We start from the raw sequence: 55,643 nt of genomic DNA, 5'->3' as shown, positions 1-55,643 counted from the left end.
TCCTGCTCCTCGACCTGTCCGGCCGGGTGCTGGAGGCGCATCCGGCGCAGCCCGCGGAGGACGTGCTCGGGGAACTGCGGGACGTGCTGGAGGCGGGCACCGGCGGGGCGTCGAGCAGCGTGTCGCTCGCGCGCTCGGGCGCGTCGATCACGGTGCAGCAGATCAGCGTCGGTAGCACCCCGCACGGCCACCTCGCCGTGATCAGTCCCATCGCGCTCAGTCACGTGGACCAGATCCTGCTCGGTCACGCGAACTCGTTGCTCGCGTTGGATTTCGAGAAGCCGGTGCGACTCAGGACGGCACAGAACCGGCTCAATTCGCACGCCCTCGGCCTGCTGCTCACCGAGGACCGCGACCTCGCGCCCGCGTGGTCGCAGATCCGGCACGCCGCGGACGCGGACGGCATGGTCCGCGGACTCACGGTCGTGGCCGAGACGCCCGCGCTCGCGGAACGGGCCGAGTCGGCGGTCGCGGTGGCCATGAACAAGGCCGGACGGCAACTGTTCTCACGCAGGCACGATGCGCGGGTCACCGTCCTGCTGCGGGGAACCGACGACGTCGACTTCGCGCGGGCGATGCTGCGCAGTCTGTCCGCCCCGGAGCGGAAGGCGATCCGGGCCGGGCTGAGCGGGCGGCGGGAGATCGCCGGTCTCGTGGCGGCCATCGAACAGTCCCAACTCGCCGCGTCGGCCGCCGAGGCGGGGGCGGATCCGTTGGAATTCGCGGCGCTGACCGGCAGCGCGCTGCTCGCGTTCAGTTCGACGCGGGAGGTGCTGAACTCGCTGGCGGACACGATGATCTCGCCGATCGACGACTACGACCGCAGCAACGGCACCGAATTGCTGGGGTCGCTGCGGGCGTTCCTCGAGGCGAACGGGCACTGGGAGTCGGCGGCGGCGGTGATGGGCGTGCACCGGCACACCCTGCGCAGCCGCATGGCGCGGATCGAATCGCTGATCGACTGTCGGCTGGACGTGGCGCGCGTGCGCGCCGAACTGCTGCTCGCGATCATCGCCCGGCAGTCGTGACTGCCGGGCGATGACCGGACGGGACTACTTTCCGAGGCGGGCGACGATGTCCGCGGCGGTGCGCTGACCCATCCGGACGGCGCCGTCCACGTGCTGGTAGCCCTCGGCGGCGATGTCCGAGCAGGAGAAGTGGAACGGTCCGACCGGCGTCCGCGTGTCCTTGCCGTACCGGTGCAGGCCACCGAGGTCGAAGCTCGCGGCGTACGCGCCCCGGGTCCATTCCTCGGAGCCCCAGTCGGACTCGTAGTACACCACCGGCTCGGCGGCCTTCGGCCCGAGGTAGCGGGCGAGGGAGCCGAGGATGGTGGCGCGGCGCTCTTCCTCGCTCAGTGCGAACATCGCGTCGGCCTTCTCGTCCGACACGAACGCGACAAGGGTGCCGCGGGTGTCCTCGTGGTTGGTGTTGTCGTACACCTCCTGCACGACCTCGGAGGCGCCGAATCCGGTGCCGGACAGGCCGTCCGCACGCCAGAACGGGGTCTCGTACACGGCGTGCACCTTGATGACGAGTCCCAGCGACTGGTGCTGGTGCATCTGGTGCTGGCGGCGCGGCAGCGGCGGGTCGTACGAGATGCGGGAGTACAGGTTCGGCGGGACGGCGAGGATCACGCGGGACGCTTCCACGCGAATGTCCCCGTCCGCCAGCACGACTGCGCCGTCCTCGCTCCACCGGACGGTACGCACGGGGGCGTTCAGGACGACGTCGTCGCCGAGGGCGGCCGCCATCCGGATCGACACCTGCTGCATGCCGCCGATGACCCGCTTGTCGAGGATGAAGTCCTCGTCCACCAGGTGCGAGAACGATCCGGCGGACGCGGCCATCAGCACCGCCTGCAGCGCGGAGAACGAGTGCGCGGGCTTGGTCAGCATGCCGCCGGCGATGAACAGGCCGATGTTGTCGCGAGCCTCGGCGTCGTCGGACTGCTCGATCAGCCAGTGCTTGAACGAGATCGTGTCCAGTTCACGGGCCAGCGGATGCGCCCACGGCTCCTCGGCCCCGATCTGCGCGGCGAGATCGTCGAGGATCTGGACCAGGCGGTCCATCTCCTTGCGGGTGGTCTCGTCGACGGGGAACGACTCACCGGTGTAGCGGGTGCGGTCGCCCGCGGCCGAGATGTAGACGGATTCGCCCTCGCGGTACCGGTCGAACGTCTCCAGGCCGAGTTCGTCGAGCAGCGAGATCAGCGCCGTCTGGTCGGGGGAGACCCACTGACCGCCGATCTCCAGCATCGCGCCGTCGATGGTGTCGGTCCAGGTGCGGCCTCCGACGCGGTCGCGCGCCTCCAGGACGGCGACGGACAACCCCGCCTTACGCAGCGCCGTCGCTGCGGCCAGGCCGGACGGGCCTGCGCCGACGATGGCGACATCACGTTGGAGAGTAGGCACTTTCGAGCTCCTTTGGTTGAAGTGCTGATCGGTTCGTGAAAGGTGGTTCGGGTTCAGCAGCGGGTCAGCGCGAGCGACAGTTCGGCGTCGATGACGCAGATGCTCGAGTTGTCCACGCGGTCGAGGCTGCGCAGTTCGCCGAGCATCTGTGCCAGGCGGTCCGCGGCGGTGGTGTGTTCGGTGAGCCAGTGGGTGACGGCGTCGGCGGCGGTCGTCGCGGGCGAGGCGCCGCGCAGGACGAGCCCGATCAGGCCGTGCCAGTGCTCCTGGAGGTTGTCGACGAGGACGGCTCCCGCCATCGCCTCCCAGTAGGTGGTCCCGGTCTCGCCGACGGAGAACCGTTCCGACAGCCAGTCGAGGCCCACCACGCGGCCGAACTCGCGGTACGCCTCGGCCACCTGGGTGATCGGCACGTCCAGCGACTGCGCGGTGGTCTCCAGGGCGAAGGCCTGCGCCAGGATCCGCAGCGTGCCCAGGTCCTGGGCCGGTGCGCCGGTGAGGTGGGGCAGCGCGGCCGCGAGTTCCTGGACCGGCTTCGCGAAACGCTCGATCAACTCCTGCGCATCCGTGCCCGTGGTGCGGTGCCGCAGCAGCCACGACGTGGTGCGCTCGATCAGGTCCTGGATGCCGAAGTGCAGGTTCAGCCGGGTCCGGTGCGATGCGCCGGGCAGCGTGAGGACCTCGTTCCACAGCCGATCGATGTCGAACACCTGCCGCACCACCGCGTACGCGACGGTGATCTCGGGGGTGCCGACGCCGAGCCGCTCCTCCAGTCGGTGGATCAGGCCCGGTCCGACACGGTCGATCATGTCGCCCGCCACGATGACTGCCACGATCTCCCTGGCGAGCCGGTGACCGCTGATCTGACGGGGGACGCGTTCGCGGATGGGGGCCGGGAAGTAGTCGGCGAGCACACCGTCGAACACCGCGAAGTCGAGCACGGGGGAGGCGAGCAGTTCGGTGACGACGAGGTTCTTCGACTGCGCGAGCAGAACGGCGATCTCCGGCCGCACCAGTCCCTGGCCCGCGCGGTGGCGCGCCGACAGTTCCGCCGCCGACGGCAGGACCTCCGCCGCCCGGCTGATCCCGGCGTCCCGCTCGAGGTTCTCGATCAGCCGCTCGTGGCGTCCGAGCAGGAACGGGGCGTGGACCTCGGCGAGGCTGATGGCGAGGGTCTGGGCGGCGGCGTCGGCGAGCACCGATTCGCCGATCTCGTCCTGAACCCGGGCGAGCAGCGTGTTCCGTTCCGCCGCGGGGAGCTCACCCGCCGCGACGGCGGCGTCCAACGCGACCTTCAGGTTCACCTCCCGATCCGACGTCGCGACGCCGGTGGCGTTGTCGATGAAGTCGGCGTTGATCCGGCCGCCGTTCAGCGCGTACTCGATGCGGGCGCGCTGGGTGAGACCGAGATTGCCGCCCTCGCCGATCACCGCGGCGCGCACGTCGCTTGCCTCCACCCGGACGGCGTCGTTGGCCGGGTCGGCGGCGTCCGCGTGGACTTCGGCAGACGCCTTCACGTACGTGCCGATTCCGCCGTTCCACAACAGGTCTACGTCCGCGGTGAGCAGGGCCTTCACCACCTCGTGCGGGGGGAGTTCGGTCGCGGTCACGCCGAGACGTTCACGCACCTGCGGCGACAGCGGGATCTTCTTCGCCGTCCGCGGCCACACACCGCCACCCGCCGAGACGAGGCTGCGGTCGTAATCGTCCCAGCTGCTGCCGGGCACCGCTGCGAGGCGCTCGCGCTCGCGGTAGGACGCCTCCGAATCGGGTTCGGGATCGAGGAAGATGTGCCGGTGGTCGAACGCGCCGACCAACCGGATGGCACGGCTGAGCAGCATGCCGTTGCCGAACACGTCCCCGGACATGTCGCCGATGCCAACCACGGTGAACGCGTCCGTGTCGACGTTCTTGCCCATCTCCGCGAAATGCCTGCGCACCGACACCCATCCGCCGCGCGCCGTGATGCCCATCGCCTTGTGGTCGTAGCCGGCGGACCCGCCGGACGCGAACGCGTCACCCAGCCAGAACCCGCGTCGCGTCGCGATGCTGTTGGCCAGATCCGAGAACCGGGCCGTGCCCTTGTCGGCCGCCACCACCAGATACGGGTCGGACTCGTCGTAGATCACCGTGTCGCGGGGATGCACGACCTCGCCGTCGACGATGTCGTCGGTGACGTCGAGCAGTCCGTCGATGAAACTCGTGTACGCCGCGCGGACCGCGTCCGGGGTCGTCTCGGTGCGCACCACGAACGCGCCCTTCGCGCCCATCGGGACGATCAGCGAGTTCTTCACGTGCTGCGTCTTCATCAGACCCAGGACCTCGGTGCGGAAGTCGTCCTTGCGGTCCGACCAGCGCAGGCCGCCGCGGGACACCGGGCCGCTGCGGACGTGGCTGCCCTCGACGATCGGCGAGTGCACGAAGATCTCACGGTACGGCGTCACGACCGCGGACAGTGACAACAGCGACGGGTCGATCTTGAAGGCCGCGGGGGCGGCGCTGATCGTGCGGTCGTGGCGGAACCAGTTGGTGCGCAACACCGCCGAGGTGAACGACAGCAGTCCGCGGAGCAGCCGGTCCTCGTCCATCGTCGCGGTCCGGTCGATCGCGGCGAGCAGCACCCGCTCGGCGTCCGTCGCGGCGCTCTCACGATCGGAGCCGGCGAGGGCGGGATCGAAGCGGGCGGTGAACAGGTTGCGGAATCCGCGCACGAAATCGCTGTGCCGCAACAGGATCGCGACGATGTTGGGTTCCGACAGCCCCAGTCCCACCTGCCGGAGGTACCGGCACGCCGCCCGGACCAGGACGGCATCCGTCCACGTCAGGTTCGCGGCGGCGACGAGGCGGGTGAAACCGTCGACCTCCAGATGTCCGGCGGCCGCGGCCTCGAACGCGTCGGAGAGCAGTCCGGGAGTTGCGGCATCCCAGGCGAAGTCGCCGGTGCTGAAGTCGAAACGGTGGACCAGCGGGCCGCCGGGCTCGCCTTCGGGCAGCTGTTCGTGGGACGCCACCTGCAACCCGAGGTCGGCGAACAACGCGACCAGTTCCGCGAGCAGCGGGGTGCCCTGCGGCCACACCATGACGGCGGCCGGCTCGGGCTGTGCGTCCGCGGAGTCGACGAAACGCAGCCGCGGGGTGGTACCTCCGGACGCCAGGACCGCGCTCGACACGGCGGCCTCGTCCGGGCGTGGACGGGGTGTGTCGGTCGTGCTCGGAATGACACCGGTATAGCTCATCGTGTGGCTCCTGACCCCTGATCTGACAAACGCGTGACTGGGAACCAGTGTGTCGATGAGAGACGCACGCCACATCCGACGAAGTGGAGCGTCGTGTGTCGGTGGACGCGACGTTTCGGCACCCGTGAGTACTTGTTAACCGCCGGCGGTTAAGAAGTACTCACAGCTCGCCACGTCGACACCGCCGCGGTGCCGAGGAGACCGCCGGTGATCACGAAGATCGACGACGTCCCCGCGACGCCTGCCGCGGCGCCCGCGGCCAGCGGAATCAGCACCTGCCCGAGTCGGTTGCCGGTCAGTCGCAGCGACAACGCGGCGGCCCGGTTGGCGGCGGTGACGAGCCCGGCCACCCACGTCATGGTCAGGGGTTGGCCGATGCCCCAGAAGAATCCGGCGACGACGAGCAGCAGCGCCATCACAGCGGGGTGGGGGACGAACGGCAGCAGGGCGGTGGGCAGCGCCGAGCACAGCGTCGCGGAGACCAGCAGTTTCGACCGCGGCACCCAAGTGAGCAGCCACGGCAGGAAGGCGCGCGACACGATCGACGCCGCGGTGCGCGCGGTCAGCAGCAACGTCACCAGGAGAACGCTGAAACCGAACTCGTGCCCGAGGACGGGGAGGTACGCGACGACGACGTCGACCGACGCCAGCACGATCAGGCTGCTGAACACGGCCGGTCGCATCCCCGTCGTCGAGATCATGCTGAACACGGACTGACGGTCGCCGGGCGTCGGTGGTCCCGCCGGCTGCGGGCGTTCGCGAATCGGCCAGGCGAACGGGACCGCGGCCAGCGCCACCACACCCATCACCGTCAACGCCAGGGTGGTCTCGACGACGCCGCCGTCCGAGCTTCCGGCCGCGATCACGCCGACCAGCGGTACCCCGACGGCCTGGCCGATCGACACGCCCAGCGTCAATCCGGCGAAACCGCGGTCCAGTTCACCCGGCGGGGAGAGGAGCGTGATGAAGCCCTGCCCGGCGACGGTCACGAGGATCTGCCCGAAACCGAGGATCACGTTCCCGAGTCCGAGGACGATCAGGTCGCCGCTGACGGCGATCACCAGGACGCCGAGGGAAGTCAGCAGCACACCCGTCCGCAGAACCGCGGCCGCATGCCGGCGGTCCACGGCGCGTCCGATCCGGACGGCCACGAGCAGCGGCGCCAGCGAGAACAGCGCGGTGACGACACCGATCGTCACGGCGTCGCCGCCGAGAGCGAGGACGCGGTAGGAGACGAGAACGCGGACAGCGTGATAGACGGCCTGGAGGAGAGCAGTGGCGATGCAGACGTTGAGGAACCAGTGCTTCACCAGGTCAACCGTTGATCACCTGACGATTTCCGAGCGGCCCCTGCAACTGGACCTCGAGGGTGCCGAACACGGCGACGAGGATGCACATCTTGTCGGCCGCCTCCGGGAGCGTGCCGGTGCGCAGCGAGATCGTGACGGTGGTGTCGGTCTCGGTGACCGTCGCGTCGGCGCCGTAACACTCCGGGGTTCCGGTGACGAAGTGGATCGCCACCTTGTTTCCGTCCGCGCGGGACCACGACTCGAACGGGGTCGGATTCGCCCGGACGATGTCGGGACGCGGTTCGAAGACGGTGCCGAAGTCCTCCCCGGGCACTTCGGAGGGAATGGGCATCCCCGACGACGGATTGGTCGGGCTGGGATCCACTGCGGACGCGATCTCCGGGGGAATCGTCGGTTCGTCGGTGCTCGAACCGGACCCGCATCCGGCGACGGCGAGGCAGGCCAGCACTGCGAGGGCGATTACGCGCATAAGCCACGGTAACCTCATCCCGCGAGCAGGCCGGAGACCAGCGCAATCCCCGGAATCGCCGCCAGAGTCGTGACGAATGCGGTGTCCCGGGCCATCACCGTTCCCACCCCGTACCGGCTGGCGTAGACGAAGACGTTCTGCGCCGTCGGCAGCGTTGCCACCACCACGATGGCGAACAGTTCGTGGCCGCCCAGCCCGAGCAGATAGCGCGCCATCACATAGGCCAGCACCGGTTGCACGACGATCTTGAGTACCGACGCCAGTGCGACGTCGCGACGCGGACTCGTCCCCTTCTCCAGCACCCGCACCCCGTACAGCGAGATGCCGAACGCGAGCAGCGCACCCGGTACGGACGCGCCACCGATGAGCCGGAACGGCTGCATCAGGGCTTCCGGCGGTGTCCAGCCGAGTAGGGCGATCAACAGTCCCGCCGCGCCCGCGACGACGATCGGGTTCTTGAACGGCGCGGTGATCGTATCGAGTCGCGACGCGCCCCGCCGGAGCGTGGTGACGTCGAGGATGGTGAGCGCGATGGGGGAGTACGCGATGATCTGGAACAGCAGCAGCGGCGCCACGAACGAGGCGTCGCCGAGGACGAAGACCGCGATGGGAATGCCCAGATTCGCGGAGTTCACATACGACGACGACAGCGCGCCGATCGTTAGTTCCGGAAGGGACCTGTGTAGCCACAGCTTCGCGACGACCATGTACAGTGCGCCGACCGTCAATGCAGTGGCAGCCGCGACGGCCAGAGTGGGCGAGAAGATCACGGAGAGGTCGGACGATGCGAGCGAATCGAACAGCAGCGCCGGTGTGGCGACGAAGAACACCAGCCTGCCCAGGACGGATTCGCCCTCCGCACCCAGCGTCCCGCGTCGGCCGAGAATGTAGCCGATCGCGATGATCACGAATATGACGGTGAATCCCGCAACCACTCCCGACACGCTGCGGGGCACCTCCTCGACAGGTAAGCCTCCTGTCGGCAAACCTTCCGAAGTCTAGTGCCAGGCGTTCGGGTGGGTGACAATAGCCTCCGGTCGGGGGCATCGTCTGTGTGCGCGTTCCGTCGCGCCCGAGGAGTCGAAATGCTGCGTCGTACGACCGTTCTCTGCGCGCTGTTCTGTGCGTGGACCCTCGCCTGGGGCGCCGCTCCCGTGGCGTCGGCGCTGGCCCCGCCGTCGAGCGGGGATCCGGCTCTGATCGCGCTCGCCGGGCAGGTCCTCGGACGCAGCTACCGCGAGAACGCGAGCGTCGCGTACATCGATGCCTCCGGCACCCGATTCGCGAACTTCGGGGCCACCGAGGACACCGACTACGAGATCGGTTCCGTCACCAAGACGTTCACCGCGGCACTGTTCGTCGACGCCGTCGCCCGGGGTGAGGTGCGGGAGGACACGAAGGTCGCGGACGTGCTGCCGCTACAGGGCTCGCCGGTCGGCGACGTGACACTACTCGAGTTGGCGTCCCACACGTCCGGGCTGGCGCAGTTCCCGATGAGCACCGACACCGTGGTCGCCGTGGGGCACTGGGTTGTCGCGTCCAATCCGTTCACCTACGACCGGGACACCTTGCTGCAGCAACTGCGGTCGGCGCCGCTCACGACCCGCGGCAGCTACTCCTACTCGACCGTCGGCTTCGCGCTGCTCGGCCAGGCGCTGGCCGCGGCCGCGCACACCGACTACCCGTCGCTGCTCCGCGATCGCATGCTCGTCCCGCTCGGACTGTCGCAGTCGTGGATGCCGCTCACCGCCGCCGACCTGCCCGCGAACGTCACTCGCGGATTCGACGTCCTGCACCGGTCGCAGGACCCGTGGCCGCTGGACGCGTACGCGCCGGCCGGTGGATTGCGGTCCACGGCGAACGACATGTCGACGTACGTCCGGGCTCTGCTCGACGGAACGGTCCCGGGCGGCACGGCCATGGACCCGCGGTGGGTCGGCGACAGCTACCGGGCGCTGACGTGGTCGATCGTCCCGTTCGAAGGCCGGGACTACACCCTGCACGGCGGCGCGACGGGCGGCTTCCAGTGCACCGTCGTGCTCGACCGGGCGAACGACCGCGGGCTCGTCATCCTCACCGACACGATCGGCGGACTCGAGCAGCAGGGCCTGGAGATCCTCGCGCACACCCCCATGTGAGTGCGAAAGCGTGCCGGGGCACACTTTGCCGCTCACCTGAGGGACGCCGGGCACGTGAGTGGCACAGTGTCCTCGGGCACGCATCGCCACTCACCTGGGTACCCCCGCCGGGTATGTCCGGTTACAGTGGGGCTGTGGAGACGGCAACCGGGCGGAGGCGCACAGTCGTGGCGCGTGCCGCGCTGCTGATCGCCGTCGCCGCCGGGGTGCTCCTCATGCACAGCCTGATCGCGCCGACCGCGATCGCCGCGGTGCATGAACAACCCTCGGCCACCGCGACTCACGACGAGGACCCCCACGGATGCGGCGGGGACGGTTGCGGGCAAGTCCATCTCACCGGCCACCAGTGTGCCGGTGTGATCGTAGTGATCGCCGCGCTGACGTCGGCGATGCTGCTGTGGAGGCACTCCGCGGATCCCGCGGCGCGACGGTCGCGGGTGAGCGCCGACCGTGTGCAGTCGGGTCGTGGCCCACCGCCGTGGACGGTGTTGTCGTTGGCGGAACTCTCGATTCTGCGGGTGTGACAGGGGGCCCGGGGCGTGTGCCCCGGCGGATCCGACTGTCAAACTTCCGAATTGATCCCGAGGAGTTCCTCATGCGTACCACCACCACAGCCCTGATCTCCGCCGCGGCGGCCGCCGCTCTGGTCCTGACCGGGTGCGGCACCGACTCGGCCGGCACCTCGACGACGACCACGACGTCGGTGGCCCACTCGCAGGCACGGTTCAACGACGCCGACATCGCGTTCCTGAACGGGATGTACCCGCACCACGCGCAGGCGGTGGAGATGGCCGACCTGGTCGTCGGCCGCACCGAGAACACCGATGTGGTCACTCTCGCCGCCGCGATCGAGGCGGCGCAGCAACCGGAGATGGACCGGATGACCGACTGGCTCCAGCAGTGGGGACAACCGGTTCCGGCGTCCGACATGTCCGGCATGGACCACAGCAGCACGGACCACGGCGACGGCGTGATGTCGGCCGATCGGATGGGTGCCCTGACGGCACTGTCGGGCACCGAATTCGACCGGCAATGGCTGGTCATGATGATCGAGCACCACAAGGGCGCGATCGAGATGGCGAATGCCGAACTCGCCGACGGTGAGAACCCGGAGGCGAAGCAGATGGCCGCCGACATCGTGACCGCGCAGCAGAAGGAGATCACCGACATGCAGGCCGCGCTCGGCTGACCGAAATGACGAAAGGCCGCGTAATCCGAGGATTACGCGGCCTTTTCGGTGCCTTGCGAGTTACCGGCTCGTGAAGGGCAGCAGAGCCATCTCGCGAGCGTTCTTCACGGCGACGGCAACCTGACGCTGCTGCTGCGGGGTCAGGCCCGTGACGCGGCGGCTACGGATCTTGCCGCGGTCCGAGATGAACGTGCGCAGAAGGTTGATGTCCTTGTAATCGACGTACTCGATCTTGGCCGCGAACAACGGGTTCTTCTTGGGCTTGCGGCCCTCGACGGGACGCGGCTTCTTCGACGGTGCTCTCTTGACTGCCATCTTCTTCCTTTACCAGCTCGACTTGTGGACGCCTGGCAGCTCCCCGCGGTGCGCCATCTCGCGAACACGCACGCGAGAGAGCCCGAACTTCCTCAGGTGGCCGCGCGGACGTCCATCCGCAGCGTCTCGATTGCGCAATCGTACCGGACTCGCGTCGCGGGGCAGACGCTGCAGTGCCGCCCGGGCCTCCGCGCGCTCGTCTTCGCTGCTCGACGGGCGGCGGATGGTCTCCTTCAGCTCCGCGCGGCGCTCGGCCCAGCGCGCCACGACGATCTTGCGCTGCTCGTTCTTCGCGATCTTCGACTTCTTTGCCATGGGCGGTGTCTTCTACTTCTCTTCTCGGAAATCGACGTGCTTCCGCACGACCGGGTCGTACTTCTTCATCACCAGACGGTCCGGGTCGTTGCGGCGGTTCTTGCGGGTCACGTACGTGTATCCGGTGCCCGCCGTCGACTTCAGTTTCACGATCGGGCGGATCTCGTTGCGGGCGGCCATCAGATCTTCTCCCCGCGGGCCCGGATCCGGGCGACGACGGCGTCGATGCCGTCCCGGTCGATGGTCTTGATGCCCTTCGCGGAGAGCGTGAGGGTGATCCGCCTGCCCTCGCTGGGTAGGAGATACGTCTTCTTCTGGATGTTCGGATCCCAGCGCCGGTTGGTGCGCTTGTGGGAGTGCGACACGGACTTGCCGAATCCTGGCTGGCGTCCGGTCACCTGGCAGTGCGCCGACATGGGCGTTCCTCTCTGCCTCTCGCGACAACTCGACGAGAGGGTGATGACAATCATTTTCGACAACGGCGGGTTTCCAATGTAGCGTTCCGTCAACGTAATGACAATCGTTATCGAAAGGGTGCTCGTGAACGAGATACTCGACGGCCGGACGCCACTGATCCTGGTATCCGGCTGGAACGGCCCCACCGAGGACGCGGCGCGCTCGCTGCTCCGCGACGGCACCGTCGTCGTGCATCACGACCTCGACCTCCTGCACGAAGGCGTCGTGCGCCGCACCGTCACCACGCTGGAGTCAGGGGCGCCGCGCGAGCGCCTCCACATCCTCGAACTGGCACACGGCTGCATCTCCTGCACGCTGCGTCAGGACCTCCTGCCGCTGATCCGCCGCCTGCACACCCGCAGTTCGGTGCAGCGCATCGTGCTGCACCTCGACCGCAGGCTCGAACCCGAGGCCGTCTGCTGGGCGGTCGAGCACGTGTCGGTGTCCGGTGTGGTCGGGCAGATCGACGGTCCGGCGTCGCGGGACGTGCGCGTCGACGGCGTCGTCACCTGCCTCGACGCGGGATCGTGGCTGGCCGATGCAACCGGCGACGACGCGCTGGACGACGACCGCACCGTGGCGCAGGTCGCGGTCGGGCAGGTGGACTTCGCCGACGCCCTCGTGGTGGCGGGCAGCGCCGGCGACGGCTGGCAGCAGGCGCGGCTCCACGCCGTCCTGGCCCGGCTCGCACCGGGCGCACCGATCAGCTGGGGCGGGGACACCCTCGACGTCGAGCGACTGCTCCTCGACATCCCGGCCGGCGCGCGACGCGGTGAGCCGTCCCACGCCCACTCACCGCTGCTGCGCGGACAGCCGCCGCTGTCCCACGACTGCGGCGTGATGCTCGTCGAGTTCACCGCTACCCGGCCGTTCCATCCGGAGCGGCTGCACGAGGCCGTCGACGTGCTCCTCGACGGCGTCGTCACCTCGCGCGGACGCGTGTGGGTCGCGACGCAGCCGGACGAGGCGCTGTGGCTCGAGTCGGCCGGTGGGGGACTGCGGGTGGCGAGCGCCGACCGCTGGCTGGCCGCCATGACCCCGGAGGAACAGGAACAGGTCGGGGTCGCGCGTCGTGCGATGGCAGCGCTGTGCTGGGACGAACGCTTCGGCGACCGGCACACGTCGATGGTGGTGCTGGTGCATGCCGCCGACCCCACCGAGATCGACCGCACCCTGCAGTGGGCGCTCGTCACCGACGACGAACTCGCGGACGAAGCCGGATGGCAGTCGTGGCCCGACCCGTTCGGGCAGTTCCACGAAGATCCCTGCGAGAGCAGCGAATCACCCTATGCAGAACCCGAATCGAGAGAGGGACACGAATGAAACCAGGAATCCATCCCGACTACCACCCCGTGGTGTTCCAGGACGCGAGCACCGGAACCACGTTCCTCACGCGGTCGACGCTGACCAGCGACCGCACCGCCGTGTGGGAGGACGGTAATTCCCATCCACTGGTGGTCGTGGACGTGACCAGCGAATCGCACCCGTTCTGGACCGGTGCGCAGCGCGTGATGGACACCGCGGGCCGCGTCGAGAAGTTCGAGCGCCGGTACGGAGTGCGCAAGCGCCCGTGAGTACTTGTTAACCGCCCGCGGTTAACAAGTACTCACGGGTCGAAGGCCGTGAAGCTGGGATTGGTGGACCCGGCCGGGAAGTGACACGCCACATGCGAACCTTGGCGGGTGCTGCTGTACATCCTGGAACTGGTGGGCATCGCGGTGTTCGCGGCGTCGGGCGCCCTGGTGGGGGTGACGAAGCGCCTCGACATCTTCGGTGTCTGCGTGGTCGGTGTGTTCACCGCTCTCGGTGGCGGCATCGTCCGCGACGTCCTGCTGGGCATCCATCCGCCGACGTCGCTGGGTAGCTGGCCGAACCTCGGCACGTCGTTCGTGATGTCGTTGCTGGTGTTCTTCCTGCATTCGACTGTCGGGCGGCTCCGCCGGGAGATCCTGGTGCTGGACGCCCTGGGGATGGGGCTGTTCGCGAGCACGGGCGCGGTGATCGCCCTCGACCACGGGGCGAGTCCGCTGGCGTCGTGCCTCATCGGCGGCACCGCGGCGATCGGCGGCGGCATCCTGCGCGACGTGCTGGTGAACGAGGTCCCGTTGCTGCTGCAGCGGGACTTCTACGCGGTGCCGGCGCTGCTCGGTTCGGCGCTGGTCGTCGCGGTCAGCGAGTGGGGTTCGGGTACCGATGTGGCGCTGGTGGTGGGGACGGTGTTCGCATCCGCGCTGCGGTTGGTGGCGTTGTGGCGGAACTGGGGGCTGCCGGGTCCGCGCGTCCTCGAGTGACGGGCGCCATCTCGTGTCGAGGTCCCCTTCTCAGACATATCTCAGTTGATCGGGCCAAACTGTCGGGTATGCGCATTCTGGTGGTCGACGACGATCGCGCCGTGAGGGAGTCCTTACGGCGGTCTCTCAGCTTCAACGGGTACTCGGTGGAACTGGCCGTCGACGGTATCGATGCTCTCGAGAAGGTCGCGAACGCGCGCCCCGACGCGCTCGTGCTCGATGTGATGATGCCGCGTCTGGACGGTCTCGAGGTGTGCCGCCGGTTGCGGAGCACCGGCGACGACCTGCCGATTCTCGTCTTGACCGCGCGCGACTCCGTGTCGGAGCGGGTGTCGGGCCTGGACGCCGGAGCCGACGACTACCTGCCGAAACCGTTCGCCCTCGAGGAGTTGCTGGCCCGGTTGCGTGCGCTGCTGCGCCGCGCCGCGCCGGAGCCGGGCATCGATTCGGAGAAGATGACGTTCGAGGACCTCACGCTCGATCCGGTCACCCGCGAGGTGACGCGTGGCGAGCGGTCCATCAGCCTCACCCGCACCGAGTTCTCGCTCCTCGAGATGCTGATGGCAAACCCACGCCGGGTGCTGACCCGTGGCCGCATCCTCGAGGAGGTGTGGGGTTACGACTTCCCGACGTCCGGCAACGCGCTCGAGGTCTACGTCGGGTATCTGCGCCGCAAGACGGAGGCGGACGGAGAAGCCCGCCTGCTGCACACCGTCCGCGGGGTCGGCTACGTGCTGCGGGAGACTCCTCCGTGATGGCTGTTCCGTTCCACAGAACTGCCCCCAAGTCGGGGTCGGCGAAGCACGACACGCACCCTATTTCGCGGCACCCCACAGGACCGATCCCGTTACCGCCCGAGATGCGGCCTCCGATGCCGTTGACGCGGTCGGTCTCGTTGCGGTGGCGGGTGACGCTGCTCGCCGCGTCCGTGGTGGCCATCGCGGTGGCGGTGATGGCGATCGCAGCGTACGCAGTGGTGTCGCGGGCCCTGTACGCCGATGTCGACAACCAGTTGCGCAACCGCGCGTCGGCGCTGATCGACAGCAACCTCGTGACGTTCGATCCGCGCTACATCGCGGGCGCGACGCTGTACACGACGGACATCAGTGTGGCGCTGGTCTTTCCGGACCTCGACACGTACACGCCACCGGGTTCCAATGTGCCGATCGGCGAGCCGGAGTTGTCGGTGGCGCGCGGCGAGCAGGAAACGTCCCTGCGCACCGCGGACAACCAGCGGGTGCTGGCCGAGCGCACCCAGGACGGCAGCACGCTGGTGATCGCCCAGCGGCTGGCGCCGACGGGGGCGGTGCTCGACCGGCTGGCCTGGGTCCTGTTCATCGTCGGCGGGTGCGGGGTGGTCCTCGCGGCCGCCGCCGGAACGACGGTGGGGCGCACCGGTCTGCGTCCGATCGCCCGGCTCACCGCCGCCACGGAACGGGTGGCCCGGACCGACGATCTGACGCCGATGCCGGTGACGGGCAACGACGAACTCGCCCGGCTCACCGAGAGTTTCAACACGATGCTGAGGGCGCTCGCGGAATCGCGGGAGCGGCAGAGCCGGCTCGTCGCCGACGCCGGACACGAACTGCGGACGCCGCTCACCTCGTTGCGCACCAACATGGAGTTGCTGATCGCGTCGAGTCGTCCTGGCGCGCCGCATATTCCGGACGAGGACATGGCCGAACTGCGCACCGACGTGGTGGCGCAGATCGAGGAACTCTCGCAGCTGGTGGGCGACCTCGTCGACCTCGCCCGTGAGGACGCACCGGAAACCATCTTCGAGAGAGTCGATCTCAGCGAAGTGGTGGAGCGGAGCCTCGAGCGGGCACGCCGCCGGCGTAACGAGATCGACTTCACCGCCGTCACCGTTCCCTGGTTCGTCTACGGCGACCACGCGGGATTGTCGCGGGCGGTGCTCAACGTGCTCGACAACGCGGCGAAGTGGAGTCCCACCGGTGAGCAGGTACGGGTGGCGATGCGACCGGCAGGCGACGGACTTCTCGAGCTGACGGTCGACGACGCGGGCCCGGGTATTCCGGAGGAGGATCGGGAGCTGGTGTTCGACCGCTTCTACCGGTCCACGGCGTCGCGCTCGATGCCCGGCTCCGGGCTGGGGCTGGCGATCGTCCGGCAGGTGGTGGTCAAGCACGGCGGCACGATCGCGGTGGACGTCTCCGAACGGGGCGGTGCGCTCATCCGCATCGTCCTTCCGGGTGAACCCGAAGCGGAATAGGCTCGAAGCTCGAGGTCTCGGCTAACTCAAAGGCCGGTCTCAGGACCTTCTCAGTCCCACCGGGCACTCTCGTAGACAGAGACGGTGCGACTGCCCCTGCGGGTGGTCGCGGGAGATGGAAGTGATGCGATGACCGAGGATCGAAACAGCCACGACGGCGACAGCCGCGAGAACGCCGGTGGCGACCGGGGCGGGCGCCCCGACCAGCCGGCCCACCCGCAGCCGCAGCCGCCGACGCCGGGGTACCACCCGACCGAGCAGTTCCCGACCACTCCGCACAACCCGGCGGGCGGTCCGGCGGGTCAGCAGGCCTACGGCGCCGGGTACCCCCAGGGCAACCCGTACGGTGCGCCGCACCAGCCCACCCAGCAGTTCGGGCAGCCCCAGCACGGCGCTCCGGGGCATCCGGGTGCCCAGCACGCGGCCGGGCAGCCCGGGGCGCCTCAGGGGCCGTTCCCCGGCCTGCAGGGGCCCGGCCAGGCAGGGGCGGGATCGACGGCGACGGTGACCAAGCGTCCCGCGCGCACGGCGATCGTGGTGGGCGCTGTGGCGCTCGCTCTCGTGAGCGGCGGCATCGGCGGCGTCGTGGGCTCCCTGGCAACGGATCGAAACGGCGGCGGCGCCGCGGTGACCAACTCCCTCGACGCCCCCAAGAACAACACCGCGACCCCGGCCGCGAATGCACCGGCGGGGTCGGTGCAGGCGGTCGCGAACAAGGTGGTCCCGAGCGTCGTGCAGATCGAGGTGGCGACGGCAGGCGGTTCGGGTGGCGAGGGATCCGGCATCGTCATCTCGTCCGACGGCATGATCCTCACCAACAATCACGTCGCGGGCGCGGCCGCCAAGGGCGGCAAGCTGACGGTCGCCTTCTCGGACGGCAGTAGGACCGACGCCAAGCTGGTCGGCGCCGACCCGGTATCCGACCTCGCGGTCATCAAGGTGGACGGCAAGACGGACCTCACGCCGATCGAGCTGGGCACTTCGGGCAACGTGCAGGTCGGACAGCAGGTCGTCGCGATCGGTTCGCCTCTCGGTCTCGCCGGCACCGTCACCGAGGGCATCATCTCGGCGCTCAACCGCCCGGTATCCACCAGCGGTGAGTCCGGCAACCAGAACACCGTCATCGACGCCCTGCAGACGGATGCGGCGATCAACCCGGGCAACTCCGGCGGCGCCCTCGTCAACATGGACGGTCAGCTGATCGGCATCAACACCGCCATCGCGAGCATCGGCGGTTCCGGCGGGGGCGAGCAGAGCGGCTCCATCGGTCTCGGCTTCGCGATCCCGGTCGACCAGGCCCGGCGCATCGCGGACGAGTTGGTCAAGACGGGCACGGCCACCCAGGCCGTCATCGGGATCCAGGTCCCGTCGCAGGACGCCGCCAACGGTGCCACCGTCGTCGAGGTCACGTCGGGCAGTCCGGCGGAGAAGGCGGGAATTCCGAAGGGGTCGGTGATCACCAAGGTCGACGACCGGGTCATCACCAGCGGCGACGCGCTCATCGCCGCCATCCGTTCACACGCACCGGGAGACAACGTGTCCATCACTTACACCGACGGGAACGGATCGAATTCCAAGACCGTCGACGTCACGCTCGGAACCGCCGAACAGGGCGGCCGCTGATGAACACCGGGATTCTCGGGCAGGTCGAGTCCGTTCTGAACGGGGCCACTACGGTAGGGACCATGGACATCGAAGCCTCGCTGGCCGGCCGCGCGCTGGTGGTAATCGTCGACGACCGCACCGCTCACGGTGACGGCAAGGACTCCATCGGGCCTCTCGTGACGGAACTGCTGAACGAGGCCGGCTTCATCGTCGACGCCATCGTCGCGGTGGCGGCCGACGAGGTGGAGATCCGCAACGCGCTCAACACCGCCGTCATCGGCGGCGTCGACCTCGTCGTCTCCGTGGGCGGCACCGGGGTGTCGCCGCGCGACGTCGCCCCCGACGTCACCGCCGAGGTCCTCGACCGCGAGATTCCGGGAATTTCGGAGGCCCTCCGGTCTTCGGGTCTCGCCGCCGGTTCACTGGATGCCGGCCTCTCCCGCGGGCTCGCCGGTGTGTCCGGCAGCACACTCGTGGTCAACCTCGCGTCCTCCCGCGCCGCGGTCCGGGACGGCATGGCCACCCTGACGCCGCTCGCGACACACGTGATTTCCGAATTGTCCGGTCTGGAAGGCTGAGACGATTTCTCGTTCCGACGAGCCGGGTTCGCACAGCGAGCCCGACGAGCAGGCAGTTCCGAGCCGGGCCCCGATCGACAGGGCCCGGCTCGAGCGCATCTTCGGGGACGTCTTCCCCGACACCACCGCGGACGAACGCGAACCCGACGAGGCGTCTCAGTATGTGGACAGACGCCACGAGTCCGAGGAGTGGCTTCGGCGTCAGGTTCCTCCCCACCATGGGTGAATGCGTGATTGAAATCTGGATGAATCTAAGTGTTGTCTGCAGTAACGGAAAAACTCGCGCTCGGAAAGTCACTGGTACGACCGCTTTCATTCACGCGATTCCAAAGCGGGGCTACCCGTAGGTAACGTTTCGTTTTCAACTTTGTGAGGCACATCACAATTGCGTCACGAGCTGATCACGTTGCTCAGGTTCTTAGCGCAGGTTAATGTCCCTGACGAGTCAGTACGAAGATGGAGGGCGGGGCGTGGTGCCACGTCGTCGCCCGGACGGCCTCCTTGTGAGGTGTGTCTCTAGCGTCGAAATTCGGGCAACTGGACTTCTGTAGTTAACGCTGCGGACACCTTTGCTCCGAATACTGCGCTGGGCCCGAAATGGACCACTCCTCAGCTTCGATCGTCGGGGCTGGGAACCTGCACGAATCCTGATGAGGGGAACGAATGAGCGAGAACCGCAAGTCCGGCCTGCGCCGTGGCGCCCGTATTGCAGGCCTGGGTGCTGCTGCGGCTGTTGCACTCGGTTTGATGTCTACTGGTGCGGCGAGCGCGGATACTTTCATCCCGCTGCCCGATGGTTCGAAGGCCGGCCCGAATGTGACGGTGACGCGTACCGCGGAGAGCGCTCTGTCGTCGCCGTCGTTGGCTGCCAATGGCGCCGGTCGTGTGGCGTGGGTGTCGGGAACTGTGACTGCTGATGTCAAGGGCATCAAGGAGGTCACCGAGGTTCCGGACGCGAATGCCACGACGAACAATGCGGGTACCTACAACGGTACGAATGCGTCGACGACGCATGGTGTTTCGCGGGTGTCGACCGGGTACATCGTGGGTTGCCAGGTGGACATCACCGGTCTGTCGGCGAGCCCGTCGTTCTCTGCGGATCTGTCTTCGTTGACGCCGAGCCTCGGGCTGTCGGTTCCGTTGAACTCGGGTGAGGTCAAGTACGTGCCGATCGCGGCGAAGGACATCAAGAAGGACGGCGTGTACGCGCTGCAGTACCAGGATGCGGAGCTGCAGGTTCAGAAGTGCGGTGGATTCGCGCAGGCTCGGTCGTACTCGGTCGTGGAGATCGTGGGTAACGACTACTCGAAGACCGTTCTGTACGGTGCGCCGTTCAGCATCGGCTGATTTCGGTCTCTTTCGCAGTTCTTCCCACCCACTTTCTCGCGTGTGCGAGGTTTCTATCCCTGAGAGGGAACAATGATCATCAACCGTAAGAACGGTGTGCGTCTGGCGGCAGTCGGTGCCGCTGCTGCCGCGACCATGGGCTTCTTCTCCGTCGGTGCGGCGAATGCCGATACGTTCATTCCGCTGCCCGGTGGTTCGATCACGCAGACGTTGGCTGACGGCACCGTGGTGACGGTGAACCTGACGGACGAGAGTGCGAACATTTCGCCGTCGATGGGTTCGACGCCGTTGCACCGCAACGTCTGGGTCAACGGCAAGGCCGCAGTCACGCTGGACGGTGCCGGCGCCAAGGGTGCCACCATCACCCCCGGTTACATCCTCGCCTGCCAGGTCGACTTCGGCGCCAAGGGTGACGCCGGCGCCAGCAGCAAGATGACCATCGATGACGAGAGCGGCAACCTTGTGTCCGGCCCGTTGGCCGGCAAGAGCAACGGTGCCATCACCCTGGGCCCCGGCCAGGCCAAGAACGTCACCATTCTCGACCTCGAGAAGAAGGACGCCTACGGCGGAGAGTCGCACTCCGGCGGCAACAAGTTCACGGGTAAGACCGGTTCGGTCACCTGGGCCGACTCGACCCTCGGCGTGAGCGGCTGCGCCGGCTACGCCCAGGCGCGCAGCTACGTCAAGGTCGCGGTCAGCACCGACAACGTGAGCAGCAACGTCACCCTGTGGGGACAGCCTTTCAGCATCGGCTGATTGCCTTCTCCATAAACAAGTAGGAAATACCCCGGAATCGGGGCGCGGGAATACCCGCGCCCCGATTTTTGGCGTTCAAGATGCGCTATTACACGCAAATAACGCTCCTTTATGTACGGTAACGCTTACGTAAATGCGCCCTTCTGGATATTACGTTTCGGACTCGAATGCTCTAACTTTGGACCGTCACTAGGTGGTTGGGCTTTCTCCGAAGGTCGGAGCAGCTACGCCTGATGAGGGGAACGAATGAGCGAGAACCGCAAGTCCGGCCTGCGCCGTGGCGCCCGTATTGCAGGCCTGGGTGCTGCTGCGGCTGTTGCACTCGGTTTGATGTCTACTGGTGCGGCGAGCGCGGATACTTTCATCCCGCTGCCCGATGGTTCGAAGGCCGGCCCGAATGTGACGGTGACGCGTACCGCGGAGAGCGCTCTGTCGTCGCCGTCGTTGGCTGCCAATGGCGCCGGTCGTGTGGCGTGGGTGTCGGGAACTGTGACTGCTGATGTCAAGGGCATCAAGGAGGTCACCGAGGTTCCGGACGCGAATGCCACGACGAACAATGCGGGTACCTACAACGGTACGAATGCGTCGACGACGCATGGTGTTTCGCGGGTGTCGACCGGGTACATCGTGGGTTGCCAGGTGGACATCACCGGTCTGTCGGCGAGCCCGTCGTTCTCTGCGGATCTGTCTTCGTTGACGCCGAGCCTCGGGCTGTCGGTTCCGTTGAACTCGGGTGAGGTCAAGTACGTGCCGATCGCGGCGAAGGACATCAAGAAGGACGGCGTGTACGCGCTGCAGTACCAGGATGCGGAGCTGCAGGTTCAGAAGTGCGGTGGATTCGCGCAGGCTCGGTCGTACTCGGTCGTGGAGATCGTGGGTAACGACTACTCGAAGACCGTTCTGTACGGTGCGCCGTTCAGCATCGGCTGATTTCGGTCTCTTTCGCAGTTCTTCCCACCCACTTTCTCGCGTGTGCGAGGTTTCTATCCCTGAGAGGGAACAATGATCATCAACCGTAAGAACGGTGTGCGTCTGGCGGCAGTCGGTGCCGCTGCTGCCGCGACCATGGGCTTCTTCTCCGTCGGTGCGGCGAATGCCGATACGTTCATTCCGCTGCCCGGTGGTTCGATCACGCAGACGTTGGCTGACGGCACCGTGGTGACGGTGAACCTGACGGACGAGAGTGCGAACATTTCGCCGTCGATGGGTTCGACGCCGTTGCACCGCAACGTCTGGGTCAACGGCAAGGCCGCAGTTCACCTGGAAGGCGCCGGAGCGACCGGTGCGGACATCCAGCCCGGCTACGTGCTTGCGTGCCAGGTCGACTTCGGTGCAGAAGCCGGCGCGGGCGTCGACTCGGGGAACCTCGCGGACCTCGTGACCGGGGCCGCCACGTCCATTCCCGTTACGCCCAGCGGCAGTGGTGCCGTAACCCTCGGCCCCGGTGAGGCGGTCAGCGTCGACATCCTCGACCTCGAGGCGGCCGACGCCTACGGCGGAGAGTCGCACTCGGCATACAACAGCTTCGAGGGTACCGACGGCTCGGTCACCTGGGCCGAATCGACCCTCGGCGTGAGCGGCTGCGCCGGCTACGCGCAGGCGCGGTCGTACGTGAACGTGTCCGTGGAGACGGACAACGTGAGCAGCACCGTCACGCTGTGGGGACAGCCCTTCAGCATCGGCTGATATTCGTTCCACCCATGACTCCGGGCCCGTGCAAGCACCTGCTGCACGGGCCCGGAGTCGTCGAAACGCTATTCGCGGGTCTGCTCGAGCTTCGCAGCCTTCTCCGCGGGCATGGCGTGCGCTCCGTCGGAACTCGTTGCCGCCCCGTCGGTTTGGAGGCTCGCTTCGAGGATGTCGCGGATCTGGATCAGCAGGTCGGCCTCGCTTGCCTTCTTGTCTGCGGGTTCGGTGATGAAACGCTTCTTCGCGGCGTTGGCCGGGACAATGAGAATGAAGTACACGACCGCGGCGATGATCACGAAGTTGATCACGGCCGTGATGACGGCACCGATGTTGATGAAGGTGGCCGGGTTGTCGGCGAGGATCTGATAGCCCCAGCCCAGGTCGTTGGCGCCGCCCGCAACGGCGATCAACGGATTGATCACGTTGTTGGTGAACGATGTGACGATGGCGGTGAACGCGGCTCCGACTACGACCGCGACGGCGAGGTCGAGGACGTTTCCCCGGAGCAGGAAGTCCTTGAATCCCTTGAGCATGTCGACGTCTCCTCGAGTGGGTGGCAAGTCATCCAGCACTGTCTCCCGGAAAAGCCTAGATCAGCGCGGCGCCGCGTGGCGGGTCACTGAAAGGTCACGGTGATCGCGTTCGTGAGGGATGCCGCGGCCACCGTGGTGGCGTCGGAGGCCGGAAGCGCCAGCATCACCACTCGTTCGCGCTGGTCACGCCCGTTCTCGGACGGTGTCACCAGCACGACGACGGCGCGGGACGCCAGGACGGTGGCGCCGGACCGCCGGTCCGGATCCGATGGTGTGCCGGGATCGACCGTGAGCACGTCGACGCGATCACCCTCACGCAGGAGTTCCGTGACGGCCGGGTCGGCGAGCCGGACGGGAACGATCCGCGCGTCGTCGATCCCGGCTGCGGCAGCGGCCAGACGCGGTCCCAGTACCCGGACGTCGGTGAGGGCTTCACCGGCGCGGGTCGGTCCGGCGAGGGTGCGTCCGTCGACATCGGCAACGGCGGTGACGGCTCCGTCGGGCAGGCTCCCGGCCTCGAACTCGACCAGTTCCACGTCGGCGTCCGTGAGGACGACACCGGGTGGCAGATCCCGTGCCGCCACCACGACCGCGGAGCGGGCGGAGCCGGGGTCCCCGCGGGCGAGAAGGGCCAGCGCGAGGCAGACGAGTGCGGCGGCAAGGACGCGCCTGGCGGCGAGGGTGCGGGCCCAACCTGGATGAGCGAGATCCGACAGCCGGTCGGCCCACGACGGGCTCAGGCTTCGGTGTGCGCGGTTCGACCGGTTGTGGCCGGTCTGGGCAGGGTCGAACGACATGGTTCGACGCTAGGAGACCGGCAGGCCCGTAGGTACGCCGAACGGGCCCGCCTGTGGATGGACGAGAAGTTGTGGATAACCCGCGGACGCGCGAGAACTAGCTGGCAGCAGCCTTGGCCGGTGCGGCGGTCGCGGTGCTCGACGAGCTGGACGAGGCCTTCGACGAACTGTCCGACTTGGCAGCGGGAGCGGAATCGGTCTTGGCCGGCTCGCTGGCCGCTCCGGACGTGCCACGGCTGTCGGTGCGGTAGAAACCGCTGCCCTTGAAGACGATGCCGACGGAGTTGAACAGCTTGCGAAGCTTGCCCGAGCATGCGGGGCAGACGGTCAGGGAGTTATCGCTGAACGACTGGACGATGTCGAAACGGTTGTCGCATTCCGTGCACGCATATGAATAAGTGGGCACTGGGTTCCTCCGCACTGTGTAGTCAAACCGCAGGTTTTAGCACTCTACAGTCGACAGTGCCAACAACGCTAATCAGGGAACTATTCCGGAGCGCACGTTCCCCCTTGTCCACCGAGCGCGACGAGGCCCGAGCCGGGGGTGAGAGCCCATCCCATACGTACGTCGTGAGGATCCTCCGGCAGTTCGGACACCAGTTCCTCGTCGCGGACCACCGTGATCAGCCGCGCGCCGGGGGCGGCGAGCCCGAGGGTCCGGTCGTAGAAGCCCGCGCCGCGGCCGAGTCGCACGCCCCGTCGATCGACGGCCAGGGCGGGAACGAAAATGGTGTCGGCCGAACGGATCTCGCTGGGTTCCTGCACCGGTCCGGTGGGTTCGCGCAGGCCGTAACTCGCGGCGGCGAGACCGTCCGCGCCCGTGAACTCGGACCAGTGGAGCGGGCCGGGACCGCGGGTGACCGGCACGAGGACGCGCCCGGCGACCCGCCTGAGGGCTTCGAGAAAGTCCAGTGACCCGGGCTCGAGCGCGGTGGGGACGTAGGCGCAGACGGTCGATCCGCCGGTGACTTCACGTGTGACGAGCGCGACAATTGCCTGGTCCTCGGCGGTGCGGCGTTCCGGGGTCAGCGCACGCCGCCCGGTGAGCACCAGGCGCCGCCACTCGTCCTTCGTTCGTGCGTGCATGCCCCAACCTTAGAGCCGGCCCGGCAGCGTCTCCGGCGGGTTCCGGGAGGTAGCTGACAGGATCTTGGTGACTGACTGGTAGGTCCGCACAGTTAAGGTGTGGGCATGACAGACGCCGCCCCGCACACCGCCAGCGCCTTTCGCACGGCTGTCGTGCCCGCAGCGGGAATGGGGACGCGATTCCTTCCCGCGACCAAGACCGTGCCGAAAGAGCTGCTCCCGGTCGTGGATACCCCGGGTATCGAACTCGTGGCCGGAGAAGCCGCCGATTCGGGTGCCGGCCGGCTCGTGATCGTCACGTCGCCCGGTAAGGACGGGGTGGTCGCCCACTTCGTCGAGGACCTCGTCCTCGAGAGCAAGCTAAAGGCCAGCGGCAAGTACCACCTGCTCGAAAAGGTGCGCAAGGCTCCCGGCTTGCTCGAGGTGGAGTCCGTCGTCCAGGACCAGCCCCTCGGCCTCGGCCACGCGGTCGGCTGCGCGGAGTCGGTCCTCGACGACGACGAGGACGCCATCGCGGTGCTTCTCCCGGACGACCTCGTGATGCCGCGCGGCGTGCTCGAGACGATGTCCCGGGTCCGCCGCAAGCGCGGCGGCACCGTGCTCTGCGCCATCGACGTCCCCAAGGACCAGGTGAGCGCGTACGGCGTCTTCGAGGTCGAGACGGTGCCCGACGCCGTCAACCCCGACGTCCTCAAGGTCACCGGCATGGTCGAGAAGCCGGCCATCGAGGACGCCCCGTCCACGTTCGCGGCCGCAGGTCGCTACCTCCTCGACCGCGCGATCTTCGACGCGCTGCGGCGAATCGAACCCGGCGCCGGTGGCGAGCTCCAGCTCACCGACGCCATCGCCCTCCTCATCAAGGAAGGCCACCCCGTTCACGTCGTCGTGCACCGGGGCACGAGACACGATCTCGGAAATCCCGGCGGCTACCTCCGCGCTGCGGTTGACTTTGCGTTGGACATGGAAGAGTACGGCCCGTCGTTGCGCGAATGGTTGATCGACCGATTGAAGCGGACGGAATCCTAGAAGCTCGGGAGGCAAGAACTTGCGGTCGGTCGAGGAGCAACAGACGATCGTGACCGCGGCCGCGGTGGCGCCGCGGCCGGTCCGTGTGGCGATCTCCGAAGCCCAGGGGCTGCTGTGTGCCGAAGAAGTGGTCACCGAGCGGCCGCTTCCCGGGTTCGACCAGGCCGCGATCGACGGTTACGCCGTCCGTAGCGTCGACGTTCAGGCTGCCGGAACCGACATCCGGGACGACGACGGTGCTCCCGTGGAACTGTCCCTTCCCGTGGTCGGGGAGGTCACGGCGGGTTCGCGGCAGCCGATCCGGCTGCAGCCCCGTCAGGCGGTCAAGGTCGACACGGGCGCCCCGCTCCCGACGCTCGCCGACGCCGTCCTCCCGCTCGACCGCACCGACGGCGGCCGCGCCCGCGTCAAGATCTACAAACCGGTCCGCTCCGGCGACTACGTGCGCCGCGCCGGCGACGACGTGCAGCCCGGCGACGTCGCCGTCCGGGCAGGCACCATCATCGGCGCCGCCCAGGTGGGGTTGCTGGCCGCGGTGGGACGCGACAAGGTGCTCGTGCATCCCCGGCCCCGGCTGTCCGTCATCTCGGTCGGTGGCGAACTCGTCGACGTCGACCGGACCCCGGGGCCCGGTCAGGTCTACGACGTCAACTCCTACGCGCTGGCCGCCGCCGCCCGCGACGCAGGCGCCGACGTGAACCGGGTCGGTATCGCGAACGCCGACGCGCGTCGTCTGCGCGAGGTGGTCGAGGGTCAGCTGATCCGGTCCGAGATCGTCGTCATCGCGGGTGCGGTCGGCGGTGGCGCGTCCGAGGACGTGCGGGACGCACTCGCCGATCTCGGCAACCTCGAGGTCGACCGGGTCGCGATGCACCCGGGATCGGTCCAGGGTTTCGGCCAGCTCGGCCGGGACGAGGTTCCGACGTTCCTGCTCCCGTCCAATCCGGTGAGCGCCCTGGTGGTGTTCGAGGTGATGGTGCGCCCGCTGATCCGCATTGCACTGGGTCGCAGGCAGCCGATGCGCCGCATCGTCACCGCCCGCACCGTCGCGCCCATCACGTCCATCGAGAACCGCAAGGGCTTTCTCCGCGGTCAGCTCATGCGCGACGAGGCCACGGGGGAGTACCTCGTCCAAGCTCTCGGCGGGGCGCCGGGCGCGTCCTCACACTTGCTCGCCACCCTGGCCGAGGCCAACTGCCTCGTCCTCATCGAACCCGAGATCACCGAGGTGCGGACGGGTGACCAGGTGGACGTGGCGTTCCTGGCGCAGCGTGGCTGATGACACGGTGTGAGACGGCATGACACAGCATCGGTGTGAGACGGGATGACGCAGCATCCGGGTTGGCCGCCGCATCTCGGGCCTCTGCGGGTGAAGGGTGGCGTCGTCACAGTGCGCGCCATCAGGTTGCGTGATGCGGCCGCGTGGAGCCGTCTGCGCACCCGCGACCGCGCGCACCTCGAACCATGGGAGCCGACGGGGGAGGCGCCCTGGGAAGCGCGCCATCATATTTCGGGATGGCCGGGGCTGTGCAGCAGTCTGCGTTCGGAGGCGCGGAAGGGCCGGATGCTGCCGATGGCCATCGAACTCGACGGCAATTTCTGCGGCCAGATCACGATCGGCAACGTGGTGCGGGGTGCTCTGCGCTCCGCGTGGATCGGTTATTGGGTGGCCAGCGACGTCAACGGGCTCGGCGTGGCCACGGGCGCGCTCGCACTGGGGCTCGATCATGCCTTCGGCCCCGTGGGTCTGCACCGCGTGGAGGCCACCGTGCGCCCGGAGAACCTGGCGAGCCAGGCGGTGCTCCGCAACGTCGGCTTCCGCGAGGAAGGTCTGCTCGCGCGCTATCTGGACGTCGACGGGCAGTGGCGTGACCACATTCTGGTCGGCATGACCGTCGAGGACGTGCCCGGCACTGTCGCGGACTCGCTCGTGCGGAGTGGCAAAGCCACCTGGGCGTGACCGCCGACGCCGTCAGCGCGTGACCGGCAAATCCACCCTTGTTTGCCCGCCGAATCGGACATGGACAAACGTCCAGCTATGCGGCAGTTACTTCACGGTATCAAAAGCTCCCCGGCCGGGACTCCGCTTTCGGCGAGTCTTTGCCCGATCGTTTCCTTCGCCCGCTCGGCGCATGTCGAGCACCACATTTTCGCGTTACGCATGTGACACCTGAGTATGGTGGGATCGGCGCGTCTGCGAAGATGTGCGTGTTCATGCGGTTAGCCTGGATGGGTCAACAGCGGTATCCATGCTGGTAGACGATTGGGAGGAGGTCGCCGAATGCCGAACTCGTTTCTCTGGATCGGGCTCGTCGTCGTGTGGCTCTTCGTCCTGGTCCCGATGCTGGTGAACAACCGCCCCCGGATTCGGCAAACCAGTGACGCAGCACTCGCGACGCGCGTGCTGCACCGCGGCGACGAACGTCCCGTGCAGCGTGGACCCGCGGCAGGGCACCGCAGCGACCCGTACTGGCAACCGGAACCGGACCACTACGGCTACGACGCGGAGGACCTTGTGGACACTCACGCAGAGGAAGACGATTTCGACGGTGAGCGGGCACCGGTCGGTGAGTACGTGCCGGTGCGCCGCGGGCGTGGCGGCTTCGATCCCGAGGCCGACGCGATCGCGCGCGAGGCCCGCTACGGGTTCAGGCAGCGATCGCTTCTCGGGCTGGTGTTCGCGACGATCATGTCGGCGGCGCTCGGGCTGATCATCTCGCCGCTGATGTGGTGGGCGTTCGCGGCGGGCGTGGCCGGTCTCGTCGCCTACATGGCGTACCTGCGCCGGCAGGTCCAGATCGAGCAGGAGATCCGCCGTCGCCGAACCGCGCGTCTCAATCGCTCGCGGCTGGGCGTCGAATCCCGGAGCGACGACGAACTCCGGCTCATCCCCGCCCGGTTGCGGCGTCCGGGGGCCGTCGTCCTCGAGGTGGACGACGAGGACCCCGAATTCGATCATCTCGAGCACTTCGACGACGAGCCGATGCAGCAGGCGACCATGCGCCGGGCCGCCGGTGAGTAGCCCTCCGATCCGGGCCGAAAGCCACGTCGGTGCAGGCGATTCGCTCCTTCCGCGGGTTGCCTGCTAGAGTTTGCCGAGCGGATCGCAGGATCCGCGCGGGGCTGTGGCGCAGTTGGTAGCGCGCTTCGTTCGCATCGAAGAGGTCAGGGGTTCGATTCCCCTCAGCTCCACCACAGAAGAGGCACTCACTCCGTCCGGAGAGAGTGCCTCTTCTGCGTTCCGGCCCAGGTGAGTGCCGTCGTCCGGTGTGCGGGACCGCGACTCTCCGAACCACAATTTGCCAAAAGGTAACTGAATGCTGTGTACTGTCCGTAGGTCATCAAGGGGTCGATCGCACGGGGTGGAAATACATGCAGGCAATGCGCAAGATCTCGAAGTTCCTGGAGCCGGCGACGGTGGTCGCGACCATCACCGCGACGATGTTGCTGGTGAACGTTCTGTGAACTCCGGCCGGCCAATCGACATCGCGACGGCCCCGACCGATCCGCACCGCCAGGCGGTAACGCCGAGCCCGTAGGGGTTCTCCGAAGCTGCTCGAGTCCCACCTGGCTCGGGCATCGCTGGTGGTGCCGGTTCCCCGACACCGGCACCACCAGCACCTCCGCTCGATTCGCTCGTTACCATGACAGCGGCGACGTCGCCGTGAACGTGGTGTCGTGAATACGAGGGGGGTGCATGGTGAGCGCGCGTCGTGTCTTTCGAAGGCTGGCCGTGGTCGGGCTGGCTGTGGCCTTCTTGTCCGGGCTCGCCTGGATCACTGTTTCGGCGTTCCCGTCCGACGCCGTCGCCGGCCCTCAGTACCACGAATGCGACGGCGGCCGCTGCGAAGGCGGTTCCGCCGGGTCTCCCGGCGGTGGCAAGCCCAGAGATCCCGACCCACCGTGCGAGAGCCGGCGCGGATGCGGTGGCGGAGAGCCCAGCGAGACACGGGAACCCAGTCACACGGCCGAGCCGACCAAGACGGCGGAGCCGTCCGGGACCCAGGAACCGTCCGGGACCACGGAGCCGTCCGGGACCACGGAACCCACCGTGTCCGCTGAGCCCACCGGGACGTCGACTCCCTCGACGTCACGTGTCGTCGTCGTTCCGCCCAACCCCATCGTGTTGCCACCCGTCGCGGAACCGAAGGTCGTGCGCCCGGACGCGTCCGGAGGCGACGATTCCGGAGACGTGGGATCCGGCGACGCGGGTTCCGACGCTGCGGCCGCCCCGGCCCCCGGGAGTCCTGCCGGTGCGCCACCGGCGTCCGGGGGAGCACCGGCAGGAGGTTCCGGGTCCGGTCCCGGCGCCGCCGCGGCAGGCCCGGGTGTGAGCGGTTCCACGGATTCCGCGCCCCAGGACCGGCCCGCCGGGGAAACCCCGGGCAGCGACGCACAGTCGCCCGGCGCACAGGCGCCCGACGACGGCGATCCGGATGCCGCGCCGCCGGGAATGGTGCCGGTGGTCCACAGTGAGCCGTTGCCTGCGATCACCGTTCTCGGTGGGGTCGGCGTGCTGCTGTGCTGCGCAGGCGGAGCGGGTGCGCTGACCTTCAAGGGCGCTCGCGCACAACAGGCGCGCATCGCGGCCGCGCGGGCGGAATTCTTCCCGCCCGCTTCGAATGGAGGGGTGTAGTCGTGGGGGCGAACAGATCTCATCGTCGGGTGGCGGCGGCCGTGGACGCGGTGTGTGACGCCGCGGCCCGAGCCGAGGCAGTGACGCTTCGGCACGTGGTGGACGCGGTGGCCCGCGAACGGCAGCGTGCCATCGAACTCGATTTCACGAAGCCGATGGCACCCGGGGTCTGCGGCCAGCGGCGCGCGTACCCGGACCGGGACGTGATCGTGCTGGCGCCGGGTCTGCCGGACCTCGACCGCACGCTCGCGCACGAGTTGGGTCACATCGTGTTTCGACACGAAGGAGCGGAGATCGTGGCCGCGACCCTCGAAGCCGGCGACGATCTGATCGCCTACATGCTCAGCCAGCGGTCGCGGCGGCGGGGAGACGAACAGCCGTCCGACGAGGTGGCCGAGTGGGAGGCCGAGACGTTCGCGTCGATGCTGCTCATCCGTTTGAAGACGATGCAGGGGCGCGGTACTCCCGTGTCCGTGCTCCGGTACGACGAGGCGATCGGCTGATGGGCTGGCTGGTTGCGCTGGTCGTCTGGACGGCGGCGGGTGCCCGGATCGGCCGAGTCGCCGCGCGTCAGCCGACGCCTTTGCGGGTGGCGATGGTGGTGGCCGTGTCCAGTGCGGCAATCGCGTCGACGCTGGCCGTCCCGGACGTCGCAGGTCGCCTCGACACCGTGGCCCCGGCGCCCGGGCTGTCGCAGATCGTCCTCGAACTGGCATGGACGCTGTTCGCCGCCGCGAGCGCGGTCGGCGCGGTCTCCGTGTGGCCGATACTCCCGCGTGCGGCGTTGCGCGCCGTGGCCGTCGTCGTCTACACGGTCGCCGTCGTGGTCGGAATCGGGCTTGCCGGTGGATATCCCGTCCCCGCGCTGGTGTTCATCGTGATCGCGCTGACCGCGGTGGTCGTGACCGGGGTCCGGCACGTCGCGTGGACCCCGCTCGGCCGGGGAATCTCGCTGATCGTCGTCGGATCCGCGACGGTCCTGGCGGCGGCCGGCGTGGGACTGGTGCGCGAGGTGTCCGGGCAGACGTGGACCGTCGGCTCCTCGCCGGCGTACACCGTCGCGGCCGTGATCGTGTCGGTCGGCACCGTGTGGGTGCTCGTCGAAACCTGGCTGCGCGCACGGCAGGACCTGCGCCGCATGGACACTCTGCATTCGGTGCTCGTCACCAGGTTCCCCGAAGTGGTGGAGGGCGACGGCAAGGGCAGCACGGCCGTTCTCCGCGCCTCCGACGCGGTCGCCCACGTCATGGACGCGCTGTACCTGCAGGCGGGTGCGGGCATGCTCGACACGGACGAACAGGACCTTCCGGAATCGACGGCCGAGCGCGCCAGGATTCTCGCGCGCTGGATCGACGACCCGGTCGCCTCGGACGTCCTCGACACCGAATGGATCGCGCTGCCCCAGGGTATGTCGCCGCGCCGATGGGTGCTCGAACTCGCGGACGCGTACACCGAGTTCGGCACGTCGGCCCCGGCTCCCGCGCAGGCGGATACCGCCGACTCGGCTGCGGACTAGCCGGAGCGACCGGTGATACCGGTCAGTCCGGCGATCCGGTGACGAGCCATCCGCAGGGTGCGGCGAGGTCCTCGGCCTCGGGCGGGCCCATGGATCCGGCGGGATACGGCTTGGCTGGGGGAGGGTCCCGCAGAAGCGCGTCGGCGACGGTCCAGACGTGGGCCAGGCCGTCGGGGCGCGTGAACAGCGACCGGTCGCCGTGCAGGACGTCGAGGATGAGCCGCGAATAGGGTGCCAGGGCGTGGCCGAGCGGCACCGTATCGAGGGGCAGCCCCAGGTGGCCCACCGACAGGCTGTCGTCGGGCCCGGGTTCCTTGACGACCATCGAGATGTCGATCTCGCCGTCGCCCTTCAGATCGAAGGTGAGGACTGCGCCGTCCGGCGGAATGTCGGTGAGCGGGCCCTGGGGACTGCGGAAGACCAGGCTCACCCGTTGCTTGCTGACGCCCAGCATCTTTCCGGTGCGGAGGAGGAACGGCACCCCGTGCCAGCGGTCCGTATCGACCCACAACCGGGCGGCGACGAACGTCTCCGTCGTCGAATCGTCCGCGACACCGTCGACGTCGCGGTACCCCTCGTACTGGCCGAGCACCACGTCGGCGGTATCGAGGGGACGGAACGCCCCGATCACGGATTCCCGTGCGGATTGGAGATCGTCGGCGCCCAACGTCTCCGGCGGTTCCATCGCGATCTCGGCGGCGACCTGGAACAGGTGCGTCACGAGCATGTCCAGGACGGCGCCGGTGGCGTCGTAGAACCGGGCGCGGTCGTCGATGTCGAGTGTCTCGGGCACGTCGATCTGAATCTGCTCGACGTGTTCCCGGTTCCAGACGCCCTCGATCATCCCGTTGGCGAAGCGCAGGATGTGCAGGTTCTGGGTGCTCTCCTTGCCGAGGAAGTGGTCGATCCGATAGATCTGCTTCTCGTCGAGGACGTGGTGCACGGCTTCGTCGAGTTCGGTGAACGCCTCCTGGGAAGTCCCGAACGGCTTCTCGTACACGACGCGTGCGCCGCGGGCCAGATCGTGGGCGCCGAGCGCACGGGTGGTCTCGGCGAATGTGCTCGGTGGCAGCGCCAGGTAGTGGACCAACTGCGCATCTGCCGCGCCGAGGTCCTGCCGCGCCTGCTGCACGGCCGCGGGGAGCGTTCCCGGGTTGTCGGGGGTGAAGCCGCCGCCGGCGAATCTCAGCCGCCGGGAGAACGGTTCCCAGTCGGCGTCGTCGTGCGGCACTCCGAACTGGTTCACGACGTCGCGCACGTGGTCGCGGAACTGATCGTCGGAGACGTTGCCCCGCCCGGTGCCGATCAGCATCCACTCGGAGTTCAGGAGTCCGGACAGGGCGAGCTGGAAGAACGCGGGGAGGACCATGCGTTTGGACAGGTCTCCGGTGGCACCGAAGAGGACGAAGATCGTGGGACCGAGCTGCGGTCTGTCAACCATTGCTCCATCATGCGCCACGAAGACACGCCGGGCAGGACAATCCGGTGGTGTCGTAAGGCCGGCGTTGCGAGTCCTACGCGGATCTCCGGAACAATCTCCGTCGAACTCGTTGCCGTCCAATGACTCTCGTGATCAGCGGGACGCGTCCGGCGGAACCTCCGGCAATCCCTCGCTGGCGCGGAGTTTCTCGGCCATCGTGGTGAGCAGATTCTGCGACTCTTCGGAAAGGTCGAACGCGCGGCTGGAGAGCTTGCGGAGTCCGTATCCCTGGAGTTGCGAGAGAAGCTCGAGATCGTGGTCGATCTTCGCGGCGTAGATGTCGTTGAAGAAGTAGTCGGGCTTCACCTTGAAAAAGCGGGCGAATGCCGCGACCGTCTCGTCGGAGGGATTGGTGCGCTGTCCCGATCGGAGCTGAGAGATGTAGGGCTTCGAGATCTGATGTCCGTCTGCGATCAGCGCCGCAGCGACCTCAGCGTTGGTATGCGGTTTACGTCCCGGAGGGTGGACCGTGTCGAAAAGCTTGTTCAACCGCGCAGCAAAATCTGCCATTGTGAGCCGCCGGGTCCTCTCTCGTGCGCGCGTCAGTCGTGTGAACGACACCGTACCACGATGATAACCGATTGATAACTCACGGACATAGAGGCAAAACGCCGTTCGCTCGAGCATGGCTTATCTCATATATGTTTCAATCACCGGGCGCCGCCCGCTCGGGAATCCTCGGCCTTTCGGGCGCCCTCTGTGCTCGTCACGCACGGTCTACCGTTGAAAGTTCAAGGGGGGCGCCGGTGCGGTCGACGATGTGCTCGCATCGGAATCCGCGGCCGAGGGTGTGGCCGCATGGTTGCCGTTTCAATCACTGAGAGTTTGCTGGCAACGTCGCAGGGGTGTGCACCGCGAGGTCGACGTGGCTATCGTCCCTGTTCAGGGCCAATGTGTTGCGTTGCGCATCGCAACGTCGAGAGGTCGCTCGCGGCCCGCGGGGCTTGGTGAACACTACTGTGAAGCAGAGCCTTCTGCACGGGCGGCGGGCCGCGCGCCGCCGTTTCGTTCCACGGCCGCTGCGGGTCGGGTGCCCGTCCGCCTCGGCGAGCTGGACGATTGTCCAGCTCAGGTGGGGTTCTGTAGCGGCGGCGGACCTCCGAGTCTGGTCAAAACCGAAGCCGTCAGGGATGATTGTGATATGGAACACAGAATGAGTGACGCCGAGCTTCGGAAGGCGATTCGAGTTCTGCGCGAGCGCGCCGACGACGCCCGGCACCGAGGAAACGACGACGATGCCAACGGGATCGAGAGGACGATTCGTACTTATCAGGAAGAAATGACCCAGCGGTTGTGAACCGTCACGAACCGGCCCGGCGAGGGCCGGTTCGCGTCATTTCCGGGCAAATGTGCCGCCGCAGTTGCGTGCGCGCAATCAGATTGCGTGCGTAGACTTCCAGCCGACACGGATCGGTGACGACGGGGGCGCACACGGCTATGGCGATCAAGACGCTGGACGGCAAGAAGTGCCTGATCACGGGTGCAGGTAGCGGAATCGGGCAGGCAACAGCCCTGGCGGCCGCGGCCGAGGGCGCCGAACTGTTCCTCACCGACATCAACGAGGTCGGCCTGGCGCAGACGGTCGAGCAAGTCGGCAGCGGTGGGGGCACCGTCAGTTTCTCGCGTGCGCTCGACGTGTCCGATTACGACGTGGTTGCCGCATTCGCCGCCGATGTCCACGAACAGTTCGGCAGCCTCGACGTCGTGATGAATGTCGCAGGCATCTCTGCGTGGGGGACGGTCGAGAATCTCGAACACCGTCACTGGAAGTCCATGGTGGACGTCAATCTGATGGGCCCGATCCACATCATCGAGAGTTTCGTGCCCCCGATGGTGCGGGCGGGACGCGGCGGTCACCTGGTCAACGTCTCTTCCGCCGCCGGACTCCTGGCGCTCCCGTGGCATGCGGCTTACAGCGCAAGCAAATTCGGTCTCCGCGGAGTGTCCGAGGTCCTGCGGTTCGACCTCAAACGGCACGGGATCGGCGTGAGCCTCGTGGTTCCCGGCGCGGTCAAGACGCCGCTGGTGGGCACCGTCGAGATCGCAGGCGTCGACCGCGACGATCCGCGCATCCAGAAGGCGATCCACCGCTTCGAGAAGCGCGCTGTCACGCCCGAAAAGGTGGCGTCCTGCATCATCGCCGGCATCAAGAAGGACCGGTACCTGGTGTACACGTCGCCGGACATCCGGTTCGGCTACTGGTGGGCCCGCAAGTTCTCGCCGCCGTACGACTTCGTGATGCAACGGGCGAACGACCAGTTCAGCAAGTTCCTGTAACGGCTAGGCCTCGCCGGCCCGGAGTACGGTGCCGTCGGTGAACCGGACGCCGTCGGTGCACCGGCACTCGACCTGCCCGGCCCCGAACTGCTCGGCGTGGAGGCGCGCGTACAACCCGTGTCGCGCAAGGAGTTCGGTGTGCGTGCCGCGTTCGACGAGTGTTCCCTCATCGATCACGAAGATCACGTCGGCGTGCTGAATTGTGGACAGCCGGTGGGCGATCGCGAGCGTGGTGCGTCCGCGCATCACCTCGCCGAGGGCACGCTGGACGAGTCGCTCGGAGACCGTGTCGAGCGCGGACGTCGCCTCGTCGAGGATCAGTACGCGGGGATTCTTCAGCAGCACCCTGGCGATGGCCAGGCGTTGCTTCTCGCCGCCGGACAGGCGGAATCCTCTTTCGCCGACCAGGGTGTCGTAGCCGTCGTCGAATCCGAGGATGCGGTCGTGGATGTTGGCGGCCGCGGCAGCCGCCTGCAATTCGGAATCCGTCGCGTCCGGCTTGGCGTACCGAAGGTTGTCGGCGATCGAGGCGTGGAACAGATACGGGTCCTGGGTCACCATTCCGACCGCGTCGGCGAGTGAACTCATGGTCAGGTCGCGCACGTCGTGGCCGTCGACCCGGACGGCGCCGCTGTCCACCTCGTAGAGGCGCGGCACGAGGTAACAGAGCGTGGTCTTGCCTGCGCCGGACGGTCCGACGAATGCCGCGAGTTGACCGGGTTCGATCTCCAGCGACGTGCCCGCGACCGCCCAGCGCCTGCTGCGACGTTCCGCCGGTGCGGCTTCGGGTGCCGCCGAGGCCGGGAGTCGCGGCGCGACGGTCGCGACGCCGCGCATGCCGCCCCCACCGCCGCGGCCCAGGCTGCGCAGAGCCACCGGGTCGGGATCCGCGGTGGCCAGGCGGACGGGCGCGGGATACGCGAAGTACACGTCGTCCAGTTCCACCCGCCCGGGTGAGTCCGCGGGCAGTTCGACGGCGTCCGGCCGGTTCACGATCGCGGGTTGCAGGTCGAGGTACTCGAAGATGCGGCGGAACAACGCCATCGACGTCTGGACGTCGAGGGTGACCCGCATCAGCGAAACCAGCGGTTGCAGCAATCTGGCCTGCAGCGTCGAGAACGCGACGAGCGTGCCCGCGGAGAGGGCCGCGGAACCGCCGCTGACGAGATACCCGGCCAGCAGGTACACCAGAGCGGGCGTGATCGCCATGAACGAGCTCACGACGGCGAAGAAGCCCTGCCCCGTCATGGCTTGGCGCACCTGAAGTTCCGTCTGCCGGGCGTTCTCGGTCCGATACCGGTCCAGTTCGGTGTCGGCCTGGTTGAACACCTTCGTCAGCAGCACACCCGACACGCTCAGTGCTTCCTCGGTGATCGCGGTCATGTCCGACAACGACTCCTGCGTCTTGCGCGCCAGAACCCGCCGCCGGGCGCCGACCCGCCGCTGCAGATAGACGAAACCGGGCAGCAACGCGACCGCGAGCAGCGTCAGCTGCCACGACAGCAGCAGCATCGCGACGAGCGACGCCGTGACGGTGACGACGTTCGAGAGGATGCTCGACGCCGTGGACGTGAGGACCGACCGCACGCCTCCGACGTCGTTGGCCAGACGCGATTGGATCGAGCCGGTCTTGGTGGAGGTGAAGAAGGCCAGCTCCATCTTTTCGAGATGGGCGAACAGGCGTTCCCGGAGATCCGCCATCGACAGGTTGCCGACTTTGGTGGTGAGGTAACTCTGTCCGACGCCGATCACCGAACCCGCCAGCGTCACCACGATCATGGCCACCACCAGCCACAGCAGCAGCGTCAGGTGCACGCCGCTGCCGTCGGTGGGAAACAGAGCGCGGTCGAATACGGCCTTCGTGAGGAACGGATTCACGATGCCGAGCAGCGAGGAGACGACGATCGCGGCCGCGACGAGCACCAGCCACCCGCGGTAGGGGCGCAGGAGCGCCCAAATGCGGGGGAGCAGCGAAGGCTCGGGCGCCTGCTGGGTGGATGCGGAACCGGTCGCGGACATCTCCCCATCGTGCCCACCGAGCGGAGTCCTGGCGAGCCGATTCGGTCCGGTTACGGCCGGTCACCGCGCTCGGGGATGCCGAGTTCGCCTCGCACCGCGGTGAGGAAGTCTTCCTGGGCGCTCTTGCCGGACTGAAAGTGGTCGGCGAACTGTTGCTGGCGGGTGGACAGGGCGTCCGCTGACACGACATCATCTGCCGCGAAGTCGTTGCTCAGCCAGCCGATCGTCTCGGCGCCGGCCAGATACTCGACCACCATTCGCCGTGCCGATTCCACTACCGCCCCGGATCCGATCAACTCCACCGCCGCGAACTTCGAGCCGAGCACGATATTTTGCCGCGGTAGCGGCCCGAGGATTTCGAGCATCACGCCCGAGAGGTCGGGGCCCTCGAAGTGGTCGAATGCCACCGACACGGAACCTGCGGTGGTGCACACCTCGTTGGCCGCGGTGAGGAACTCCGTGTAGATCTGCTGCCGCTGTGTTCGCAGGAATTCGTTCGAGGACTGGTTCACCGTCGCCTCCACCTGATTCGACGTGTTCAGCAGTGTGAACGCCCCTCCGGACACGGAACCGATCAGGGTCCCGGCGACGGCCATCGCGGCGACCAGCATGCTGAGCCGAAATTGGTGGCGCCGCACAGCCATTCGGTCGAGAGGTTCGGCGCTCTTGGTCTCGCTCATGGTTTCACTCCCATCGACGCTCCACCGGTGTACGTCGACTCTCCCGTACGGCCCGAGACCCGTCGCGCGTAGTCGACTACGCGGATTGTGAAACTTTTCGAGGGTGTCGGAGCGATATGCGTAGTAAGCGGCGATCGACGACCGCACTCGTGGCTGCACCCGCAGTCGCGAGCATCACCGTTCGCCGAAGAGTCGGGACTCGTCAAACGAAGGTGAGCACAATGAACAAGATCGCACTCCGCACGGCAATCGCTTCAGCCGTCATCGCTCCGGTGATGCTCGTCGGAGCAGGCCCGGCGACGGCATCACCGACACTCAGTACAGGAAGCGTCAGTGGCGGGATCGTCGTCAACGTGCCGGACAAGGAAAGCTGGAACTGCTTCGCGCTGGATTCGAATTTCGGACTCAAGGCCGGTGTAGGGGCAGTCGGTGGTTTCGCGAAGGGATCCAACGTGACCGTGTTCTGCTTCGGCACCACGGCGCCGTTCTTCTTCACCGGCAGTGTGAGGGCCGGAACGTAGAACTTCTTCAGCGGTGCCCGCCGTGCAGGCAGTCCTCGAACAGCGTGCGCACCTCGTCGACGTGCCGGTCGAGATCCGCGAGGTCCCAGCCGTCGGTCGACACGGGCGCGAGGACGTCGACGTCGACGGTGCCGGGGTGCGCGACGAGCGAGTTCCGCCACATCCGTTCGCCGGCGTTGTGGATGACGATCGGCACGATCGGCACTCCTGCCTGCATCGCCAGATGGAATCCGCCCTTCTTGAACTTGCCGAGACGCGGGGACGGTGAGCGGGTGCCCTCGGGGGCGATCGCGATCGAGATGCCGGACTGCAGTTTGTCCACGGCCGGGCGGAGCGCCGCCCGCGCCTTGGTGCTGTCCGACCGGTCGATGTAGGCGACGTCGAGGAGGGCACCCACGGGAATGAACCGGGGGTCGCGCGCGGCCTCCTTCTTCGCGACGCCGGTGACGTCGCGCCGGATGACGCTGCCGATCACCAGCAGGTCGAGCGAACTCTGGTGGTTGAACATGAAGACCGCGGGCCTGGCCGACCACGCGTTCTCCTTGCCCTTGATACGAACGTTGATGCCGCAGATCGTGAGGGCGAGATCCGGTCCGAAGCTGCCGACCAGGTTGGCTCCGGTCTGCCGGTTCTGGGTGAGCAGGCCCGCGGAGACGCCGAACGCCGCGGCGCCCATCAGCGCGCCGATCGCGGTGGTGGTGCGGGCGATGGACATCGGGTCGGCACCGCTCTCGGGAGGTCGCAGATTCACCGACGGCCAACCGTTCTGCCGCGCGGTGGCCGCCAGTTTGCGGTCGGGATTCAGCGCCACGGGATGTCCCACCGACTTCAGCATCGGAACATCCTCCGCGCCGTTGGAGTACGCGAAGCTGTCACCCAGATCGGCGCCGTGCTTGTCGGCGTACTCGCGCAGTGCCTCGGCCTTGGCCGGCCCCCACAGCGGCGCCGAGTCGAGCTTTCCGGTGAGCATCCCGTCCAGGATCGCGGGCCGGGTGCACAGCACGTCCTCGGGTTCGATGTCGAGGTCGGCGGCCACCGACAGCGCCTGATACGGGGTGGCGGACGTGGCCATCACCACCCGGTGGCCGGCGTGCCGGTGCGCGGCGAGCAGGCCGCGGACCTCCGAGAAGATCATCCTCGCGATCTCCTGCCGGAACAGCCGCTGCCCCCACTCCTGCATCTCGTCCTCCATGCGCCCGGCCAGGCTCTGCACGCCGATGCGCATCAGGTTGCCGACATCGGCGCCTCGGAATCGGGTCTCCACCGCGGCGTTCGTGGTGCGGAGAAGCTCGGCGACGCTGATATCGAAGCGCCGCAGGCGGTCCCGGTAGACGACACTTGCGGAGTACCCGCTGATCAACGTGCCGTCCAGGTCGAACGCCGCGAGGGTGGCCGGACCCGGAACGGCGGCCGCGATGTCGTCGTGGAGACTGCGGAGATCGCTCATCTACTCACCTACCACCCATCTGGTCCAGATTCTCGTGCGCGATGGCCCGGATGCGGAGCACCTGGTCGATCAAGGTCTGGAGTTCGGCCTCGAATTCGACCCGCCGGGCCGCCATGTTCTCGGCGTTCGGTTCGACCAGTCCCCGGTTCCGCGCCAGCTTGAGCGCGGTCGTGAAGAGTTCGGCCGAAATGGACTCGCTGCTCCCGATCTGCTGCCGGAGCCGTCGCTGCTCGGCGAGCGCGAGGCACGCCGTCATGAATGCCTTCTCGTCGAACTTCCGGTCCACGGGAGTGCGCAGCAGCTGACTCGCGACCACCGCGTACGCCTCCAGGAACGGCTGCAGAACCCGATGCGCCAGGTGAATGCGCATCCCGGACAACAGGTTCGCCGCATGTTGAGGGTCGCCCAGATTCGACTCCCACGCCGGGTCGATCAGGTCCAGTTCGGCCCGCAGTTCCTTCCGGAAGCTGTCCTTCTCGCTGAAGAAGAATTCGAACTTGAGGAGGTCGCGGATGCGGAGCGCCGCATTCCATCCGTCCTCGAGCGGGTCGGTGAACTGCTGATCGACCGCGGCGCGCAGTACCATCTCCGCGATCGCCCGCATCACCAAAAAGTGAATGGTGTTGTTGCGGTAGAACGCTGCCACGAGATGCTGATCGCGCCCGAGGTAGAACACCCGCTCGCTGCCCTGGTCGAAACTTTTCAGGACCCCGGAGTCGAGATGGGTGCGCACGGCCTTGCGGATCACCTGCGGATCCGTCAGATCCACGTCGCCCGCGGTCGGCAGCGAGCGCGCCGTGATGTAGTCGACGAGCGGCCCGAGGATGCCGCCGACCTCGGCGACGGTGAGCGCCCGGTCCTCGATGCCGAGGAACGCGAGCATGACGAGCGATGACGCCGTGACAGGGGTGACCTCGTTGATGCGGTGGCATACCTCGAACGCCGTCTTCTGCACCGCCAGCCGCAGATCGTCCTCCTGGCCGAGGTAGTCGGCCAGCGACATCGGCCTGCCGACGTTGACGTGCGCGACACCGTGCCGTTGACCCTGCGCCCGAACGTATCCGAAGAGCCAGCGCAGACTCTCCTTGCTCTTCGCCTGGCCGTGCGCCTCCGCCGCCATCGCCCCGACCTCGTACAGCTGGTCGTAGGTCAGCGACACCGGGACCAGATACACGTCGGACATCCCGCTGTCCCGGAACGCTTTCGCGAGGTAGTTGAGCAGGCCGAACCGCGGCGGCCGCAGCTTCCCCGTGCGGCTTCGCCCGCCCTCGATGTACCACTCGAGGTTGAACCGTTTCGTGAGCAGGTAACGCATGTACTCGCGGAGCGTCCACTTGTAGATCTCGTCGCCCTCGATCTTCCGGCGGATGAACACGGTGCCGCTGCGCTTGCCGATCGGTCCGATCGGCCAGAAGTTGATGTTCAGCCCGCCCATCACGTGGTTGAGCGGAAGGTCGTTCGCGAGCAGCGCCGGCCGCAGCACCAGTGGGTCCAGGTACGAGCGGTGGCTGGGCAGGAACACCAGGGAATGTTCCTTGTTCAGCTCCCGCAGGTCGTCGAGCCGGGTGGTGTCGACGTCGAGGCGATACGCGCGGGAGAAGTAGCGGCCCAACTGATCCCACAGTGCGATGGCCCGCCGGCTCTGGGCGGCGACCATCTCGTCCAGCGCGCCGCGAGCCCGGCGATCCACCTCGGCGACGGGGAGATTCAATTGGGCCGACAGTTCGTGGGTGCCGTCGTGGTACCGGCTGGCGTCGGTGATCTCGTCGACGACGAACCTCGACACCTTGTATTGCGTGCCCAGCACCGTGCGCTCGGCCCGCTCGAGGGTCAGCGCCGCCTGGCGGCGGATGAAATCCGGAAGGGATCCACCCCCGTTCTCGGCGAGCCGGCGTTCGAGGTCGCTGAGCGGGGCCGGGTCGCCCTCCAGAACCTGGCACCGCGCCGGGTCGTCGCGCATCACCCGGCGCTGCATGTTCTGACCGGGGTGCAGCGGATCGCGCAGCGACAGCGTCTCCCGCAATCGCTGCGCGCCGTCCGGATGCGTCTCCTTCGGCAGCCACACCACCCGGAGTGGGGTGAGCAGCGGATCGTCCTTCCGCCGTGCCAGATCGGCGAGGGCCTGATCGGTGACGCGGACGGTCGGTGGTGGCTGGCCGGAGTCGTTCGCCTGCCGCTCCAGCCACGTGCGGAGAACGTCGTCCTCCATCTCGCTCATCGTCTCGATGAGATAGACCCGTGGCCGTGTCGTCTGCTCGTCCATCGCGCCTTTCCTTTCACCCGCGGCCGAGTTCGACGATCTCGTCGAGACTCTCCTGCAGGCACGACATGAACCGCGCCGGTTCGGTCACGGCGGCGGTGTCGAGATTGACACCGATGCAACACGTGCCGACGTGGGAGACCAGAGTTGCCATGACCGCGCAGCCGGGAGCGGGGCCGAACGGGAACATCCGCTCGATCCGGGCGCCCGCCAGATACACGGGCACGGGCACGCCCGCGACGTTGCTGGCCTGCAGGTCGAGGCCCGTCGACTGCGAGAGGTACCAGTTGGCCAGGACCACCGTCGGGATCCGGACCAGGATCGGGGCGGCGGAATCGAGCAGACCGAGTGCCGGTTCCTGGCGCAACCCGAGAATGATCGTGCGTACCTTCTTGATCCGTGCGATCGGGTCGCGTTCACCGACCGGTCCGGCGAACCGGGCCGCCGCGAACCGGTTGCCCCCGGTCGGGTCCGACGCCGAACGCATACTCACCGGCATCCCCACCGGAATCGTCTCGAGGTCGTGGCCGAACGATTCGTGATAGCGGCGGAAACCGCCCAGCAGTGCCGCCACATACGCGTCGTTCAACGACCCGCCCGCGACGTGGGCGGCGGAGCGCAGTTCGTCGACACTCACCTCGAGCACACCGAACCAGCGTCCGAGCCCCCGGTCGCGCAGCAGGTCCGAACCCGTGGTCGGGGGAGGAGTCACCACCCGGCGGATCGAGTTCGCGTAACCGGCGACCTCCGTGACACTGCCCACCGGGTCGCCGACGATCGTCATCGCCGTCCGCACCGCGCCGCGGATCAGGCCGCCGAGACGGCTGGGGGCGCTGCGCACGTTGCCGAGTGCCTGCTCGAGCAGGGCGCCGCCGCCCGACATCTGCTCCGGCAACGGCGCAGGCCGATCCGGTTTGTCCGGCGACGGTTCGGGACGCCTGCTGTGCAGCAGCGTCATCAACTGGATGCCGCCGAGACCGTCCGTGATGCTGTGGTGCGTCTTCACGACGTAGACGGCGCGGCCGTCGTCGAGCCCCTCGATGAGCATCGCGCTCCACGGCGGCCGGGCGCGGTCGAACGGCTCCGTCGCCATGTGCCTGCACATCCGCAGCGCATGGTCGAACGTCGCGGGCTCCGGCAGCCGCACCCGCGACAGGTGATAGTCGAGATCGAACTCGGGGTCGACCGACCACATCGGGTTGCCCAGCCGCAGCGTCGGCTCCACCACCCGCATCCGGATGCGCGGCACCATGTGCGACGCCCATTCGTGGGCACGCACGAGCCGCTCCCAGTCCGGCGGTTTGTCGAGGACGTCGACCGCGACGATCGGTGAGCGCAGCTTCGGCTGCACCTCCTCCATCCGCCACATCCCGGTCTCGAAGTCGGACATCGTGCGGTCCGCTCCCCAGGCGACGTCGGAGAAGTCCACGTCGACGGCACTCGGTGGTATCAGAGGTTCGCCGTCGGCCATGCCCACCCTCATTCGGTTGCTCGAGTTGCCCTCAGCTGCTGCTTTTCCAGTGTGGACCCGCCCCGCAGATCGCGTCCCTGGTTCCGGCGGATTGCGCGGCGGACTTTCCGCCCGAGGCGCTCCGCGCCCGTGCGCGGTTGACGAGTCCCTGGACTCCTTCGCCGCTCACGGAGTTGTCGTAGGCTGCCGTCATGGCGAAAAGCTTCGACTACTCCGAACAGATCGCGTACCCGATCGACCGCGTGCACGCGACGGTGACGGACCGGGCGTTCTGGCAGCACCGGTTCGAGGAGGCGCCGGAGAAGCTCACCCTCGACGACAGCCGCGGCCCCGGCACGCTGACGGCGACGATGCGCGACACCATCGGCGCGTCCTCCCTCCCCGGGCTGGTGCGCAAGGTCGTCTCCGGTGAACTGAAGGTCGAGCGGGCCGACGAATGGGGCGCACTCGACGGCGACCACGCCGACGGCCGGATCAGCGGCAGCTCCACCGGGATCCCCGTGAAGATCGACTGCACGTCGGTGCTCCGCGCGTCGGGCGACGTCACCGTCCTCGACGTCTCCGGATCGGTGCAGGTCAAGATCCCGCTCGTCGGAGGACAGATCGAATCCCTCGTCAGGAAGCTGGTCGGCGACATGGTCGGGCAGGACCGCGACGCGATCGAGAAGTGGCTCGGCGACAGCTGACGCTCACGCCCCCGGCGCGGGGCCGTCCAATTCGACGTCCAGCGTGCGGGCACCCGGCCCCGCAGTGCCCAGCCGGTCGTGGCTGTTGACGATCGCGCAACTCCCGAGCGACAGGCACCCGCAGCCGATGCAGCCGGTCAGGTTGTCGCGGAGACGGATCAGCTGCTCGATCCGCTGATCCAGATCGGCGTGCCACCGCGTCGACAGCTTCTCCCAGTCCTTCCGGTTCGGGGTGCGGCCCTCGGGGAGGGTCGCGAGGGCGTCCCGGATCTCGGCCAGCGGAATCCCGACCCGCTGGGCGATGCGGATGAACGCGACCCGCCGCAGCGTGTCCCGGCGATAGCGACGCTGATTGCCGGACGTCCGCCTGCTGGTGATCAGCCCCTCGCGCTCGTAGAAATGCAACGCCGACACCGCGACGCCACTGCGCTCCGACAGCTGTCCCGGCGTCAGTTCCTTCGCTCTCCACTCGGGCATCTCCACGACAGGCAACCTTTCACCGGGTTACCTGAACAATACTCGAGGTCAGTCGCGGCGGAGATGACCGTGGAGATGGTGTGTGAGCGGAGTCAGGTCGTGCGCCATCCACAGGTCGTATGTGAGGTCGCCGCCGCGCACCGACAACTGCCGCCGGATGCTGTGCACCGGTTTGGCGTCCGGGGACGCGCTCAGCGCCACCATCGACAACTCGATGATCCCCTCCCGGATCTGACCGCGGTGGATCTCGGTGAATCCGGTCGGCTGGGCGACGAGCAGTTCCGCCTCGTCCTCGGCGACGAGCCGCAGATACCCGGACTCCGAGTGCAACGGCCGCCCGGTGCCCGCCTCCCACGTCCGAGACCGGTACGCCAGGAACGGTTTACCGCTGGGAGCGAATTCGATCTCCTCGGTGTACGCAAAGTCGTCGATCGTCGGGTACGCACCCTCGCCCTCGCCGCGCCACAGACCGGCGAACGGCGCCAGGGCGGGCGGTACGGACGGAACCGGTGGTGTGGTCGCAGACGAACTCGCCGTCGCATCCGTGTGCGCCGGCGAGAGAGTCGAGTTCTCGTCCATGAGATACCTCCGCCGCTTCACGGTACTCGCCTGCGGGGCCGAGGGACACGGTCGGCGGCGGGAGCGTTTGAGCGTGCCTGCCGGGCCCGCCGGCATTACCGTCTAGACATGAACGCGTCGGGTTCTGCACCGCTGGGGGCCAACTCCGAAGTCGGGCAGCTGCGTGCCGTCCTCCTGCACCGGCCCGGGGACGAACTGAAGCGGCTGACACCCCGCAACAACGACCAACTGCTGTTCGACGGACTGCCCTGGGTCGACCGCGCACAGGAGGAGCACGACGCGTTCGCGGACCTCCTGCGCAGCCGCGGCGTCGAGGTCCTGCTGCTGTCCGACCTGCTCAGCGAGACACTCGGCGCCAGTGGAGCCGCCCGCATCCACGGCATCGGCGCGGCCGTCGACCCCCGGAAGCTGGGCCACACCCTGGCGCAGGAACTCGCCGCGCACCTCCGCGGCGTCCCGGCGCCCGAACTCTCGACCATCCTCACCGCAGGCATGACGTTCGACGAACTGCCCGTCGCCGCGAACACGGCGTCGCTGGTCCGTCGCATGCACCACGGCGGCGACTTCGTCATCGACCCGCTGCCCAACCTGCTGTTCACCCGCGACTCGTCGTTCTGGATCGGACCGCGCGTCGCGATCACCTCGCTGGCACTGCCCGCCCGCGTCCGCGAAACGTCCCTCACCGACATCATCTACGCCCACCACCCGCGTTTCCGGGGCGCGCGGCGCGCCTACGAATCCCACACGGCGCCCGTCGAAGGCGGCGATGTCCTGCTCCTGGCACCCGGCGTCGTCGCCGTCGGAGTGGGGGAGCGCACCACACCGGCCGGAGCCGAGGCGTTGGCGCGCAGCGTCTTCGAGGACGAACTGGCGCACACCGTGCTGGTGGTGCCCATCGCGCAGGCCCGGGCGTCGATGCACCTCGACACCGTGTGCACGATGGTCGACCACGACGCCGTCGTGATGTACCCGATCATCCAGGACACACTGTCGGCGTTCACCATTCACCGCGAGGACAACGGCGTGTCGATCCGCGGCGCCGACCCGTTCCTGAGCGCCGCCGCCGAGGCCATGGGCATCGGCAAACTGCGCGTCATCGACACCGGACTCGACAACGTCACCGCCGAACGCGAACAGTGGGACGACGGAAACAACACGCTCGCACTCGCCCCCGGCGTCGTCGTCGCCTACGAACGGAACGTCGAGACCAACGCCCGGCTCGAGGCGTCGGGCATCGAGGTACTGCGGATCGCCGGTTCCGAACTCGGTTCGGGCCGCGGCGGCCCCCGCTGCATGTCCTGCCCGGTCGCCCGCGACCCGCTGTAGGCGGCTCCGCCGCCCGTGCGTGGTTAGGGAGTGCAGGGACTCGTCAACCACGCACGGGCCCGGAGGGCCTAGAGGATGTCGCTGACCTTCGCGGCCGGGCGGGCGAGGACGGTGCCCCTGTCCGTCACGACGATCGGTCGCTCGATGAGGATGGGGTTGTCCACCATCGCTTCCAGCAGTTCGTCCTCGGACGCATCGGCGAGCCCGAGTTCCTTGAAGACGGCCTCCTTCTTGCGGATCGCCTCGCTCGGTTTCAGGCCGGCGTCGTCGAGAAGTTTGCGCAATCCGTCCCGCGAGGGCGGGGTCTCGAGGTACTTCACGACGGTCGGCTCGATGCCCGCGTCCCGGATCAGTCCGAGGACCGTGCGGGACGTGCTGCAGCGCTGGTTGTGGTAGATGGTCGCGGTGTTCGCCATATCCGACATTCTGCACCCGGGGAACAAATGCGCCCGCACCGAGCGCTGAACCATGGGTAGTAACTCGTAACCAGTCGACGAAAGAGGGAGATCGATCATGGCCGAGTACCGGGACGCGGCTCCGCAGCGCATCGTCATCGCGGGTGGACACGGGAAGATCGCCCGTCACCTCATCAAGATCCTCACCGCCCGCGGTGACCGTGCGGTCGCGCTGATCCGCAACCCCGACCACGAGCACGAGGTCGCGGCACTCGGCGCCGAACCGGTGGTGATCGATCTGGAGACGGCGACCGCGGACGACGTCGCGAAGACCCTCGCCGGTGCGGACGCCGCGGTGTTCGCGGCCGGTGCCGGTCCGGGCAGCGGAATCGCCCGCAAGGACACCGTCGACCGCGGGGCCGCGGTGCTGCTCGCCGACGCCGCCGAAAAGGCGGGGACGCGGCGATTCGTTCAGGTCGGTTCGTTCGGGGCGGGTGAGCCGATCCCCGAAGGCACCGACGACGTGTTCGCCGCCTACCTGGTCGCGAAGACGGCAGCCGAGGAAGATCTGCGCGCCCGCACCCACCTGGACTGGACGATTCTCCGTCCGGGCGGTCTGCTCGACGACGACCCGACAGGTCACGTCACGCTCACCGCGCCTCCCCTCGAACGGGGCACCGTCACGCGCGCCGACGTCGCTGCGGTGGTCGCGGCGCTCCTGGACCACCCGAACACGGCGAAGAAGACGCTGATGCTGACGTCCGGTCCGACGTCGATCGAGGACGCCGTCGCCGCGCTGTAACCATTGCGGCGCCGCAACCGCGCAACTACGGTCTGATACAACGCGTGGAACAACGGAGGTGGCGCCGGCCGTGGACATCGACATCGACCCCGATTCGTCGACCGCCCCGTTCGACCAGTTGCGATTGCAGATCATCGAGCAGGTCCGCAGCGGGCAACTGATTGCGGGAACGAAGATTCCCACGGTCCGTGCGCTCGCCGTCGAGGTCGGCCTCGCACCGAACACGGTCGCCAAGGCGTACCGGGAACTCGGCGAGCAGGGTGTCATCGAAACCCGAGGCAAGCAGGGCACATTCATCGCGAGCGGCGGTGACCCCATTCGCGCCGGAGCCGAGAAGGCCGCAACAGGGTATGTGCAGGAACTGCGGAAGCTGGGGGTGTCCGACGAGGAGATACTCGGCTTCGTGCAGTCCGCTCTCCGCGGCGCCGAATGAGGACGGCGTCACATCCAGAAGTGTGACCACAGAAAGGTAGACGCTCGGTATGGCCTCCGCACTCTTCCGTGACCTCGCACTGTTGATCGCCCGGATCGGGCTCGGCGTGATCTTCGTCGCGCACGGCTGGCAGAAGTTCTTCGACTACGGAGTGACGGCCACCCAAGCGTCGTTCGCCGACATGGGCGTCCCGCGGCCCGACATCTCGGCTGTTGCGGCCGCCACTGTCGAACTCGCGGGTGGATTTGCTCTCATCGTGGGCATCGCCACACCGATCGCCGGAATCCTGCTGTTCCTCGACATGCTCGGGGCGCTGATTCTGGTGCACGCGGACAAGGGCGTCTTCGTCGCGAACGGCGGGTACGAACTCGTCGTCGCACTCGGCGTCGGGTCACTGTTACTCGCTGTGATCGGTGCCGGACGCCTCAGCATCGACGGGCTCCTCGGAAGAGGCTCGGGATGGGGCAAAACCGCAGCGTAACGATACCGTTCGGCGGGTCTCGATTCGGTGTGAAGCGGTGGGCTAGCTTGCTTTTACCATCGAAAATGACCAACGTAGTTGTTCATGGCAATGAATACTGATCTGCCTGATCAAGGTTCCGACACCGCTGACGCGGCCGTCGGCGGAGGGCTCAAACGGGTCGGTGTTCGCACCGATCACGTCGTGTTCTCGGCCGCCGCCGCCGCGGTCTCGGCAATCGTCGTCTGGGGGCTCGTGGCCCCCGACAATCTCGACACCACGACCGGTAAGGCGCTCGACTGGCTGGTCACCGACATGGGCTGGTTGTTCGTCCTGTCGGCGTCCGGGTTCGTCCTCTTCTCACTGTGGCTCGCGTTCAGCAAGTTCGGGCAGATTCCGCTCGGCAAGGACGGCGAGAAGCCCGAGTTCCGGACCGTCAGCTGGATCGCGATGATGTTCAGCGCCGGAATGGGCATCGGACTGATGTTCTTCGGTGTCGCCGAACCGCTCGCGCACTACGTGACACCCCCTCCGGGTTCCAGCGGTGGCATCGGAACTGCGATGGCCACCACCATGTTCCACTGGAGCCTGCACCCCTGGGCGATGTACGCGGTGGTCGGACTGTCGATCGCGTACGGCTCGTACCGCAAGGGTCGCAAGCAGCTGTTCAGCTCCGCATTCATCCCGCTGCTCGGCCGCCGCGCCGAGGGGCCGATCGGCAAGTTCATCGACGTCCTCGCGATCTTCGCGACGCTGTTCGGGACCGCCGCCTCGCTGGGTCTCGGCGCACTGCAGATCGGGTCCGGCTTCCAGGTCGTCGGGTGGATGTCGCAGGTCAGCACGTTCCTGCTGGTCGCCATCGTCGCCCTGCTGACCCTCGCGTTCGTGGCCTCGGCGGTGTCGGGTGTCGCCAAGGGAATCCAGTGGCTCTCCAACACCAACATGGTGCTCGCCATCATCCTGGCGCTGTTCGTGTTCGTCGTCGGACCGACGGTCCTGATCCTCAACCTGCTGCCCACCACGATCGGCGCCTACGCCGCGCAGCTCGCGCAGATGTCGGCCCGCACCGGCGCGTCCTCCGATCCGGCGACCGGCGAATGGTTGTCGTCGTGGACCATCTTCTACTGGGCATGGTGGATCTCCTGGACCCCCTTCGTGGGCATGTTCCTGGCCCGCATCAGCCGAGGCCGCACCATCCGGCAGTTCGTGGTCGGCGTGATCGTGGTGCCGAGCGCCGTGAGCCTCGTGTGGTTCGCGATCTTCGGCGGTGCGGGAATCAGCGAGCAGCGTGACGGAATCGACCTCGCCGGGCAGGACACCCAGGAGGGTCAGCTGTTCGGCATGCTCAACCACCTGCCGCTCACCGGCATCACCACCATCCTGGTGATGATCCTCGTGGCGATCTTCTTCGTCTCCGGCGCCGACGCCGCCTCGATGGTGATGGGCACCCTGTCGCAGCGCGGGTCGCTGGAACCGCAGCGATGGGTGGTCGTCTTCTGGGGTGTGCTCACCGGTGGTGTGGCCGCGCTCATCCTGTGGACCGGTGGCGACACCGCACTCGACGGACTGCAGACGATGACGATCATCGCTGCGGCGCCGTTCGTCATCGTGATGATCGGGTTGTGCTTCTCGCTGTACAAGGATCTGTCCCGTGACCAGATGATCGTCGACGGCCGGGAAATGCGGAGGGAGATGCGGAGAGTGGCGGCGAAGCGTCGTCGCGACCGGATCTCGTCCCGCTAGAGAAACAGTCTGCGAGCCGCCCGGGTCCCACGGGACCCGGGCGGCTCGACTCGTTCACGGTGTCAGCGCCAGCTGGGCAGCCATAGTTGGTGCTGCCACGTCTCCGGGGTGATCGGGACGGCCGTGAGGATCGGCCACAACCAGATGAAGTTGGCGACCACGAGCCCCACATAGAGGCAGACGGCGAGCAGGCCGGTGGTGCGGCGCTCGAACGACGCCCGCGCGCTGCCGAGGACGTCGCCCAGCACCAGCGCGATTCCCATCACCATGAACGGCGCCAGCGCCACCGCGTAGAAGTAGTACATCTGGCGGTCCAGGGTGGTCAGCCACGGCAGGAACGCGGCCCCGTAGCCGGTGAGGACGGTGGCGTACCGCCAGTCCTTCCGCACCACGGACTGCCACAGGGCCCACGCGAGCATCGGCAGTGCCAGCCACCACATGGCGGGCGTCCCGATGAGCATGACCGCCTTGACGCAACTCGACGCCCCGCAACCGGTGACGTGATCGCCCTCGGCGAAGTAGTACAGCATCGGGCGCAGACCCATCGGCCACGTCCACGGCTTCGACTCCCACGGGTGATGATTGCCCGCCGAATTGGTGAGGCCCGCGTGGAACTGGAGGACGTTGCCGCTGTAGTACCACAGCGACCGCAGCGCTGCCGGCACGAACGACCAGGTGCCGCCCGTCCCGATCTCGTTGCCCACGGCATGCCGGTCCACACCAGTCTCGCTGGCGAACCACGCCCAGTAACTGGCCAGATACACGAACAGCGGGACGACGACGAGCGCGTACAGCGCGGGGCCGATGTCGCGGACGCCGGCCCCGAACCACGGGCGGCGCACCCCGTAGGCGCGCCGGGCCGCCACATCGAAGGCGATGCTGAGCAGCCCGAAGAACACGATGAAGTAGACGCCCGACCACTTGGTGCCGCACGCCAGACCCAGCATGATCCCGGCGCCGAACCGCCACCAGCGCACACCGAGCCGCGGACCCCACTCGCTGTCGCCGATCCGGCCCTCGGCGTACACCCGGGCCATCCGCTCGCGGACCTGGTCGCGGTCCACGATCAGGCAGCCGAGCGCCGCCACCCCGAACAGGGCAAGGAAGATGTCGAGCATGCCGAGCCGGGACGAGACGAACGTCACCCCGTCCGCGACCAGCAGTATCCCGGCGAGACCGCCGATCAGAGTGGACCGCGTGAGCCGGCGGACGATCCGGATCACCAGCAGAACCATGATCGTGCCCGCCACGGCGGAGGCGAACCGCCAGCCCCAGCCGTTGTAGCCGAAGATCGCCTCGCCCATCGCGATCAGCTGTTTCCCGATCGGCGGATGCACCACCAGCCCGTAGCCGGGGTTGTCCTCGAGCCAGCCGCCGGTGAGCACCTGCCAGCCCTGCGGCGCGTAGTGCTTCTCGTCGAACACGGGAGTGCCCGCGTCGGTCGGGTACCCGAGCATCGTGAACCGGGTGATCGCCGCGATCGCCGTGACGAACAGCGTCACCACCCAGCCGCGGGCACGGTCGACGGGACCGAAGTCGGGGGGCGGCACGAGCGGCGCCGGTCCGACCATGGACGGCTGTCGTGCGGAGGGCGTCGGTCGCTCGTCCGTCAGCATCGTCACGCCGCAATCGTAGGCTGTGGGTCATGACTGGTCGCCTAGTGCTCGCCGCAACACCGATGGGGGACGTGGGTGACGCCTCGCCGAGGCTGCGTACGGCGCTCGGGACGGCAGATGTCGTCGCCGCCGAGGACACCCGCCGCACCAAAGCCCTCGCCTCCGCGCTCGAGGTGACAATCACCGGCAAGGTCGTCAGCTTCTACGACCAGGTCGAGACGGCCCGGCTGCCCGCCCTCGTCGCCGACGTCGCGTCCGGCAAGACCGTTCTCCTCGTCACCGATGCCGGCATGCCCTCCGTCAGCGATCCCGGGTACCGGCTGGTGTCGGCGTGCGTGGCCGAGGATCTGGCGGTGACGTGCCTGCCCGGACCGTCGGCGGTGACGACGGCACTCGCGCTGTCCGGGCTGCCCGTCGAACGGTTCTGCTTCGACGGCTTCCCGCCCCGCAAGCAGGGTCAGCGCAAGACGTGGTTGCAGGCCCTGGTCACCGAGCAACGCGCCTGCGTGTTCTTCGAGGCGCCGCACAGGCTCGCCGACTGCCTCGCGGACGCCGCCGACGTGCTCGGCGGCACCCGCCGCGCCGCCGTCTGCCGGGAGCTGACCAAGACCTACGAGGAGGTGCGCCGCGGCACCCTCGCCGAACTCGCCGAGTGGGCCGCCGAGGGCGTCCGCGGCGAGATCACAGTCGTGGTGGAGGGTGCCACCCTCGTCGCGTCCGACCCCGCCGACCTCGTCGACGAGGTGGAGCGACTGGTCGCCGACGGCACCCGGCTCAAGGACGCGTGCGCGCTCGTCGCCACCACCGGCGTGTCGAAGCGGGAACTCTACGAAACGGTGCTGGCGTCCCGGAAGGACTAGGCGGCAGGCGGGCGCTACCGCCGGAGGGCACGCTCCCCGGGCGCCAGCGACGCGTCGTCGGCGGCCGCCTGTCCGGCGTACCAGCCGTTGGCGTCGACGGCCCGGCCGCGCGCCTTCTTGGTCCGCGGAAACAGGCGGTCGAACTCGGCGTCCACGGCCTCCGACTTGGTGGCCAGGATCGGCAGCAGATCGGCGACGGGAATCGACGCCGCGTCGGCGGCGTCGGCCGTGGCCCGGCTGTCGGCGTCGCGCAACCGCTGCCCGATGCGGCTGGCGAAGCCCGCCAGGAAACCCTTCCGGAACGACGTCGTGCGCGAACCGCTGCGACTGTCGGCGTCCGCGAATTGCATTGCGCGCGTGGCCTGCACCAGCAGGGAGGTGAAGAGCATGTCGACCTGCTGGAGGTCGAGGGGGGTTCCGACCACGGTCGCGATGGCGAGCGAGCTGAACCACACGGTGCGCACCCGGTTGGAGTCGCCGATCTCCGTGAGAAGGTGCACCTTCTCCTTGACGTACGGATTCTCCAGGTGGATCCGGCGACTGTGCACCGCGGTGTTGCCCACCCCGTGCTGGGTGTGGAGGAGGGCCGCGTTGATCGCGTAGCGCGTCATCAACTCCTGCGCCTTCGCGGTGAAGATCTCCGCCTCCTCCGCGAAATCGGTGGCCTCGGCCTTGGCGAGCAGCCCGCGAATCCTGTTGAGCACCTTCGCGTCGGCCTCGGCCTCGCCCGGCATCGCCGCGGACGGGTCGGCGACCCGCACGACCGGCCACGTCGACGGCGGAGGAGTGAGCACCGTCCAGCCGGGCAGATTCGTCCACGACAGCGACAGGTCGGTCAGCTGGTAGACGGAGTGGTACGGGTCCTCGAACAGCAGCCCGGCGGCCAGGGCCCGAACGTCGGGACCGTCGACCGGAACCCGCGCCGCCAGGTGGGACGCGCCCGGGTACTGCTCGCCGATGGTGCGGAGTTGCTCCACCCAGTCCCGCGGCGCCCGGTGCGCGGCGCGGGTGCGCTCCGCCTCGTGCAGCACCAGGGCCGCCGCCAGCGCCGCGTCGGACGGCTCCTTCGATCTCCGCGCCAGATGCACGACGTCGGCGGGCTGCCACCCACGCTCGTACGCGCCCGACAACTCACCCATCAGGGTGTGGACTGCCGCGGCGGCCTGTGGGCTCACTTCGTCGTCGAACACGCGCGCTCCGTTCCCGAATCCACGGTGATGAGATCGAATGTATGTTCTATTCGGCGTCATGGGGAGAGTGTGCCTGCGGGGTCCGACAAGAACGGACCCGCGCTGATCAGTCCTCCACGTAGCGGGGGAACACGCCCGACGGTGCAGGCAGCGGGGTGCCCGCCACGACGCGCGTCGGAAGGTCGCTGAACTGCCGCGCGTCGCTCTTCTGACCCAGCAGGTCCAGGATCTTCTCCGCGGCGTCCGGCATCACCGGCTGCACGAGGACGCCCACGATCCGGACCACCTCGAGCGTCACGTACAGCACCGTCGCCATCCGCTCCGGATCCGTCTTCCGCAGCACCCAGGGCTCCTGCTTGGAGAAGTACCGGTTGGTCTCGCCGAGAACCGACCAGATCGCCTCCAGTGCGAGATGCAGTGCCTGGACGTCGTATTCGGCGCGCACCCGCTCCAGCAGCGCATCCGCCTGCGCGAGCATCGCCGCGTCGTCCTCGGTCAGCTCGCCGGGCGTCGGAACCTGCGCATCGCAGTTCTTCGCGACCATCGACAGCGAACGCTGGGCGAGGTTGCCGAGTTCGTTCGCCAGGTCGGCGTTGATCCGGGTGACGATGGCCTCGTGGCTGTAGCTGCCGTCCTGGCCGTAGGAGATCTCGCGGAGCAGGAAGAAGCGCACGGCGTCGAGGCCGTACTGCTCCACCATGGCGACGGGGTCGACGACGTTGCCGACCGACTTCGACATCTTCTCGCCCTTGTTGTAGAGGAACCCGTGCACGAAGACCCGCTTCGGCAACTCGATTCCCGCCGACATCAGGAATGCCGGCCAGTACACGGTGTGGAACCGGGTGATGTCCTTGCCGATGATGTGCAGGTTCGCCGGCCAGAACTTGCCGAACTGCTCGGAATCCGTGTCCGGGTATCCGGCGCCGGTGAGGTAGTTGGTGAGGGCGTCCACCCACACGTACATCACGTGCTCGGGGTGATCGGGC

The 55,643-nt window shown here is 67.9% G+C and carries 58 protein-coding genes and 1 tRNA gene (2 of these 59 running past the window's edge); 33 read left to right on the top strand and 26 right to left on the bottom strand.

The features are described from left to right. Positions 1–1,028: the 3' portion of a PucR family transcriptional regulator gene (locus CJ179_RS09180; RefSeq protein WP_095861240.1), read on the top strand. Its footprint begins 499 nt before the window's first position; the window shows 1,028 of its 1,527 coding nt (coding positions 500–1,527); its start codon lies beyond the left edge, outside the window; its stop codon occupies positions 1,026–1,028. A gap of 24 nt (positions 1,029–1,052) precedes the next feature. Here the strand turns inward: CJ179_RS09180 and CJ179_RS09175 are convergent, their stop codons facing one another. The 5 genes from CJ179_RS09175 to CJ179_RS09155 form a co-directional block, all read right to left on the bottom strand. Then, complete coding sequence (locus CJ179_RS09175; protein ID WP_095861239.1) at positions 1,053–2,414, bottom strand: NAD(P)/FAD-dependent oxidoreductase; 1,362 nt, start codon at positions 2,412–2,414, stop codon at positions 1,053–1,055. Positions 2,415–2,467: 53 nt separating this feature from the next. Then, positions 2,468–5,650, bottom strand: coding sequence for an NAD-glutamate dehydrogenase domain-containing protein (locus CJ179_RS09170; RefSeq protein ID WP_095861238.1), 3,183 nt, complete (start codon positions 5,648–5,650; stop codon positions 2,468–2,470). 149 nt (positions 5,651–5,799) lie between these two features. Continuing rightward, on the bottom strand, positions 5,800–6,963 hold the full coding sequence (locus CJ179_RS09165; protein ID WP_072937299.1) for an MFS transporter: 1,164 nt from the start codon (positions 6,961–6,963) through the stop codon (positions 5,800–5,802). Between the two features lies 1 nt (position 6,964). Then, the gene (locus CJ179_RS09160; RefSeq protein WP_072937298.1) at positions 6,965–7,429 is read right to left on the bottom strand and encodes a hypothetical protein; all 465 of its coding nucleotides are present in this window, start codon (positions 7,427–7,429) and stop codon (positions 6,965–6,967) included. A gap of 14 nt (positions 7,430–7,443) precedes the next feature. Then, entirely contained in the window at positions 7,444–8,373 is a 930-nt protein-coding gene (locus CJ179_RS09155) for an AEC family transporter (protein ID WP_072937418.1), read from the bottom strand. Positions 8,374–8,514: 141 nt separating this feature from the next. Here CJ179_RS09155 and CJ179_RS09150 point away from each other — a divergent pair, with 141 nt between their 5' ends. The 3 genes from CJ179_RS09150 to CJ179_RS09140 all read left to right on the top strand — a co-directional run bounded on the left by CJ179_RS09150 (position 8,515) and on the right by CJ179_RS09140 (position 10,756). Beyond that, positions 8,515–9,567, top strand: coding sequence for a serine hydrolase (locus tag CJ179_RS09150; protein WP_072937297.1), 1,053 nt, complete (start codon positions 8,515–8,517; stop codon positions 9,565–9,567). Between the two features lie 134 nt (positions 9,568–9,701). Continuing rightward, positions 9,702–10,091: a DUF6153 family protein gene (locus CJ179_RS09145; protein WP_241031519.1), complete on the top strand. Its 390-nt coding sequence runs from the start codon at positions 9,702–9,704 to the stop codon at positions 10,089–10,091. Between the two features lie 71 nt (positions 10,092–10,162). Continuing rightward, positions 10,163–10,756 carry a DUF305 domain-containing protein gene (locus CJ179_RS09140; protein ID WP_095861435.1) on the top strand — a complete coding sequence of 198 codons (594 nt, stop codon included), beginning with the start codon at positions 10,163–10,165 and terminating at the stop codon, positions 10,754–10,756. A 60-nt stretch (positions 10,757–10,816) separates the two neighbouring features. Here the strand turns inward: CJ179_RS09140 and rpsR are convergent, their stop codons facing one another. The 4 genes from rpsR to rpmB are packed head-to-tail and all read right to left on the bottom strand — an operon-like array spanning position 10,817 to position 11,802. Next, positions 10,817–11,071, bottom strand: coding sequence for a 30S ribosomal protein S18 (rpsR, locus tag CJ179_RS09135; protein ID WP_005238639.1), 255 nt, complete (start codon positions 11,069–11,071; stop codon positions 10,817–10,819). Between the two features lie 9 nt (positions 11,072–11,080). Beyond that, positions 11,081–11,386 (bottom strand): 30S ribosomal protein S14, encoded by a 306-nt coding sequence (gene rpsN / locus CJ179_RS09130; RefSeq protein WP_005259913.1) that lies wholly within the window; start codon positions 11,384–11,386, stop codon positions 11,081–11,083. 12 nt (positions 11,387–11,398) lie between these two features. After that, positions 11,399–11,566: a 50S ribosomal protein L33 gene (gene rpmG / locus CJ179_RS09125; protein WP_005238642.1), complete on the bottom strand. Its 168-nt coding sequence runs from the start codon at positions 11,564–11,566 to the stop codon at positions 11,399–11,401. Further along, positions 11,566–11,802: a 50S ribosomal protein L28 gene (gene rpmB / locus CJ179_RS09120; protein ID WP_072937293.1), complete on the bottom strand. Its 237-nt coding sequence runs from the start codon at positions 11,800–11,802 to the stop codon at positions 11,566–11,568. The genes rpmG and rpmB overlap by 1 nt, the downstream gene beginning before the upstream one ends. 97 nt (positions 11,803–11,899) lie before the next feature. Between rpmB and mrf the strand changes: the two genes are divergently transcribed. The 11 genes from mrf (at position 11,900) to CJ179_RS09060 (ending at position 22,338) form a co-directional block, all read left to right on the top strand. Then, on the top strand, positions 11,900–13,165 hold the full coding sequence (mrf, locus tag CJ179_RS09115) for a ribosome hibernation factor-recruiting GTPase MRF (RefSeq protein ID WP_095861236.1): 1,266 nt from the start codon (positions 11,900–11,902) through the stop codon (positions 13,163–13,165). After that, positions 13,162–13,416: a type B 50S ribosomal protein L31 gene (locus CJ179_RS09110; RefSeq protein WP_095861235.1), complete on the top strand. Its 255-nt coding sequence runs from the start codon at positions 13,162–13,164 to the stop codon at positions 13,414–13,416. The genes mrf and CJ179_RS09110 overlap by 4 nt, the downstream gene beginning before the upstream one ends. A 108-nt stretch (positions 13,417–13,524) precedes the next feature. Continuing rightward, the gene (locus CJ179_RS09105; protein ID WP_072937291.1) at positions 13,525–14,133 is read left to right on the top strand and encodes a trimeric intracellular cation channel family protein; all 609 of its coding nucleotides are present in this window, start codon (positions 13,525–13,527) and stop codon (positions 14,131–14,133) included. Positions 14,134–14,201: 68 nt separating this feature from the next. Next, positions 14,202–14,888, top strand: a complete 687-nt coding sequence (locus tag CJ179_RS09100) for a response regulator transcription factor (RefSeq protein ID WP_095861234.1) — start codon at positions 14,202–14,204, stop codon at positions 14,886–14,888. Further along, positions 14,888–16,366, top strand: coding sequence for a HAMP domain-containing sensor histidine kinase (locus CJ179_RS09095; protein WP_095861233.1), 1,479 nt, complete (start codon positions 14,888–14,890; stop codon positions 16,364–16,366). Before CJ179_RS09100 ends, CJ179_RS09095 begins: the two co-directional genes overlap by 1 nt. A gap of 129 nt (positions 16,367–16,495) precedes the next feature. Next, complete coding sequence (locus tag CJ179_RS09090; RefSeq protein ID WP_095861232.1) at positions 16,496–17,989, top strand: S1C family serine protease; 1,494 nt, start codon at positions 16,496–16,498, stop codon at positions 17,987–17,989. Continuing rightward, positions 17,989–18,549, top strand: coding sequence for a molybdenum cofactor biosynthesis protein B (locus tag CJ179_RS09085; RefSeq protein WP_072937287.1), 561 nt, complete (start codon positions 17,989–17,991; stop codon positions 18,547–18,549). Before CJ179_RS09090 ends, CJ179_RS09085 begins: the two co-directional genes overlap by 1 nt. Before the next feature lie 663 nt (positions 18,550–19,212). Continuing rightward, entirely contained in the window at positions 19,213–19,896 is a 684-nt protein-coding gene (locus CJ179_RS09075) for an MspA family porin (protein WP_095861230.1), read from the top strand. A 72-nt stretch (positions 19,897–19,968) separates the two neighbouring features. Then, positions 19,969–20,652, top strand: coding sequence for an MspA family porin (locus tag CJ179_RS09070; RefSeq protein WP_095861231.1), 684 nt, complete (start codon positions 19,969–19,971; stop codon positions 20,650–20,652). 246 nt (positions 20,653–20,898) lie between these two features. Continuing rightward, positions 20,899–21,582, top strand: a complete 684-nt coding sequence (locus CJ179_RS09065; RefSeq protein WP_095861230.1) for an MspA family porin — start codon at positions 20,899–20,901, stop codon at positions 21,580–21,582. 72 nt (positions 21,583–21,654) lie between these two features. Continuing rightward, positions 21,655–22,338: an MspA family porin gene (locus CJ179_RS09060; protein WP_095861229.1), complete on the top strand. Its 684-nt coding sequence runs from the start codon at positions 21,655–21,657 to the stop codon at positions 22,336–22,338. 68 nt (positions 22,339–22,406) lie between these two features. Here CJ179_RS09060 and mscL read toward each other — a convergent pair whose 3' ends face one another. The 4 genes from mscL to CJ179_RS09040 form a co-directional block, all read right to left on the bottom strand. After that, entirely contained in the window at positions 22,407–22,874 is a 468-nt protein-coding gene (mscL, locus tag CJ179_RS09055; RefSeq protein ID WP_072941183.1) for a large conductance mechanosensitive channel protein MscL, read from the bottom strand. A gap of 83 nt (positions 22,875–22,957) precedes the next feature. After that, positions 22,958–23,671 carry an SAF domain-containing protein gene (locus CJ179_RS09050; RefSeq protein ID WP_095861228.1) on the bottom strand — a complete coding sequence of 238 codons (714 nt, stop codon included), beginning with the start codon at positions 23,669–23,671 and terminating at the stop codon, positions 22,958–22,960. Between the two features lie 97 nt (positions 23,672–23,768). Beyond that, positions 23,769–24,077, bottom strand: coding sequence for an FmdB family zinc ribbon protein (locus tag CJ179_RS09045; RefSeq protein WP_072941177.1), 309 nt, complete (start codon positions 24,075–24,077; stop codon positions 23,769–23,771). 80 nt (positions 24,078–24,157) lie between these two features. Continuing rightward, positions 24,158–24,757: a 5-formyltetrahydrofolate cyclo-ligase gene (locus CJ179_RS09040; RefSeq protein ID WP_072941174.1), complete on the bottom strand. Its 600-nt coding sequence runs from the start codon at positions 24,755–24,757 to the stop codon at positions 24,158–24,160. Positions 24,758–24,862: 105 nt separating this feature from the next. On the opposite strand from CJ179_RS09040, the gene CJ179_RS09035 reads away from it, so the two are divergent. The 8 genes from CJ179_RS09035 to CJ179_RS08995 all read left to right on the top strand — a co-directional run bounded on the left by CJ179_RS09035 (position 24,863) and on the right by CJ179_RS08995 (position 31,935). Next, a complete protein-coding gene (locus tag CJ179_RS09035) occupies positions 24,863–25,783 on the top strand; it encodes a UTP--glucose-1-phosphate uridylyltransferase (protein WP_072941172.1) in 921 nt (306 codons plus the stop codon). 19 nt (positions 25,784–25,802) lie between these two features. Continuing rightward, a complete protein-coding gene (gene glp, locus CJ179_RS09030; RefSeq protein WP_095861227.1) occupies positions 25,803–27,062 on the top strand; it encodes a gephyrin-like molybdotransferase Glp in 1,260 nt (419 codons plus the stop codon). A gap of 45 nt (positions 27,063–27,107) precedes the next feature. Continuing rightward, the gene (locus CJ179_RS09025; RefSeq protein ID WP_015889441.1) at positions 27,108–27,743 is read left to right on the top strand and encodes a GNAT family N-acetyltransferase; all 636 of its coding nucleotides are present in this window, start codon (positions 27,108–27,110) and stop codon (positions 27,741–27,743) included. Positions 27,744–28,064: 321 nt separating this feature from the next. Further along, a complete protein-coding gene (gene glpR, locus CJ179_RS09020; RefSeq protein WP_095861226.1) occupies positions 28,065–28,805 on the top strand; it encodes a gephyrin-like molybdotransferase receptor GlpR in 741 nt (246 codons plus the stop codon). A 97-nt stretch (positions 28,806–28,902) separates the two neighbouring features. Continuing rightward, positions 28,903–28,978, top strand: a tRNA-Ala gene (locus tag CJ179_RS09015). 502 nt (positions 28,979–29,480) lie between these two features. Continuing rightward, positions 29,481–30,419, top strand: coding sequence for a cell surface protein (locus CJ179_RS09005; protein WP_095861225.1), 939 nt, complete (start codon positions 29,481–29,483; stop codon positions 30,417–30,419). Between the two features lie 2 nt (positions 30,420–30,421). Further along, a complete protein-coding gene (locus CJ179_RS09000; RefSeq protein ID WP_095861224.1) occupies positions 30,422–30,922 on the top strand; it encodes an ImmA/IrrE family metallo-endopeptidase in 501 nt (166 codons plus the stop codon). Next, on the top strand, positions 30,922–31,935 hold the full coding sequence (locus CJ179_RS08995; protein WP_095861223.1) for a hypothetical protein: 1,014 nt from the start codon (positions 30,922–30,924) through the stop codon (positions 31,933–31,935). Before CJ179_RS09000 ends, CJ179_RS08995 begins: the two co-directional genes overlap by 1 nt. 22 nt (positions 31,936–31,957) lie before the next feature. Here CJ179_RS08995 and CJ179_RS08990 read toward each other — a convergent pair whose 3' ends face one another. Both CJ179_RS08990 and CJ179_RS08985 read right to left on the bottom strand, forming a co-directional pair. Then, entirely contained in the window at positions 31,958–33,376 is a 1,419-nt protein-coding gene (locus CJ179_RS08990; RefSeq protein WP_072941161.1) for a glucose-6-phosphate dehydrogenase (NADP(+)), read from the bottom strand. A 132-nt stretch (positions 33,377–33,508) separates the two neighbouring features. Further along, complete coding sequence (locus CJ179_RS08985; protein WP_005238699.1) at positions 33,509–33,925, bottom strand: helix-turn-helix domain-containing protein; 417 nt, start codon at positions 33,923–33,925, stop codon at positions 33,509–33,511. A 643-nt stretch (positions 33,926–34,568) separates the two neighbouring features. On the opposite strand from CJ179_RS08985, the gene CJ179_RS51315 reads away from it, so the two are divergent. Further along, a complete protein-coding gene (locus CJ179_RS51315) occupies positions 34,569–34,712 on the top strand; it encodes a hypothetical protein (RefSeq protein WP_005561362.1) in 144 nt (47 codons plus the stop codon). Positions 34,713–34,852: 140 nt separating this feature from the next. Beyond that, positions 34,853–35,692 carry an SDR family oxidoreductase gene (locus tag CJ179_RS08980; RefSeq protein ID WP_072941158.1) on the top strand — a complete coding sequence of 280 codons (840 nt, stop codon included), beginning with the start codon at positions 34,853–34,855 and terminating at the stop codon, positions 35,690–35,692. Positions 35,693–35,695: 3 nt separating this feature from the next. On the opposite strand, the gene CJ179_RS08975 is transcribed toward CJ179_RS08980, so the two are convergent. Both CJ179_RS08975 and CJ179_RS08970 read right to left on the bottom strand, forming a co-directional pair. Next, positions 35,696–37,711 carry an ABC transporter ATP-binding protein gene (locus CJ179_RS08975; RefSeq protein WP_095861222.1) on the bottom strand — a complete coding sequence of 672 codons (2,016 nt, stop codon included), beginning with the start codon at positions 37,709–37,711 and terminating at the stop codon, positions 35,696–35,698. Between the two features lie 50 nt (positions 37,712–37,761). Next, entirely contained in the window at positions 37,762–38,391 is a 630-nt protein-coding gene (locus CJ179_RS08970) for a hypothetical protein (protein WP_072941153.1), read from the bottom strand. Positions 38,392–38,612: 221 nt separating this feature from the next. Between CJ179_RS08970 and CJ179_RS08965 the strand changes: the two genes are divergently transcribed. Beyond that, entirely contained in the window at positions 38,613–38,912 is a 300-nt protein-coding gene (locus CJ179_RS08965; RefSeq protein WP_095861221.1) for a hypothetical protein, read from the top strand. A gap of 7 nt (positions 38,913–38,919) precedes the next feature. Here the strand turns inward: CJ179_RS08965 and CJ179_RS08960 are convergent, their stop codons facing one another. Genes CJ179_RS08960 through CJ179_RS08950 form a run of 3 tightly spaced genes read right to left on the bottom strand, consistent with a single transcriptional unit; the run spans position 38,920 to position 44,090 of the window. After that, complete coding sequence (locus CJ179_RS08960; protein WP_072941150.1) at positions 38,920–40,359, bottom strand: HAD-IB family hydrolase; 1,440 nt, start codon at positions 40,357–40,359, stop codon at positions 38,920–38,922. Between the two features lie 4 nt (positions 40,360–40,363). Next, the gene (locus CJ179_RS08955; protein WP_095861220.1) at positions 40,364–42,622 is read right to left on the bottom strand and encodes a glycerol-3-phosphate 1-O-acyltransferase; all 2,259 of its coding nucleotides are present in this window, start codon (positions 42,620–42,622) and stop codon (positions 40,364–40,366) included. Between the two features lie 13 nt (positions 42,623–42,635). Continuing rightward, positions 42,636–44,090 carry a wax ester/triacylglycerol synthase domain-containing protein gene (locus CJ179_RS08950; protein ID WP_095861219.1) on the bottom strand — a complete coding sequence of 485 codons (1,455 nt, stop codon included), beginning with the start codon at positions 44,088–44,090 and terminating at the stop codon, positions 42,636–42,638. A gap of 191 nt (positions 44,091–44,281) precedes the next feature. On the opposite strand from CJ179_RS08950, the gene CJ179_RS08945 reads away from it, so the two are divergent. Next, positions 44,282–44,776: a DUF2505 domain-containing protein gene (locus CJ179_RS08945; protein ID WP_072941141.1), complete on the top strand. Its 495-nt coding sequence runs from the start codon at positions 44,282–44,284 to the stop codon at positions 44,774–44,776. A 3-nt stretch (positions 44,777–44,779) separates the two neighbouring features. Here the strand turns inward: CJ179_RS08945 and soxR are convergent, their stop codons facing one another. Then, a complete protein-coding gene (soxR, locus tag CJ179_RS08940; protein WP_072941138.1) occupies positions 44,780–45,259 on the bottom strand; it encodes a redox-sensitive transcriptional activator SoxR in 480 nt (159 codons plus the stop codon). 42 nt (positions 45,260–45,301) lie between these two features. Further along, complete coding sequence (locus tag CJ179_RS08935) at positions 45,302–45,832, bottom strand: FABP family protein (RefSeq protein ID WP_072941137.1); 531 nt, start codon at positions 45,830–45,832, stop codon at positions 45,302–45,304. A gap of 108 nt (positions 45,833–45,940) precedes the next feature. Here CJ179_RS08935 and arcA point away from each other — a divergent pair, with 108 nt between their 5' ends. Then, the gene (gene arcA, locus CJ179_RS08930; protein ID WP_095861218.1) at positions 45,941–47,158 is read left to right on the top strand and encodes an arginine deiminase; all 1,218 of its coding nucleotides are present in this window, start codon (positions 45,941–45,943) and stop codon (positions 47,156–47,158) included. Positions 47,159–47,226: 68 nt separating this feature from the next. Here arcA and arsC read toward each other — a convergent pair whose 3' ends face one another. Continuing rightward, a complete protein-coding gene (arsC, locus tag CJ179_RS08925) occupies positions 47,227–47,583 on the bottom strand; it encodes an arsenate reductase (glutaredoxin) (RefSeq protein WP_095861433.1) in 357 nt (118 codons plus the stop codon). Positions 47,584–47,671: 88 nt separating this feature from the next. Between arsC and CJ179_RS08920 the strand changes: the two genes are divergently transcribed. The 4 genes from CJ179_RS08920 to CJ179_RS08905 all read left to right on the top strand — a co-directional run bounded on the left by CJ179_RS08920 (position 47,672) and on the right by CJ179_RS08905 (position 50,991). After that, on the top strand, positions 47,672–48,355 hold the full coding sequence (locus CJ179_RS08920) for an NAD(P)H-binding protein (protein ID WP_095861217.1): 684 nt from the start codon (positions 47,672–47,674) through the stop codon (positions 48,353–48,355). A gap of 58 nt (positions 48,356–48,413) precedes the next feature. Beyond that, the gene (locus CJ179_RS08915; protein ID WP_005238723.1) at positions 48,414–48,788 is read left to right on the top strand and encodes a GntR family transcriptional regulator; all 375 of its coding nucleotides are present in this window, start codon (positions 48,414–48,416) and stop codon (positions 48,786–48,788) included. Between the two features lie 49 nt (positions 48,789–48,837). Further along, positions 48,838–49,269, top strand: coding sequence for a DoxX family protein (locus CJ179_RS08910; protein ID WP_095861216.1), 432 nt, complete (start codon positions 48,838–48,840; stop codon positions 49,267–49,269). 90 nt (positions 49,270–49,359) lie between these two features. Continuing rightward, on the top strand, positions 49,360–50,991 hold the full coding sequence (locus CJ179_RS08905; protein WP_373560134.1) for a BCCT family transporter: 1,632 nt from the start codon (positions 49,360–49,362) through the stop codon (positions 50,989–50,991). Positions 50,992–51,053: 62 nt separating this feature from the next. On the opposite strand, the gene CJ179_RS08900 is transcribed toward CJ179_RS08905, so the two are convergent. Beyond that, complete coding sequence (locus tag CJ179_RS08900) at positions 51,054–52,562, bottom strand: dolichyl-phosphate-mannose--protein mannosyltransferase (protein WP_095861432.1); 1,509 nt, start codon at positions 52,560–52,562, stop codon at positions 51,054–51,056. A gap of 74 nt (positions 52,563–52,636) precedes the next feature. Between CJ179_RS08900 and rsmI the strand changes: the two genes are divergently transcribed. Next, complete coding sequence (rsmI, locus tag CJ179_RS08895; protein ID WP_072941126.1) at positions 52,637–53,467, top strand: 16S rRNA (cytidine(1402)-2'-O)-methyltransferase; 831 nt, start codon at positions 52,637–52,639, stop codon at positions 53,465–53,467. 14 nt (positions 53,468–53,481) lie between these two features. Here rsmI and CJ179_RS08890 read toward each other — a convergent pair whose 3' ends face one another. Together CJ179_RS08890 and metG are read right to left on the bottom strand one after the other, a co-directional pair. Next, positions 53,482–54,717: a DUF2786 domain-containing protein gene (locus tag CJ179_RS08890; RefSeq protein WP_072941123.1), complete on the bottom strand. Its 1,236-nt coding sequence runs from the start codon at positions 54,715–54,717 to the stop codon at positions 53,482–53,484. Positions 54,718–54,763: 46 nt separating this feature from the next. Further along, a protein-coding gene (gene metG, locus CJ179_RS08885) for a methionine--tRNA ligase (RefSeq protein WP_072941121.1) crosses the window boundary here: on the bottom strand, positions 54,764–55,643 show its 3' portion. Its footprint extends 680 nt past the window's final position; the window shows 880 of its 1,560 coding nt (coding positions 681–1,560); its start codon lies beyond the right edge, outside the window — the gene reads right to left on this strand; it ends in the stop codon at positions 54,764–54,766.

It is taken from the genome of Rhodococcus sp. ACS1, assembly GCF_002300155.1.
GTDB classification, from domain to species: domain Bacteria; phylum Actinomycetota; class Actinomycetes; order Mycobacteriales; family Mycobacteriaceae; genus Rhodococcus_F; species Rhodococcus_F koreensis.
Note: the sequence above shows the minus strand (reverse complement) of the source record. Positions and strands in the feature narration are given on the sequence as shown.

Coding starts and splice junctions, on each gene's coding strand:
- CJ179_RS08950 (WP_095861219.1), bottom strand. CDS start 44,090: ATGGCCGACGGCGAACCTCTGATACCACCGAGTGCCGTCGACGTGGAC.
- rsmI (WP_072941126.1), top strand. CDS start 52,637: ATGACTGGTCGCCTAGTGCTCGCCGCAACACCGATGGGGGACGTGGGT.
- CJ179_RS08920 (WP_095861217.1), top strand. CDS start 47,672: ATGGCCGAGTACCGGGACGCGGCTCCGCAGCGCATCGTCATCGCGGGT.
- CJ179_RS09070 (WP_095861231.1), top strand. CDS start 19,969: ATGATCATCAACCGTAAGAACGGTGTGCGTCTGGCGGCAGTCGGTGCC.
- CJ179_RS09040 (WP_072941174.1), bottom strand. CDS start 24,757: ATGCACGCACGAACGAAGGACGAGTGGCGGCGCCTGGTGCTCACCGGG.
- CJ179_RS09170 (WP_095861238.1), bottom strand. CDS start 5,650: ATGAGCTATACCGGTGTCATTCCGAGCACGACCGACACACCCCGTCCA.
- CJ179_RS09095 (WP_095861233.1), top strand. CDS start 14,888: ATGGCTGTTCCGTTCCACAGAACTGCCCCCAAGTCGGGGTCGGCGAAG.
- CJ179_RS08935 (WP_072941137.1), bottom strand. CDS start 45,832: ATGGACGAGAACTCGACTCTCTCGCCGGCGCACACGGATGCGACGGCG.
- CJ179_RS09035 (WP_072941172.1), top strand. CDS start 24,863: ATGACAGACGCCGCCCCGCACACCGCCAGCGCCTTTCGCACGGCTGTC.
- CJ179_RS08955 (WP_095861220.1), bottom strand. CDS start 42,622: ATGGACGAGCAGACGACACGGCCACGGGTCTATCTCATCGAGACGATG.
- rpmB (WP_072937293.1), bottom strand. CDS start 11,802: ATGTCGGCGCACTGCCAGGTGACCGGACGCCAGCCAGGATTCGGCAAG.
- CJ179_RS09090 (WP_095861232.1), top strand. CDS start 16,496: ATGACCGAGGATCGAAACAGCCACGACGGCGACAGCCGCGAGAACGCC.
- CJ179_RS08980 (WP_072941158.1), top strand. CDS start 34,853: ATGGCGATCAAGACGCTGGACGGCAAGAAGTGCCTGATCACGGGTGCA.
- CJ179_RS08990 (WP_072941161.1), bottom strand. CDS start 33,376: ATGGTTGACAGACCGCAGCTCGGTCCCACGATCTTCGTCCTCTTCGGT.
- CJ179_RS51315 (WP_005561362.1), top strand. CDS start 34,569: ATGAGTGACGCCGAGCTTCGGAAGGCGATTCGAGTTCTGCGCGAGCGC.
- CJ179_RS08965 (WP_095861221.1), top strand. CDS start 38,613: ATGAACAAGATCGCACTCCGCACGGCAATCGCTTCAGCCGTCATCGCT.
- rpsN (WP_005259913.1), bottom strand. CDS start 11,386: ATGGCAAAGAAGTCGAAGATCGCGAAGAACGAGCAGCGCAAGATCGTC.
- CJ179_RS09075 (WP_095861230.1), top strand. CDS start 19,213: ATGAGCGAGAACCGCAAGTCCGGCCTGCGCCGTGGCGCCCGTATTGCA.
- rpsR (WP_005238639.1), bottom strand. CDS start 11,071: ATGGCAGTCAAGAGAGCACCGTCGAAGAAGCCGCGTCCCGTCGAGGGC.
- mscL (WP_072941183.1), bottom strand. CDS start 22,874: ATGCTCAAGGGATTCAAGGACTTCCTGCTCCGGGGAAACGTCCTCGAC.
- CJ179_RS08890 (WP_072941123.1), bottom strand. CDS start 54,717: ATGACGCCGAATAGAACATACATTCGATCTCATCACCGTGGATTCGGG.
- arsC (WP_095861433.1), bottom strand. CDS start 47,583: ATGTCGGATATGGCGAACACCGCGACCATCTACCACAACCAGCGCTGC.
- CJ179_RS09150 (WP_072937297.1), top strand. CDS start 8,515: ATGCTGCGTCGTACGACCGTTCTCTGCGCGCTGTTCTGTGCGTGGACC.
- CJ179_RS08900 (WP_095861432.1), bottom strand. CDS start 52,562: ATGGTCGGACCGGCGCCGCTCGTGCCGCCCCCCGACTTCGGTCCCGTC.
- CJ179_RS08910 (WP_095861216.1), top strand. CDS start 48,838: ATGGCCTCCGCACTCTTCCGTGACCTCGCACTGTTGATCGCCCGGATC.
- CJ179_RS09140 (WP_095861435.1), top strand. CDS start 10,163: ATGCGTACCACCACCACAGCCCTGATCTCCGCCGCGGCGGCCGCCGCT.
- rpmG (WP_005238642.1), bottom strand. CDS start 11,566: ATGGCCGCCCGCAACGAGATCCGCCCGATCGTGAAACTGAAGTCGACG.
- CJ179_RS08945 (WP_072941141.1), top strand. CDS start 44,282: ATGGCGAAAAGCTTCGACTACTCCGAACAGATCGCGTACCCGATCGAC.
- CJ179_RS09050 (WP_095861228.1), bottom strand. CDS start 23,671: ATGTCGTTCGACCCTGCCCAGACCGGCCACAACCGGTCGAACCGCGCA.
- CJ179_RS09060 (WP_095861229.1), top strand. CDS start 21,655: ATGATCATCAACCGTAAGAACGGTGTGCGTCTGGCGGCAGTCGGTGCC.
- CJ179_RS09025 (WP_015889441.1), top strand. CDS start 27,108: ATGACGCAGCATCCGGGTTGGCCGCCGCATCTCGGGCCTCTGCGGGTG.
- mrf (WP_095861236.1), top strand. CDS start 11,900: ATGACAATCGTTATCGAAAGGGTGCTCGTGAACGAGATACTCGACGGC.
- CJ179_RS09005 (WP_095861225.1), top strand. CDS start 29,481: ATGGTGAGCGCGCGTCGTGTCTTTCGAAGGCTGGCCGTGGTCGGGCTG.
- CJ179_RS09065 (WP_095861230.1), top strand. CDS start 20,899: ATGAGCGAGAACCGCAAGTCCGGCCTGCGCCGTGGCGCCCGTATTGCA.
- CJ179_RS09085 (WP_072937287.1), top strand. CDS start 17,989: ATGAACACCGGGATTCTCGGGCAGGTCGAGTCCGTTCTGAACGGGGCC.
- CJ179_RS09100 (WP_095861234.1), top strand. CDS start 14,202: ATGCGCATTCTGGTGGTCGACGACGATCGCGCCGTGAGGGAGTCCTTA.
- CJ179_RS08985 (WP_005238699.1), bottom strand. CDS start 33,925: ATGGCAGATTTTGCTGCGCGGTTGAACAAGCTTTTCGACACGGTCCAC.
- CJ179_RS08995 (WP_095861223.1), top strand. CDS start 30,922: ATGGGCTGGCTGGTTGCGCTGGTCGTCTGGACGGCGGCGGGTGCCCGG.
- CJ179_RS08975 (WP_095861222.1), bottom strand. CDS start 37,711: ATGTCCGCGACCGGTTCCGCATCCACCCAGCAGGCGCCCGAGCCTTCG.
- CJ179_RS08960 (WP_072941150.1), bottom strand. CDS start 40,359: ATGAGCGATCTCCGCAGTCTCCACGACGACATCGCGGCCGCCGTTCCG.
- CJ179_RS08905 (WP_373560134.1), top strand. CDS start 49,360: ATGAATACTGATCTGCCTGATCAAGGTTCCGACACCGCTGACGCGGCC.
- CJ179_RS09160 (WP_072937298.1), bottom strand. CDS start 7,429: ATGCGCGTAATCGCCCTCGCAGTGCTGGCCTGCCTCGCCGTCGCCGGA.
- glpR (WP_095861226.1), top strand. CDS start 28,065: ATGCCGAACTCGTTTCTCTGGATCGGGCTCGTCGTCGTGTGGCTCTTC.
- CJ179_RS08970 (WP_072941153.1), bottom strand. CDS start 38,391: ATGAGCGAGACCAAGAGCGCCGAACCTCTCGACCGAATGGCTGTGCGG.
- CJ179_RS09110 (WP_095861235.1), top strand. CDS start 13,162: ATGAAACCAGGAATCCATCCCGACTACCACCCCGTGGTGTTCCAGGAC.
- arcA (WP_095861218.1), top strand. CDS start 45,941: ATGAACGCGTCGGGTTCTGCACCGCTGGGGGCCAACTCCGAAGTCGGG.